Raw genomic sequence first — 55,102 nt, 5'->3', positions numbered from 1 at the left:
CGCATTCGGTGAATTCCAGGGGGGCGGATCCGGTGGCGGCGATCCGTGAGCTGACCGGTGGTTTTGGTGCGGATGTGGTGATCGAGGCGGTGGGGCGTCCGGAGACGTACAAGCAGGCGTTCTATGCCCGTGATCTGGCGGGGACGGTGGTTTTGGTGGGTGTGCCGACGCCGGAGATGATGTTGGAGTTGCCGTTGTTGGATGTCTTCGGGCGGGGTGGGGCGTTGAAGTCGTCCTGGTACGGGGACTGTCTGCCTTCCCGGGATTTCCCGATGTTGGTGGATCTGCATTTGCAGGGGCGTCTGGATCTGGGGGCGTTCGTGACGGAGACGATCGGGATCGAGGACGTGGAGAAGGCGTTCGCGCGGATGCACGAGGGTGACGTTCTCCGCTCGGTGGTGGTGCTCTGATGGTCGCCCGGATCGAACACCTCGTCACCTCCGGCACGTTCTCCCTCGACGGGGGCACGTGGGACGTCGACAACAACGTCTGGATCATCGGGGACGACAGCGAGGCAATCGTCATCGACGCGGCGCACGACGCCGATGCCATCCTGGAAGCGGTGGGCGGCCGACGCCTGCTGGCGATCCTCTCCACCCACGCGCACAACGACCACATCGACGCCGCGCCCGAACTCGCCGAGCGCGCGGCCGCCCCCGTCCTGCTCCACCCGGACGACTGGCCGCTGTGGAAGCAGACCCACCCCGAGCGGCTGCCGGACGGTGAACTGGGGGACGGGCAGATCTTCACGGTGGCCGGTACGGAGCTGACCGTGCTGCATACGCCGGGGCACGCGCCGGGTGCCGTATGCCTGTACGCGCCCGCGCTGGCGACCGTCTTCACCGGTGACACGCTCTTCCAGGGCGGGCCGGGCGCGACGGGCCGCTCGTTCTCGGACTTCCCGACCATCGTCGAATCCATCCGCGAACGGCTGCTGACCCTGCCGCCCGAGACGAAGGTGCTGACCGGTCACGGCGACAGCACCACCATCGGGGACGAGGCACCGCACCTGGAGGAGTGGGTCACCCGCGGCCACTGAGCCGCCACCGCTCCCTCACAAGGACCGTCTCCGCTCCCTCACACGGGCCCGTGGGACGTCAGCCGCTCCCTCACACAGACCCGCAGGACGTCAGTCGCTCCACTCGCCGCATCACCTCGCGGCAGAAGCGGCCGACGTCCTGCGGGTCGTCGGTGAACTGGGACGGCTTGATGCAGAACGTGCCGAAGCCCTGGGCCATCTGTTCCGGCACGCTCTCCAGCGCGCGGCCGAGGTCCGCCACCGCGTCCGGGCCGGGGAAGACCGCCCGGGTGCCGCCGACCATCTCCAGCTCGTCCATCGAGCGTCCCGCCTCCGCCATCGCCGCGCGCAGCTTGTCCAGCTCCTCCGGGGCCGGGCGGCCGAGCGGGTTGAAGCCGTGGCCGTGGCGGACCAGGCGGCGCAGCAGCGGGCCGTGCAGCGAGCCGCCGCCGAACCACAGCTCCGGGCCGCCGGGCCGGTACGGCTTGGGCTCCAGGTAGACATCGGAGAAGGCGTAGTGCTCGCCCTCGAAGGCGGCGGGGGAGGGGCGCCACAGGGTTTCCCAGGCGGCCAGGTGCTCGTCGAGCAGCTTGCCGCGCCGCGCGAACGGCACGTCGAGCGCCGCGTACTCGTCGCGGCTCCAGCTCACCGTCGGGAGGACGATCAGCCGGCCCTTGCTGAGCAGGTCGAGGGTGGCCAGTTCCTTGGCGAGGAGGAGGGGGTGGCGGAGCGGGGCGAGGATCGCTCCGGCGACCAGCCGCAGGCGTTCGGTGACGGCGGCGATGGCGCTGAGCAGGACGACCGAGTTGGGCCACGGGGTGTGCGGGTCCTGGTTGCCCGGGAGGGCGTACTCGCGCGGGTTGGGCATGACGCCGAGCGCGCCGGAGTCGGGCCCGAGGACGAGGTGCTCGCTCAGCATGACGGAGTCGAACCCGGCGTCCTCCGCCTCACGGGCCCAGCGGACGACCGCGTCGAGGTCGCAGCGGCCGCCGGTCATGGTCCAGTTCTCGCTGAGTACGAGCAGCATGCGGGGGGACGGCATACGCGGCCTCCAGGTCGGCATCGTTCGGCGTCGTTCAGTATCGGGCGGTATCGGGCGGTATCGGCGTCACCGTTTCGTGCTGTTGTTTGAGGTCAAACGATATGCCGGAGGGGTGGCCGCCTCAAGGGGGTGGCCGGCACGCGAGCGCCAGTAAATTTGATCCCAAACGGTTGCCTGATCGATCAGCCGAACGATTGGCCAACCGATCAGCCCTACGAGTCGAACGAGGTTGCCGTGACGAAGCGCGCCCTGGTCATCGCCCACGATCACCTGTCCACCGCCGGTCATGTCGGAGACCGGCTGGCGCAGCGCGGATACGCGCTTGAGGAGCTGCTCGTGGTCCCCGCGGAGCGGTACGCGACCCCGGACGTCGAGCCCCGATTTCCGCCGGTCACCGAATATGACCTGATTCTGTCGCTCGGCGCGCCCTGGTCCGTGAATCGCATGAACGCCTGGATACGGGCCGAGCTGGACCTGCTGCGGGACGCGCACCGACTGGGCGTGCCCGTGCTCGGCATCTGCTTCGGCGGGCAGCTGCTGGCCGCCTCGCTCGGGGGCTCAATTGAGCGCGCCCCGCGCTTCGAGCTCGGCTGGACGGAGATCGAGGCGGACGAGCCGGAGCTGCCCGGGCCCGGCCCGTGGTTTCAGTTCCACGGCGACCGCTGGCTGTTGCCGCAGGTCGCAGGGGGTGGAGAGGGGGCCGCACTCCGGGAGCTCGCGCGTAATGAGGTGGCTTCCCAGGCCTTCGTGTGCGGGCGCTCGCTCGGCGTGCAGTTCCACCCGGAGCTGACGCCGGAGGTGCTGCAGGCCTGGTTCGACGGTGATGACGAGGGGATCGCGGACGAGGTCGGGGTCGACCCTGAGGCGCTGGTCAAGGAGGTGCGGGCGGCGCTTCCCGAGGCGCGGGAGCGGGCGTATGCGCTAGTGGACGCCTTTCTGGCGAGGGTGGCGGGCGGAGACGTATCGGCGGAGTGACGTCGGCATGACACGTCCGTCGGTGGGTCCGGATCGTGGGATCAGGGGTCGCCCTGGCGCGTGATTCTCGCCACCCTTGATCAGGGGGCCGCTCAGATGAGCATGTGGCGAGGGGTTCCATCTCTCCAATGCTGGCACTGGGTGCCAGGCTTCATTACTTCAAATGATCAAGACTTGTATCGCTCTACGTGGAGAATCGGCATGGTCATCGGCACCCTTCGGAGTCATTCATTCAGAAGATGAATGCATGTCGCCAAGATCGTTAACTTTCGATCTGTTGGCTGACGCCGGGTTACGGGCGTATGTCGACCGAGTGGACGTACCCAGACGCCTTCGATCTGGGTATGTTCCTCGCCGTCAGGGCAGCCGTCCGCGAGGAGTTCAGTCCCGTGTCGGAAACACAAGATCCCCACGTAACCCAGTCGGCCGAGGCTGTGAAGTCGACGAAGTTCGTCTACGACTTCACCGAAGGCAACAAGGATCTGAAGGATCTGCTCGGCGGGAAGGGTGCGAACCTCGCCGAGATGACCAATCTGGGACTTCCCGTCCCGCCCGGGTTCACCATCACCACCGAGGCCTGCAAGGAGTACCTCGAGAGCGGTGCGGAGCCGGCGGCACTGCGTGCCGAGGTGTCGGGTCATCTGGACGCCCTGGAGCGCCGGATGGGCAAGCGGCTCGGGCAGGCCGACAACCCGCTGCTCGTTTCGGTGCGTTCCGGTGCGAAGTTCTCCATGCCCGGCATGATGGACACCGTTCTGAACATCGGGCTCTCGGACGAGTCGGTCAACGGCCTCGCCCAGCAGGCCGGTTCCGAGCGCTTCGCGTGGGACTCCTACCGCCGTCTCATCCAGATGTTCGGCAAGACCGTGCTCGGCGTCGACGGTGACCTCTTCGAGGAGGCGCTGGAGGAGGCCAAGCGTGCCAAGGGCGTGAAGGTCGACGTCGAGCTGGACGCGGCCGACATGAAGAAGCTCGTCGGGCAGTTCAAGGAGATCGTCTCCAAGGAGACGGGCCGGGAGTTCCCGCAGGACCCGCGCGAGCAGATGGACCTCGCGGTGCGCGCGGTCTTCGAGTCGTGGAACACCGACCGGGCGAAGCTGTACCGGCGCCAGGAGCGCATCCCCGGCGACCTCGGCACGGCGGTCAACGTCTGCTCGATGGTCTTCGGCAACCTCGGCCCGGACTCCGGCACCGGCGTCGCCTTCACCCGCGACCCGGCCAGCGGCCACCAGGGCGTCTACGGCGACTACCTGCAGGACGCGCAGGGCGAGGACGTCGTGGCCGGTATCCGCAACACCGTCCCGCTCGCGGACCTGGAGCAGCTCGACAAGAAGTCGTACGACGAGCTGATGCAGATCATGGAGACGCTCGAAACGCACTACAAGGACCTGTGCGACATCGAGTTCACCATCGAGCGCGGGAAGCTGTGGATGCTGCAGACCCGCGTCGGCAAGCGCACCGCGGGCGCCGCCTTCCGCATCGCCACCCAGCTCGTCGACCAGGGCCTGATCGACGAGGCCGAGGCGCTGCAGCGGGTCAACGGCGCGCAGCTCGCGCAGCTGATGTTCCCGCGCTTCGACGAGAAGGCGAAGACCGAGCTGCTGGGCCGCGGCATCGCCGCCTCGCCGGGTGCGGCCGTCGGCAAGGCCGTCTTCGACTCGTACACCGCGGTGAAGTGGTCGCGTTCGGGCGAGAAGGTCATCCTGATCCGCCGCGAGACCAACCCCGACGACCTCAACGGCATGATCTCCGCCGAGGGCATCCTCACCTCGCGCGGCGGCAAGACCTCGCACGCCGCCGTCGTCGCCCGCGGCATGGGCAAGACCTGTGTCTGCGGCGCCGAGGAGCTGGAGGTCGACACCAAGCGGCGCTGCCTGACCGCGCCCGGCGGTGTGGTTATCGAGGAGGGCGACGTCGTCTCCATCGACGGCTCGACCGGCAAGATCTACCTCGGTGAGGTGCCCGTCGTGCCCTCCCCGGTCGTGGAGTACTTCGAGGGCCGCATGCACGCCGGCGCGGACGACGCCGACGAGCTGGTCAAGGCCGTGCACCGGATCATGGCGTACGCGGACCGGGTGCGCCGGCTGCGGGTACGGGCCAACGCCGACAACGCCGAGGACGCCGCGCGCGCCCGCCGGTTCGGCGCCCAGGGCATCGGCCTGTGCCGCACCGAGCACATGTTCCTCGGTGAGCGGCGCGAGATGGTCGAGCACCTGATCCTCGCCGACACCGAGGAGGAGCGCGAGGCCGCGCTCTCGGAGCTGCTGCCGCTGCAGAAGGGCGACTTCGTCGAGCTCTTCGAGTCGATGGACGGGCTGCCGGTCACGGTGCGCCTCCTCGACCCGCCGCTGCACGAGTTCCTGCCCGACATCACCGAGCTGTCGGTGCGCGTCGCGCTCGCCGAGTCCCGCAAGGACTCCAACGAGAACGACCTGCGCCTGCTCCAGGCCGTCCACCGGCTGCACGAGCAGAACCCGATGCTGGGTCTGCGCGGCGTCCGCCTCGGCCTGGTCATCCCCGGCCTGTTCGCCATGCAGGTCCGGGCGATCGCGGAGGCCGCGGCCGAGCGCCGGGCAGCCAAGGGCGACCCGCGTGCGGAGATCATGATCCCGCTGGTCGGCACCGTCCAGGAGCTGGAGATCGTCCGCGAGGAGGCCGAGCAGGTCATCGCCGAGGTCGAGCGCGCCCACGGTGTGGACCTGGGGCTCACCCTCGGCACGATGATCGAACTGCCGCGTGCGGCGCTCACCGCCGGGCAGATCGCCGAGTCCGCCGACTTCTTCTCCTTCGGTACGAACGACCTCACGCAGACCGTGTGGGGCTTCTCCCGGGACGACGTGGAGGCCAGCTTCTTCACCGCGTACCTGGAGAAGGGCATCTTCGGCGTCAGCCCGTTCGAGACCATCGACAAGGACGGCGTGGGCTCGCTCGTACGCAACGCCGCCGAGGCCGGCCGGGCCACCCGCCCCGACCTCAAGCTCGGCGTCTGCGGTGAGCACGGCGGCGACCCGGAGTCGGTGCACTTCTTCCACGAGGTGGGCCTGGACTACGTCTCCTGCTCGCCGTTCCGCATCCCCGTGGCGCGGCTGGAGGCGGGCCGCGCGGCGGCCGAGTCCAAGGGCAGCGACAGCCGCTGACGCGGACAGTGGCCGGCGCCGTGCGCGCCGGCCGCACGAAGACTCGTCTGCCGGCCGGTGCACGAAACCCGGTCGGCAGACGGTAGGCGGCCGGACCCCGGCCGTGGACGACCGGAGCCGCTGGATGGGCCCCCGACCCTCAGCCGATCGCAGGGGCTCCGGTTCGTGCGAAACGAGGGCGGCACCTGTGCGGAGGTGCCGCCCTCGCCTTTTCCGGACTCCCCCCTCGGGAGCTGCCGCCGCCAGCTCGGCCCGGGCGGCGGCCTTCGGCGGGTAGCGGGGCGGCCGGTGATGGCTCGTCACCCCCCACGGGTCCGAGCAATCCGTGCCGTCCGTATCGCCGCCGAATTGAGTATCAGCATTCCGGGAGTTCGGTCCCGGCGCGACCCTTTTCAGATCTGGCCAAAAGGACGTGGTGACGCCGTGTGGCCGAGTGCATACTCGGGTGCTCGGGGGGCCGACGACTGATGGCGATGGTGGGGTTTCGGTGCTGCGCGTCCATTTCAGTGGACCGGATCTGGCCCGCGTGCGGATTGCCGCACGCCCTGATGTGCTCTGGGAGACCGTTTTAAGTTTTCACCGACTTCGCGACCGGCAGGGTGGTACGGCGCTCAACGAATGGCGTACGGAAACCCGCTCCCGGTTGAATGGTGAAACACGGTACCTCGCCCCGCTGGTACCGGCCAAGGGATATTTTCCCGATTTCCTTACGCCCCCCGAAGGGCTGCTCGGAATCGATGACGCACTCGACGCGCTGAAAGCCACTCCGGCCCCGCGGCTGCACCGGGATCTCACCCGGCTCGCCGACGGCCGCCCGCCCCAGCCGTGGCTCGCCGACCTCGCCCAGGGCGACACCCGGCCGCTGCACCGGCTCACGGGCGTCCTGCGGCACTACCATGACGCGGCCATCGCGCCGTACTGGCCGCACGTACAGGCTCGCATCGAGGCCGACCGGGCGGCCCGCGGCCGGGCCCTGCTGGACGGCGGCGCCGACCGGCTGCTCGGCTCGCTGCCGCCCATGATGCGCTGGCGGCCGCCCGTCCTGGAGGCGGACTACCCCGTCGACCGGGACCTGTACCTGGACGGGCGGGGGCTGCTGCTGGTCCCGTCGTTCTTCTGCCGCCGCACCCCGGTCACCCTGTACGACCCGGACCTCACGCCCGTCCTGGTCTACCCCGTCGAGCACCACGCCCCGCGGCCCACCACGGCGGCGGCGCCGGGCCGTTCGCTCGGCCGGCTGGTCGGCCGCACCCGCTCCGCGATCCTGCGGGGTATCGGCGGCGGCTGCACCACCAGCGAACTGGCCCGGCGCGCCGAGGTGTCGCTGGCCTCCGCCAGCCAGCACGCGACCGTCCTGCGGGAGGCCGGGCTACTGGTCACCCTGCGGCAGGGCAACGCGGTACTGCACACCCTCACCCCGCTGGGCGCCGCGCTCATCCGCGGCGGCGCCCCGGCGGACCCGGTACCGGCGGCTACGCCCGGAACGGCCCCGTGACCTCATAGGTGATGCCACCGGAGGAACTGCCGGTCGTGCCGCGCTGGCTGGAGAAGTACAGCCGCTTCCCGTCCGGCGAGAACGCCGGACCGGTGATCTCCGAGCCCGACTGGCCGTTGATCCGCACGAACGGCGCCACGACGCCGTCCGGCGTGATCACGCAGATCTCCATGTTGCCGCCGTCCTCGGCGACGTAGAGGTCGCCGGAGGATGCGCCGGTGACGTTGTCGACCCCGGTCAGCGGCGCGTTCCCGCCGGTGACCAGCGAGTCGTCGTACGCCAGCTCGTACGTGCTGTTCGTCAGGTTCAGCTGCCAGAGGCGGTTGTCGCCCTTGGTGGTGAACCACACCGTGTCGTTGGCGTAGTGGCAGCCCTCGCCGCCGTTGAAGTGCTTGGCGCCGGAGACCTGGGTACGGGTGGTGGCCGGCGAACCGTCCGGGTCGGGCACGTCCGCCCAGCTGAAGGAGCCCGCTGTGGCGGTCCCCGCGGCCAGCACCTGCAGCCGGCCGGCCGACAGATCGCCCCACGTGGTCGGCACGAAGCGGTACAGGCAGCCGTCCGACTCGTCCTCGGTCAGATAGATCGCCTTGCGCACCGGGTCGGCCGCGGCCGCCTCGTGCTTGAACCTGCCCAGCGCGTCCCGGCGGACGGCCGCCTTCACCCCGTACGGGTCCGTCTCGTACACCGCGCCGAGCGAGACCTCTTCGCAGGAGAGCCAGGTGTTCCACGGGGTTCTGCCGCCCGCGCAGTTCTGCCGGGTGTTGGCGAGGATGCGGTACGCGCCGATGATCGCGCCGGTCGCGTCGAACTTCACCGCGCTGACGCCGCCGCCCGGATTGATCTCCGAGTTGGAGACGTAGATCCACCCTCCCCCACTCTCGGCTTCGCTCGAGCGAGCGGTATCCCCATCGTCGGCGAAGCAGGCACCGCCGTCGGGGGCGTTGTGCCAGGTGTAGCCGGTGCTGCCGACCTGCTGGCCGGACCGGGCGATGATGCGGCCGGTGAAACCGGCGGGCAGCTGGATGCCGTTGGCGTCCGCGGCGCCGAGCGCGCCGTACGGGCCGGAGCCCGGCTGGGCGGGCGCCGCGTACGCGGCACCGGGCGTCAGGGTCCCGCCGAAGGCGGCCGCCGAGGCGCCGATGACGGCTCCGCGCAGGAAGGTACGACGTTCCACGGTCACTCCACGTGTGTCGTGAGAGCCCCGGCCGCCGGGTGGCGGCCGGGGGAGACGCGAAGTGCACCGTAAGAGACACGAGTTGACGTGGCCTCAACAAGTGGTAACGGGAGGCCGGACAGTCCTACTGCGGCCGGTCGCCCGCGATGGCGACCCGCTCCGCCACTCGTCCGTGCGGCGCGTAGTCGGCGACCGCGTAGTGCTGCGTCGCCCGGTTGTCCCAGAAGGCGATGTCACCCGGCTGCCAGCGGAACCGCACCTGGTACTCCGGCACATGGGCCTGCTGGAACAGCAGTCGCAGTACGCGGTCGCTCTCCGCCCGCTCCCAGCCCACGATGCGGGTGGTGAAGGAGGTGTTCACGAAGAGCATCTTCCGGCCGGTCTCCGGGTGCCGGCGCACCACCGGGTGCTCGACCGGCGGGAACTGCTCCTGGAGCGGGGCGAGCCGCTCGGCCGGGTAGAAGCGCTCGAAGCCCGGAATGAAGTCGTGCACCGCGCGGGCCCCGTCGATGCGCTCCTTGATGTCCAGCGGCAGGTTGTCGTACGCGGCGGCCATGTCCGCCCACATCGTGTCCCCGCCGAACGGCGGCACCTCGCGCAGCTGGAGGACCGCGCCCAGCGCGGGCCGCTCCCGGAAGGTCACGTCCGTGTGCCAGACGTTCTCGAAGGTGGGCGCCGTGGGGTCCTTCTTGTCGAACCGCACCACGTCCTCGGAGTCGCCCCGCGCGAGCAGCGGGTTGGTCTCCAGCTCGCCCCAGTTGCGGGCGAAGTCGCGCTGCTGGGCGGAGGTGAGGTGCGCGCCGCGGAAGAAGAGCACCTTCCACTCCAGCAGTGCCCGGTTCAGCTCCGCGCGGAGCCCGTCGTCCAGCGGGCGTGAGAGGTCGACACCGCGCAGCTCGGCGCCGATGGTGCGGGCCTGCGGGACGACCTCGAAGCGCTCGTACGGGCGGTCCTCCCAGCCGTCGGGCAGCCGGTGCAGGACCCGCTGCCCTTCGTAGAGGCCGTCGGCGGGGATGCGGTGGTCGCGCAGGGCAGGGGCGGTGGACACGGCGAGAGCCGTCATCTGATCCTCCTGAAAGAGACCAAGGGACAGGGAACGTGCGGAAGCACGAGAAAAGGGAGAAAAGGGTGGAACGGGGTGAAAGGGGGAGAGGGGAAGCGCCGGGAGCCGGTGGCTCAGTGGCGCGGGAGACAGCAGGCCGGGGGCGAACCCACCCGGCCGCGGCGGCGCAGGAAGCTCATGCCGCGGGGCGCGCACTCACCGTGGGGGCCGCAGGTCTGCGGCTCCCGCACACGGGAGGTCGGTCGCGCCATCATGCTGGCACCGTACATCAATCATCGATGCCTGTCCGCTCCACCCCCGCGACGATGTACCGCTGGAGCAGGAAGAACACCAGGATCAGGGGGAGGATCGAGACCGCGGCCGCCAGGAACAGCTCATGCAGATTGACGTTCTGCGCGGTGGTGAACGTCGACAGCGCCACCTGCACCGTCCACGCCTCCCGGTCCTGGCCGATCACCAGCGGCCACAGGAAGGCGTTCCACGCCCCGATGAAGACGATCGTGCCGACCGCGGCGAACACCGGCCGCGAGTTCGGCACCACCACCCGCCAGTACGTCCGCCAGTACCCCAGCCCGTCCACCCGCGCTGCGTCCTCCAGCTCGCGGGGGAAGCCGAGGAAGTACTGCCGGAAGACGAAGCACGCGAAGGCGGAGAAGAGGGTGGGGATGATCAGGCCGCGCAGGGTCGAGATCCAGCCGAGGGACGAGACGAGGACGAAGCTGGGGACGAAGGTGACCGCGGCCGGGACCATGAGCGTGCCGAGGATCGCGTAGAACACCGCGTTCGCGTGCCGGTACGGGATGCGGGCCAGGCCGTACCCCGCCGGCGAGGCCAGCAGCAGCGTGCCCAGCGTCGTGGCCACCGCGATCACCGTGGAGTTCAGCAGCGCCCTGCCCATCGGCAGGTTCGGGTCCGCGAACAGCTCGCCGATGTTGTCCCACCGCAGCGAGCGCGGGAAGAACGTCCAGTCCGGGGCCGTGATGTCGGCCTCGGTCGCCAGGCCGTTGCGCAGCAGCAGGTAGAACGGGATCAGGAAGAGCAGTGCGAGGACGAGCAGCACGACCAGCCGCAGGGCCCGGCCCGCCCGGATGAGTGCCTGGTCCACCGGTCAGTCCTCCTTGCGGCCCAGCCCGAACCAGCGGGCCTGGACGATGGTCGCCACCGCGATGATCAACGCGAGGATCACGGCGCCCGCGCTGCCGAGCCCGAGGTTCTGCTCACTGCCGAGCGCGATGTAGTACAGGTAGACCAGCGGCGGCCGGGCGTACGGCGGGTAGCCGCGGGAGTCGGAGAGCAGGTTGTAGAACTCGTCGAACGCCTGGAAGGCGTTGATGACGAGGAGCAGGACGACCGCGACGGACGTGGCCCGCAGCTGCGGGAAGGTGATGTGCCGGAAGATCTGCCAGCCGGGCTTCGCGCCGTCCACCGCTGCCGCTTCGTACAGCCGGGGCGAGATCCGCTGCAGCCCGGCCAGGAAGAGGATCATGTAGAAGCCGGCCTGGAGCCAGAGCCGTACGGTGACGATCACCAGCCAGTACCAGGGCGGGTGGGTCGTCGACAGCCACGCCGTCTGGTCCGCGCCGAACCACCCCAGCACGGTGTTGGCCAGCCCGAACCGCACCCCGTTGAAGATCGACAGCTTCCACACCAGCGAGGCGACGACGTAACTGCACGCGGTCGGCAGGAAGAAGACCGACCGGAAGAACGCCTGCGCGAACCGCACCCGGTTCACCATCAGGGCCAGCCCCAGCGACAGCGCGTACGTCGCGGGCACGATGAACGCCGAGAACAGCAGGAACGTGCCCAGGCTGCGGAGGAACGCGCCGTCGCCCAGCATCGAGGCGTAGTTGTCCAGCCCGACGAACTCCGTGGGCGTCACGGTGTTGTGCGCGTCGAAGAAGCTGAGCCACACGCTCCACAGCAGCGGTACGTACGTGAACAGGGCCAGCCCGACCGCGAACGGGCCGACGAACACCCAGAACCACAGGTTGCGGTTCTGGGGTCCCAGCAGCGTGCGGATCACTTCTTCTTGACCCGGTCCAGCTCGGTACGGGTCTTCCGGACGACCGCCCTCAGTTCGCTCTCCGGGTTCGCGCCGTCCTTGATGATCCGGCTGACCGCGTCCTGGTAGGCGGTCTTCGACGCGGTGGTCCACAGCAGCGGCTCGGCGTGGCCGAGGTCGGTGGCGTAGGAGACGGCGTCGGCCGCCGGGCCGGAGCGCAGCTCCTTGGCCTTCTCGGCGAGCGAGATCCGGGCCGGGATGTGGAAGCCGTAGGACAGCGCGAAGTCCCGCTGGTAGTCCGTGCGGTCGATCCACAGCCACTTCGCGAAGGCCGCCGCCTCCTTCTTGTGCTTGCTGCGCGCGCTGACCGCCGAGCCGTACGCGCCGACCGGTACGGCGTTCTCGCCGCCGGAACCGTCCTTGGGGAAGGGCAGCACCCCGAAGTCGTCCCCCAGCACCTTCTTCACCTGCGGCAGCGCCCACAGCCCCGACCACTGCATCGCGGTCAGGCCCTGGGTGAAGGCGGCCGGGTCGGACCAGTCGGTGGGCGCGCCGAGGAGCAGCGACTGGTCGGCGTACAGGGCGTGGATCTTCGCGAGCGTGCGGGCCGCTGCCGGGTCGTCGAAGCCGACCTTGCCGTCCTCGGTGACGATCGACAGGCCGGCGGCGTACAGGGGAGTGCCGCCGAGCGCGCCCGCGCCGCCGTCGTTCCCGAGGAAGAGCCCCTTGACCTTGTCCTTCTTGCCCTTGGCCGTCAGCTCGCGTGCCGCGTCGACCAGTTCGTCGAAGGACCGGGGCGGCTGCACCCCGACGTCCTTCAGCATGCTCTTGCGGTAGTAGAGCAGCTGCATGTCGACGACCTGGGGGATCGCCCAGATCTTGTCCTGCCAGATCTTCGGCGCGAGGACGGCCTGGTTGAAGTCGTCCTTGACGGGCTCGACGGCGGACGTCAGATCGATGACCTGGCCGCCGCGGATCTGGTCCAGCGTCGGCCCGTTGACCTCGAAGACGTCCGGCCCCGAGTCGGTCAGCAGGGCCGCGGAGGTCTGCCGGTCGTAGTCGCCCGGCCGCCACTGAACGGTGACATCGGCCTTGTCGTACGCATCGGCGTACCGTTTCACCGCCTGTTCGGTGCCGGTCTCGCCGTACTGGTGGTACCACTGGCTCAGCGCCGGTCCCGAACCGCCGCCACCGCGGCCGGTGTTGGAGCCACAGGCCGCCAGGGCGCCGGTGAGCGCGATACCGCCGCCGGCCGCCAACAGCCGCCGTCTGCCGATGTCCGTCATGCCTGCTGTCCCCCAGCGCTCGTCAATGATCGACCGGTGCGGCGACCACTCTGCCGCACCGGTGTGATGCACGCATGGCAACAACGTGAAACGCGCGGGGGATCATTCCGGCCGGGCCGGTGACACCCCGGGCCGCGCACGTCACTCCAGTTCGGCGAGCACATCCTGGGCGATGCCGAAGGCGGTGTTGGCGGCCGGGACGCCGCAGTAGACGCCGCTCTGCAGGATCACCTCGCCGATCTCCTCGGGCGTCAGGCCGTTGCGTACCGCGGCCCGTACGTGCATCGCCAGTTCGGCGTGGTGGCCGTGGGCGATCAGTGCGGTGAGCGTGATGCAGCTGCGGGTACGGCGGTCCAGCGTGCTGCCGGTCCAGATCTCGCCCCAGGCGTAGCGCGTGATGAAGTCCTGGAAGCGGGCGGTGAACTGCGTCTTCTTCGCCTCGGCGCGGTCCACGTGCGGGTCGCCCAGCACGGCCCGGCGTACCGCCATGCCCGCGGCCCGGCGGCCCGCGTCGTCGACCGGCCTCCCCTCCGTATCGGCGGCGTCCGGCTCCGGCGCGAAGTGCGCGGCCAGCGCGGCGGTCACCGGGCCCGGCCGGTCCACGCCCGCGAGGTGGTAGGCGCCGCCGACCTCGGTCAGGCTCGCGCCGGGGACGGCGTCGGCGATCTCCCGGGCGTGCGCGGGCGGTGTCGCCGGGTCCTCGCGGCCCGCGACGACCAGCGTGGGCACGGTGATCCCGGCGAGCCGGTCCCGGACGTCGTACGAGGCCAGCGCCTCGCAGCAGGCGGCGTACCCGGCCGGGTCGGTGTCCAGCAGGTCCTTGACGAGCGCCTGCCCGCGGGGCGCGGCGGCGAACTCGGGCGCGAACCACGTCCCGGGGCGGCTTCCCGCCATCGCCTCCGTCCCCTCGGCGCGGACGAGCGCGGCCCGCTCCCGCCAGGTGTCCGCACCGCCGAAGTGGGCCGAGGAGCACACGACCGCCAGCCTGGTCAGCCGCTCGGGGTGATCGGCGGCCAGCGTCAGGCCGACCGCGCCGCCGATGGAGATCCCGGCGTACGCGAAGGTGTCCCAGCCCTGCGCGTCGGCCAGCCGCAGCACGAGCCGGGCCAGGTCGGCCATGGCCGCCTCGGCGGGCACCAGCCCGGCCGCCGAACCGCCGTGCCCCGGCAGGTCCCAGCGCAGCACCCGGTGCGTCCGCGTCAGGGCCGCCAGCTGCGGCTCCCAGACGTCGAGCGAGGTGCCGATGGACGGGCCGAGGATCAGCGGCGGGGCGTCCTGCGGTCCGTCGAGTCGGTGGTGGGGGAGCTCGGTCACGGGGTCTCCTCGGGGGAGTTGCGTACGGATGGGGTACGGGTGCCCGGCGGGGCGGCGGTCAGGCGCCGGGAGCTGCCGGCGGGGGTGCGGTCGGGGCGGTGACGGTCATACCGCCGGGCCCGGCCGGCGCAGGGCCCGGTCGGTGAGGGCGGCCGCCGAGCCGGTGTAGCCGGCCGGGTCGGCCAGCGCCGCCAGCTCCTCCGAAGGCAGCGCGCCGGTCACCTCCGGATCGGCCCGGAGCACCTCGGCCAGCGTGCGGTCCTCCTCGACGGCCGTGCGCGAGGCGCGGGTCAGCGCGGCCTTGGCGGCCTGCCGGCCGAGCGCCGGCGCGAGCGCGGCCGACAGCCGCTCGGCGGCCATCAGGCCCTTGGTGCGCATCAGGTTCGCGCGCATCCGGTCCGGGAAGACCCGCAGGCCCCCGGCCAGCTCGGCGGCCTGCTCGGTGGCGCCGCCCGCCAGCCGCAGCAGCTCGCGCAGCGGCTGCCACTCGGCGTGCCAGGCGCCGGCCGGGCGCTCGTCCTCGGCGGCCAGCGAGCCCAGTACGGTCGCGGCCAGGTGGGGCGCCTGCCGGGCCGCGGCGGTGAGCAGCGTGGCGCGTACCGGGTTGGCCTTGTGCGGCATCGCGGAGGAGCCCCCGCCGCTGCCCTCGGCGACCTCGCCGCACTCGGTGCGGGAGAGCACCAGCACGTCCGCGGCGATCTTGCCGAGCGCGCCGGTGGTGAACGCGAGCGCGGACGCCAGGTCGGCGACGGGCGTGCGCAGCGTGTGCCAGGGGAGCGCCGGCTCGGCCAGGCCGGTCTCCGTCGCGTACGCGGCGATCAGCCGCGGCCCGTCCTCGGGCGCGAAGGTCTCCGACAGCGCGCCGAACGCGGCCAGTGTGCCGGCCGCGCCGCCCAGCTGGGCCGGCAGCCGGACCGCGGCCAGCCGCTCGTACGCGTCCAGGACCAGCGCCCGCCAGCCCGCCGCCTTCAGCCCGAAGGTGGTCGGTACGGCGTGCTGAGTGAGGGTGCGGCCGGGCATCACGGAATCGCGGTGCGCGTCCGCCAGCCCGTACAGCGTCTCCGCCGTACGGGCCAGGTCGGCCAGCACCGTCGCCACCGTCCGCCGCGCGACCAGCATCGCGGCGGTGTCCCAGATGTCCTGGCTGGTGGCGCCCCGGTGGACGTACCCGGTGGCGTCCGGCGCCGACTCCTTGACCGCCGCGGTGAGGTCGGCGACCAGCGGGATCACCGGGTTGCCGCCGGAGCGGGCGCGCAGCGCCAGGTCGCGCACGTCGAACCGGCGCACGTCGGCCGCTGCCGTCACGGCGCCGGCCGCGGCGGCGGGGGCCTCGCCGAGCGCGGCCTGCGCCCGGGTGAGCGCGGCCTCCGCGTCCAGCATGGCCTGGAGGAACGCGGCGTCCCCGGTCGCGGCCTCGGCGGCCGTGCCGGCCCGGACGGGGGCGAGCAGCCCCACGTCCTCCGGCGCCGCTGCCGCGGGATCAGTCGAAGGCAAGGAAGACCGTCTCCTTGTCGCCCTGGAGGTGGATGTCGAAGCGGTACGTACGGTGCTTGTCCGGCTCGGACCTGGCGAGAAGAGTCTCCCGCCGCGCGGGCTCCAGACCCGACAGCAGCGTGTCGCCGGCGGGTTCGGCGAGGTAGGCGCGGGTGAAGAGGTGGTGGGTGAGGCCGCGCGCGAAGACGCAGACGGAGAGGTACGGGGCGCCGCCCGGCGGCAGCGTGCGGACCGCGTAGTGGCCGTCGGCGTCGGTGGGCACCCGGCCGAAGCCGGTGAAGTCCACGCCGTTGCGGCCGTAGTGGCCGCCGGTCACCGGGTCGCGGCGGAGCGAGCCCGGCGCCCCGGCGAGCGAGCCCGCGGGGTCCGCCTGCCAGAACTCCAGCAGCGCGTCCGGTACCGGCTCGCCGGCGCCGTCGTACACGCAGCCGTGCACGGTGATCGTGTCCGGGTGTCCGGCGGGCGCGATCTCCCCGCCGTCGGGGAAGGGCAGCGCGTAGCCGTAGAAGGGGCCCACGGTGTGCGAGGGCGTGGGGGCGAGCGCGGGGGAGTGCTGCTCGGTCATCAGCGGCCTTCCTCGATCCAGGTGGCGGACGGACCGTCCAGGACGATGTCCCAGCGGTAGCCCAGCGAGAACTCCGGCTGGGACAGGTCGTGGTCGTAGGTGGCGATCAGCCGCTGCCGGGCGGTCTCGTCGGTCACCGAACGCAGGATCGGGTCGTACTGGAACAGCGGGTCGTTCGGGAAGTACATCTGCGTCACCAGGCGCTGGGTGAACGCGTTGCCGAACAGCGAGAAGTGGATGTGGGCCGGGCGCCAGGCGTTCTCGTGGTTCCGCCACGGGTAGGCGCCGGGCTTGACGGTGGTGAAGGAGTAGCTGCCGTCGTCCCCGGTCAGTACGCGGCCGACGCCGGTGAAGTTGGGGTCCAGCGGCGCCGGGTGCTGGTCGCGCTGGTGGGCGTACCGGCCGGAGGCGTTGGCCTGCCAGATCTCGACGAGCTGGCCGCGCACGGGACGGCCGCCGCTGTCCAGCAGGCGCCCGGAGACGGTGATCCGCTCGCCGAGCGGCTCGCCGTGGTGCTGCTTGGTGAGGTCGCTGTCGAGGGCGGTGACGTCGGTGCTCCCGAAGACCGGCCCGGACAGCTCGACGGTCTCCGGGTCGCCGCCGCTCACCGCGACGAGCGGCTGCTTGGGGTGGCGCAGGGTGCTGGAGCGGTAGGGGGCGTAGTCCCGCGGCGGGTGGTGCGCGGCGGGAGCGCCGCCGGCCCGCGCCTTGTCGTACGCGTCCTGCACTTCGGCGATTTCGCGGTCGATGTCGGCCTGTGTGAGTGCCATGGTGGTCTCCTACCTCTTCCCTGCGGCCTTGAGCGCGCGCAGCGCGGCCAGCTCTTCGGCGGTGGGCGGTGCGGTGGTGGTGACCTCGTCCGCCACCCGCAGCTCCCAGCCGGTGGCGGCGCGTACCTGCTCGACGGTGACGCCGGGGTGCAGGTCGGTCAGTACCAGCTCGGCGGTCGCCGGGTCGGGGCGCAGCACACCGAGGTCGGTGATGACGGCGGTGGGGCCGGCGCCCGGCATGCCCAGCGCGGCGCGGTCCTTGGGCCCGGCGCCGTGGCCGAGCGTGGTGACGAAGTCCAGCGCCCGGACGAAGTTGCGCGTCGAGTGGCGCAGCACCATCAGCACCCGGCCGCAGTTGGACGCGATCTCCGGCGCGCCGCCCGCGCCGGGCAGCCGGCCCTCGGGCCTGTCCTCGCCGCGGCTGACGACGGTGGTGTTGATGTTGGCGTACCGGTCGACCTGGGCCGCGCCGAGGAAGCCGACGTCGATCCGGCCGCCCTGGAGCCAGTAGTTGAACATCTCCGGCACCGGGACCACCGCGTCTGCGGTCTCCGCGAGTTCACCGTCGCCGATGGAGAGCGGCAGCGCGGTCGGCTTGGAGCCGATGGTGCCGGACTCGTAGATGAGGACGAGGCCCGGATTGACGGTGGCGCGGGCCAGGTTGGCGGCGGTGCTGGGCAGGCCGATGCCGACGAAGCAGGTCTTCGCGCCGGCCAGCGCGCGGGCGGCATTGACCTCCATCAGCTCGTCGCGGGTGAACTCCGCCTCGGGGGCGCTCGCTTCGGACATCAGGCGTTCGCTCCTTCGGCCGTACGGGCAGCGGACTCGGCCCCGCGTACGTGCGTCTCGATCCACTGCGTGAAGGCCTCGCGGTCCCGCGCGATGGGGTCCCAGGCCTGGTAGAAGGCGTTGTCGCGGACGGAGTAGCCGGTGGCGTACGAGGGGTGGGCGCCGCCGGGCACGTGCGCGACCGCGTCCAGTACCCAGGTCGGCAGGGTGACGCCGCCGGGACGCGGCACCAGCTCGTCCACGATCTCCTCGACGGTGACCAGCACCCGGCTCGCGGCGAGCGCGGCCTCCTTCTGCACGCCGGTGAGGCCCCACAGCTGCACGTTGCCCGCGCGGTCGGCCTGCTGGGCGTGGATGACGGTGACATCGGGGTTGAGCGCCGCGACGGCCGCCAGCTTCTCGCCGGTGAACGGGCAGGTCACGGTGGAGACGGTGTCCGTACGGCTCGGGATGTCGCTGCCGCGGTAGCCGCGCAGCACGGCGAACGGCAGCTTGGACGCGCCCGCGACATAGCGGTTGGCCATGCCGGCGTGGCTGTGTTCGTCCAGCTCCAGGGGGCGCGGCCAGCCGTTCTCGACGGCGTCGCGGAAGCGGTGCAGCGAGCCGACGCCGGGGTTGCCGCCCCAGGAGAAGATCAGCTTCCTGACCAGGCCTGCGCCGATCAGCTGGTCGTAGATGACGTCGGGCGTCATCCGGGCGAGGGTCAGATCGGTGATGCCCTGGCGGATGATCTCGTGCGCGGCGGCGAACGGGATCAGGTGGGTGAAGCCCTCCATGGCGACGGTGTCCCCGTCGTGGATGAGGTCCGCCACGGCGTCGTGGAGGCTGCGAATCTCGGCCATCATCACTCCGCGGGTGTGGGTCCAGAAAAGGTACCGACGGTGCGCGCACTGCCGAAGAAATGCTCAGTGCACTGATTAATTCGTCGATGGGCCGTAGACTTCCATCGACTTCCTCATTCGTCAATGGAGGCCCCATGGCCGCGGTCGATCTCAGCACCCATCCCGGGCACCTGGCCCGGCGTCTGCAGCAGGCGCACTCGCTGCTGTGGGGCGCGATGGTGTCCGAGGAGACCACCTCACCGCAGTTCGCGGTCCTCAACGCGCTGGTGGAGAAGCCGGACATCGATCAGCGCACGCTGAGCGAGCACGTGCACCTGGACCGCTCGACCATCGCCGACGTGGTCGCCCGGCTGGTCCGCCGCGGCCTGGTGGAGCGGGTGCGCGACCCGCTCGACGGCCGCCGCAACGTCCTGAAGCTCTCCGAGGAGGGCGCCCGGCACCACCGCAAGCTCGTCACGCGCACGGCCCGCATGAACCGGGTCTTCCTGGCCCCGCTGGAGGAGGACGAGCAGGAGACGCTGCTCCGCCTGATCGCCCGGGTCGCGGACGCGGCGGAGGGGCTGCGGGGCTAGCCCGCCAGGGTGCGCGGCGCCCTCAGCCCATGAGGGGCAGGCCGCCGCTCACCGTGCGGGCGGCCGCCGTCAGCGAGGACACGAAGCGCGGCAGCCGCTCGGCGGTGAAGCGCGCCGACGGGCCCCCGAAGGACAGCGTGGCGACCACCTCGCCGCCGCGCGAGCGCACCGGTACGGCCACCGACGACAGCCCCTCCTCGTGCTCGCCGTGGCTGACCGCGTACCCGGCACGGGCCGCCTCCGCCGCCCATTCGGTCAGCGTGCGGGCGTGCCGCGTGCCGTGCGGGGAGCGGCGTGCGACCCGCTCGACCAGCGCCGGGTCCGCGCCGATCAGCAGGACCTTGGACGGCCCGCCGGCCCACAGCGGCAGCTCGTCGCCGACGCGGACGACGTGCCGCAGGGCCTGCGGCCCCTCCTCCTGCGCGATGCAGATCCGGTGCACGTCGCGCCGTACGTACAGGTGCACCGTCTCCCGGTGCTCGGCGGCCAGCTCGCGCAGCGCGCGCCGGGCGGTGGCCGGGAGACGCCAGCCCTGGTCCGCCAGCCGGACCCAGCGCAGGAACGTCGGCCCCGCGGTGTATCTGCCGTGTTCGTCCAGCCAGAGCAGGCCGTTCATGCGGAGCGTCTGGAGCAGGCGGAGCGCGGTGGTCTTGGGCAGGCCGCTGCCCTCGACGATCTCGCGGAGGGTCAGTGCGGGCCGCTCCTCACCGAAGAGCCCCAGGATGTCGATGGCCCGCTGAACCGTCCGCATGCCGCCGCGCTCGCTCTCGCTCATGGCGACAGTATGGGATGAGGTCCGCTCCGCGGACCAGGGGAAGGCAATCCTGCGGTTACTCGCCGGCAACCTCTTGCAGATAGTCAGCACACGTTCTATCGTCGCCGCAGCTCGGACCGAGTGGTCCGTATAGCGGACCAGACGGACCAGACCCGTACCGCGGCCCTCGATCCGTCCAGCGGACCGGACGAAGGAATCCCCGCATGAGCGCGACCCCGCGCCCCGCCGCCTCGCCCCGCCTTCCCGTGCAGCAACCGACTGGTCGTGAACTGGTTCCCGGGCCGCGAGCGGGGCCGCGCCACCGCCACGTACACCTCCGGCGAGTACCTCGGCCCGGCCGTCGCCGCCCCCGTCCTCTCCCTGCTCACCGTGCGCTTCGGCCGGCGCTCGGTCTTCGTCATCACCGGCGTCGTCGGCCTGCTCGCATACGCCCTGCTCATCGACAAGGTCGAGCGGGTCGAGGGCTGGCCGCGGGCCGGCGTCCCGGCCGGTGCCGCCTCCGGTACCCCGTTTCTGTCAGCAATCCGGCTCGTTGGGTGAAGAAGCGCGAGTCCGGTGCATGGCCGCCCCGGCCGCGCGAGCGACATGGCAACTGACAGGCGACGGAAAGAGCCATAGTGCTTCAGGTACCCATCGGAGACGTGGAGATCGCCCCGGGACATGTCTTCGAGTGGTCGGTGGTGAGCGCGCGGATGCGCGCGGCCGACCCTTCACCGCCGTATGAGATGACGACGTACAACCAGGCGAAACACTTCGCGGTGGCCCATGAGACCCATGGCGACGAGGACGCCGTCTGTGCCTACGTGGCAGGCACGTTCGAGATCCCCGGACCGCTCGACCGGGCAGCGCTGGACGCGGCGCTGCTCCACTTCGTGCGCCGCCACGAAGTGCTGCGCTGCACATTCCAGCAGCTCTCCGGCGACCTGTCCTGCGACGCGCTGGCGCCGGAGGACATCGAGCTGAAGTGTGTCGACGCGGGGCCGACCGGCTCCGCCGAAGAGGTCCGGGAGTACGTGCACCGGTTCTTCCAGCGGGTCGACACGCTGTCCTGGCCGCTGATCACCATGGGCGCGGTGGTCAGGGACGACTCCACCACCGTCTGCTTCGCCTGCGACCACCTGGTGACCGACGGCCTGTCGACGCCGATCGCGGTGAACGACATCGCCACCGCGTACGAGGCGTACGCCCGGGGCGAGGAGCCCGACCTGCCCGAGGTGGGCAGCTACCTCGAATTCAGCCGGGCCCAGCGCGCCGCCACCGACACCATGGACGCCGACGACGAACGGCTGGACCACTGGAAGGAGTTCGTCGCGCGCGGCGACTGCTTCTTCCCGCCGTTCCCGCTGGATCTCGGCGTCGAACCGGACCGGCTGTACCCCTCGGTCAACGTTACGGAAACGCTTCTGCACGACCGGGAGGCCGCCGAACTGGCGGCCCGGTGCGAGGCGGCCGGCGGCAGGCTCTTCATGGGCGTACTGGCCGCCGTCGGGGTGGCCCTACGCAAGGAGGGCGGGCCCGACGTCTACCGGGGCCTGATGCCGGTCAACGAACGCGGCCGGGGCGCCTACGCGCACACCATGGGCTGGTTCATCAACACGATGCCCATCGAGTTCTCGGTGGCCGAGGACAAGGACTTCCCCGACGTCATGCTCGGCGTACGGGACGCCTTCGCGGAGATGCAGCGCCACGCGGACGTGCCCTTCGTCAAGGCGTGGCACCTGCTCGCGCCGCAGGAGGACACCGCGCTGCGCTACTGGCCGTACGCGGTCAACTTCTTCTCCTACCTGGACTTCCGCAAGTCGCCCGGGGCTGAGCAGCACGTCGCCCGCAACGCCCAGAAGCACCTCTGGGTCTCCCGCTGCAACGGCATCTGCTTCTGGTTCCACCGCAACGACGCCGGCCTCCACATGAACGCCATCCACGTCGACACCCCGCAGGCCCGGAAGACCAAGGACGCCCTCGGCACCACCCTCGCCCACACGCTGAGGAACATGAGGACGAACGGCACCTTCTGAGGGACGGGGGGCCTACGGGTGGTGCGGGTGCGTCCCGGCGTGAGGGGTCAGGTCCGCCCAGCGGACCAAGGGGCCCGGCAAGCGGTCCGGCGTCGTTACGCTGGTTTCATGACCCTGACACCGGAACTCCCCGCCGCCACCGCCGGCGACTGGTGGGTCACCACCGACCAGTCGCTGGGCCTCGTCCAGCAGCACGGCGCCGCCGCGCGCACCGCTCCCGACCTGCTGGCCACCCTTGCCGAGATCGGACGGGTGCGGGCCGCCGCCGACTCCGCGCTCGGCGCGGCCGTACGGGCCCTGCTGGCCTCCGGGCACGGCTGGGACGAGATCGCCGACGCGCTCGGGCTGCCCGGCGCGGACGCCGCCCGCCGGGCCACCGCCGACGCGGTCCACCGGGCGGACCGGGCGCTCGACCGGCGCCTCGGCCGTCGCGGCTGACCCGCCTCCCCGCGCCGCTCCCACCCGGAACCACCCGCTGACTGACGATTCAGTCAGCGGGCTCATTGACATGCCCGGTTCCCGCTCCAAATACTGACTCACGATTCAGTAAGGTGCCGCCGTCGCCGCGCCCGGCGCGGCCGTCGCATCCGGAGAGGGAGAGCCCATGCCAGAGCTGCCCACCGAGCTGGTCCCGCTGAGCGACGAGCAACGGGACATCGTCGACCTCACCCGCGCCTTCGCCCGCGACGAGATCCGGCCCCGGGCCCGCGACGTGGACGAGGCCGACACCCGCACCCCCTGGGACCTGTGGCGCAAGGCCGCCGAGGTCGGCATCACCGGCTTCATGCTCCCGGCCGAGTACGGCGGCGGCGGCTTCACCGACGTCTTCACGCAGGTACTCGTCCAGGAGGAGCTGTGCGCCGGCGACCTCGGCATCGGCAACCTCCTCTGCTCCAACGGCTTCTTCGCCGACCCGGTGCTGGAACTCGGCACGAAGGAGCAGCAGCGCACCTGGCTCACCCCGCTCACCGGCCCCGACACCCCCATGACCGCGCTCGCCACCACCGAGCCCGGCGCCGGCTCCGACGCCGCGTCGATCACCACCACCGCGGTCCGCACCGCCGGTGGCTACCTGCTCAACGGCCAGAAGGCCTGGATCTCCAACGCGGGCGAGGCCGAGAGCTACGTCGTCTTCGCCAAGACCGACCCCGCCCTGCGCGCCCGCGGCGTCACCGCGTTCCTGCTGCGCAAGGACACCGCGGGCGTCGAATTCGGCGCGCCCATGCGGAAGATGGGGCAGCGCGCGATCGTCTGCCGCGAGATCTTCTTCCGCGACGCGTTCGTACCGGAGGAGAACCGGCTCGGCGACGAGGGCCAGGGCTTCCACGGCCTCATGCGCACCTTCGACATCTCCCGCGCGGTCCTGGGCGCCGCGGCCACCGGCATCGCCCGCGCCGCCTACGAGTACGCCCGCGACTACGCTGCCAGCCGGCGCCAGTTCGGCAAGCCGATCATCGAGCACCAGGCCGTCGCCTTCCGGCTCGCGGACATGCGGACCCGCGTCGAGCAGGCCCGGCTGATGACCTGGCGCGCGGCCAAGCGGCTGGACGCCGGGCTGGACGCGACCTCCGAAGCCGCGATGGCCAAGCTCACCGCCTCGGAGACCGCCGCGTACTGCACCTGGGCCGCGGTCCAGACGCTCGGCGGCTGGGGCTACTCGCGGGAGTATCCGGTCGAGCAGTGGATGCGCGACGCCAAGCTGGAGGAGATCGAGGAAGGCACCTCGGACATCATGCGCCTCGTCATCGCGCGGGGCATGTGATGACGACGGACATGACGGGCGGCCGCGCCCTCGTCCGGGCGCTGGCCGCGCACGGCGTCACACAGGCCTTCGGCATCCCGGGCACGCACAACCTGGAGATCTACCGCCACCTCGACGCGTACGGCATCGCCCACCTCAACCCCCGCCACGAGCAGGGCGCGGGCTACGCCGCCGACGCGTACGCCCGGGTCACGGGGCGTCCCGGCGTCGCGCTCACCACGACGGGCCCGGCCCTCCTCAACATCGCGGCGGCCGTCGGCCAGGCGTACTCCGACAGCGTCCCGCTGCTCGTCGTCTCGCCCGGCATGCCGCTGCGCCACCCGCGCCTGGCGACCGGCCTGCTGCACGAGATGCGCAGCCAGACGGACGCGCTGCGGGCGGTGGCGGCGTTCAGCCACCGCGTCTCGACGGTCGAGGAGATCGGTGCCGCGGTCGCCCGTGCCTGGACCCTGTTCCGTACGGAACGGCCCCGGCCCGCCCACATCGAAGTGCCGCTGGACCTGCTCACGGAGACGGCGGCGGCCGGTCCCGTACGGCTCGCGCCGCCCGCCGTACCGGCGGCGGCGGGGGCGGGCGCGCTGGCCGCCGCGACCGAGGCGCTGCGGGGTGCCCGCCGCCCGGCCCTCGTCCTCGGCGGCGGTGCCCGGGCCGCGGCACCCGAGTGCCGGGCGCTGGCGGAGGGGCTGGACGCCTGGGTGGTCACCACCGCCAACGGCAAGGGCATCCTCGCCGAGACGCACCCCCTCTCGCTGGGCGTCTCGCTGCACAGCCCGGCGGTCCGGCGCCGGCTGACGGAGGAGTGCGACGCGCTGCTCGCGGTCGGCACGGAGCTGGCCGAGGCGGACCTGTGGACCACCGAACCGCTCGCCCTCCGCGGCCCGTTGCTCCGTGCCGACCTGGACCCGGCGCAGATGTACGCGGGCCTCCCGGCCGACATCGCGTTGGTGGGGGACGCGCGGGAGACGGTACGGGCGCTGCTCGCGGGGCTGGGGGCGGACCGGGAGGCGGGTGCTGCCGCGCGTACGGCCGCGGCGTTGCGCGCCGAGCGGGACGCGGAGACGGCCGAGCGGGACGCGCGCCGGCTCCCGTACCTGCGGGCGATCCGCGAAGAACTCGCGCCGGACGCCGTGCTCACCTCCGACAGCGCCCAGTGCTGCTACTACGGCGCGCTCCCGCACCTCCCGGTCGGCCCCGAAGGCCGCTACCTGCACCCCACCGGCTTCGGCACCCTCGGGTACGCGCTGCCCGCCGCGATCGGCGCCAAGGCGGCGGCCCCCGAGCGCCAGGTCGTCGCGCTGAGCGGCGACGGCGGCCTGCAGTTCTCCGTGCAGGAGCTGGCCACCGCCGTACAGCTCCGGCTGCCGCTCCCCGTCGTCGTGTTCGACAACGGGGGGTACGGCGAGATCCGTGACGAGATGGCGGCCCGCGGCGACCGGCCGGTCGCAGTCGACCTGCCGCCGCCCGGAGTACCGCCCGTCGACCTGGCCGCGCTGGCCCGCGCGTACGGCGGGCACGGAGCGCGCGCCGGCACCCCTGCCGAACTCGCCGACGCGCTCCACGAGGCGCTCCGTACGCCCGGCCCCACCGTCATCACCGTCCCCGAGGAGCCCCTCCGGTGACCCGAGGAGCCCGCCTGACGACCCGAGGATCCCACCCGATGCCCCGAGGAGCCCGCCCGATGAGCAGCACCGAACCCGTGACGTCCCATGCGTCCGATGTCCCGCTCGTCTCGCTCACCTGGACCGACCACGAGACCGGCCATCAGGGGCACCTGGTCATCGACCGCCTCGTACGCGGCGTGGCCAGCGGTGGCCTGCGGATGCGGGCCGGCTGCACCCTCGACGAGGTGGCCGGGCTGGCCCGCGGCATGACGATGAAGGAAGCGCTGCACTACAACCCCGAGGGCCGGTACATCCCGCTCGGCGGCGCCAAGGGCGGTATCGACTGCGACCCGCGCGCGCCGGAGGCGTACGGCGTCCTCGTGCGCTACCTGCGTGCCATGCGCCCCTACATCGAGCACTTCTGGACGACCGGCGAGGACCTGGGCCTGACCCAGGACCTGGTCGACAAGGCGGCCGCCGAAGCCGGGCTGGTCTCCTCCATCCAGGCGGTCTACCCGCTGCTGGACGACGAGACGGCGGCCCGGCAGCGGCTCGCCGACGCGTTCCGGATCGACGTGGACGGCATCGGGCTGGACGAACTGGTGGGCGGCTGCGGCGTCGCGGAGGCCGCGCTCGCCGCGCTGGACCGCGCGGGTGTCCCGTACGAGGGCACCCGGGTGGCCGTGCAGGGCCTGGGCACCATGGGCGGCGCGACGGCGCGCTTCCTCGCCCGCGCCGGGCTGCGCGTCGTCGCCGTCGCCGACATCAAGGGAACCCTCGCCAACCCCGCCGGGCTGGACGTCGAGGCGCTGCTCGCCGCGCGCGACGCGCACGGCACCGTGGACCGTGCCGCGCTGCGCCCCGGGGACCGCGAACTGCCGCGCGACGCCTGGCTGTCGGCCGATGCCGACGTGCTGATACCGGCGGCCGTCTCGTACGCGATCGACGCCGGGAACCAGGCGGACATCACCGCGCGTTGGGTGATCGAGGCGGCGAACATGCCGGTACGGGAGGAGGCCGAGGCGCTGCTCACCGCCCGCGGGGTGACCGTCCTGCCCGACGTGGTAGTCAACTCCGGTACGAACGCCTGGTGGTGGTGGACGCTCTTCGGGGACATCGGCGCCGACGCGGACGAGGCGTTCGCGTACACCCGCCGCTCGATGCGCGCCCTGATCGACCAGATGCTGGCCCGCGCCGAGGCCGTCGGCTGCACACCGCGCGCGGCCGCCCACGGCATCGTCGCCAACCGGCTCCCGGTGATCGCGGAGCGGTTCGGGTGGTACCGATGACGTCCGCGTCCGAGCCGTGTCCACCGGCCGCTTCCCTGGCCTCGCTCTTCGACCCCCGCTCCGTGGCCGTCGTCGGGGCCTCGGCCAACCCCGAGAAGTGGGGGTACTGGCTCGCGTCCGGGGCGCTCGCCGGACGGGCGCGCCGTACGGTGCACCTGATCAACCACCGGGGCGGCGAGCTCTCCGGCGTGCCGTTCCTGCCGGACCTCGGCGCGCTGCCGGAGCCGCCGGAGCACGTGGTCGTGGCGGTACCGCCGCCCCAGGTGCGGGCGGTCGTCGCCGAAGGGCTGGCGGCCGGCGCCCGCTGCTTCACCGTCATCACCTCGGGCGGCCCGGCCCCCGAGGCGGAAGCGGAACTGTCGTCCCTGGTCCGGGCGCACGGCGCCCGGCTCCTCGGCCCGAACTGCATGGGCGTCGTCGACACCACCAGCGACCTCCGGCTGAGCTGGGGCGACTTCCCGGCCGGACAGGTCGGCCTGGTCTCCCAGAGCGGCAACCTCGCGCTGGAGATCGGCCGCCTGCTGGCCCGCGCCGGCCAGGGCTTCTCCCGCTTCGTCTCCCTCGGCAACCAGCGGGACATCGACGCCGCCGACGCCCTGGAGGCGCTGATGCGGCACGGCCCGACGCGCGTCATCGCCGCGTACGTGGAGGACTTCCGCGACGGCCGACGGCTGGCCCGCGCCCTGGCCACCGCCCACGCGGCCGGCAAGCCGGTCCTCCTCCTCACCGTCGGCCGCAGCGCCGCCGCCGGCCGGGCCGCCGCCTCCCACACGGGCGCCCTGGTCAGCCCCCGTGCCACGGTCGAAGCCGTCTGCCGCGACGCGGGCGCCCTGCTGCTCGACACGGCGGGGGAGACGGTGGACACGGCGCTGTGCCTGCTGAGGGCGCACGGTCGCGCGACCGTGCCGGTCCCTGCCCCGCCGCCGGCGACAGCCCCACCACCGTGGCCGGTCGCGCAGTTCCCCGCGCTCCTGAGGCCGCGCCCTGCCGTCGCCGTCGTCGGAGACAGTGGCGGACAAGGGGCTCTGGCCGCCGACGCGTTCGCCGCCCGCGGTGCGGACGTACCGGCGTTCTCCGCAGCCACCGCCGAGGCAGTTGCCGCGCTCCTCCCGCCCGGCGCCGGCTGCGGCAACCCCGTGGACCTCGCGGGCGCCGGCGAAGTCGACCTGGCCACCTATGCGCGCCTCACTCGTATGCTCCTGACCTGCGGCGAAGCCGACGCCGTCGTCCTCACCGGCTACTTCGGCGACTACGCCACCGACGCGCCGGGCCGAGCCGCCCGCGAGACGGAGATCGCCCGGGAACTCGCCACCGCAGCCGAGGCCTCCGGCCGCCCCCTCCTCGTCCACACCATGGCCCGCGACACCCCGGCCCTCGCCGTCCTGCGGCAGCGTGGCGTCCCGGTCTACGAACGGATCGAGCAGGCCGCGGCGGCCCTGTCCGGCGTGACGCGCCTCAGCGCCACCCGCCCCAGGCAGCCGCTGCCGCTCCCGCCCCCGTCCCCCCACCGCCTCCTCGACGGCGATTACGAAACCACCCGCGACCTGCTCTGCTCCTACGGACTGGCCTTCCCCGCAGCGGAGTTCGTCCGTTCCGCCGACGAGGCGGTGGTCGCCGCCCACCGGGTCGGCTTCCCGCTCGCCCTGAAGGCGATGGGGCTGGCCCACAAGACGGAGGCGGGCGGGGTGGCGCTCGGCCTGGCCGACGAGACGGCGCTGCGGGCCGCCTTCGCCCGGATGGCCGCGGTGACGGGTGCGCACCGCTACGCCGTCGAAGCCATGGCCACGCCCCCGTACGCGGTCGAACTGATCGCTGGCGTACGACGCGACCCCGCCTTCGGCCCGGTTCTCATGGCCGGCATCGGCGGCGTACGGGCCGAACTCCTCGCCGACACCGCCCTGGCCCTCGCCCCGCTCACCCCCGACCACGCCCGCGACCTCCTGCTCTCCCTGCGCCTCGCCCCCCTCCTCACCGGCTGGCGCGGCACCCCTCCCGTCGACCTCGACGCGGCCGCCACCGCCCTCTGCACCCTGGCCCGCTGCGCCACCGAACACCCCGAACTCACCGACATGGAAATCAACCCCCTCCTCACCCACCCGGGCGGAGCAGTGGCCCTGGACGCGGCGGCGGTGTTGGCCGTACCTCCGGGAGGGGCTGCCCCGTACCGCTGAGCGGCGTACAGGAAGGCCCGGGCCCGCCGTCCGGCGGAACCCGGGCCTTCCCCCGGTCAGGACCGGTTCTGGAACTCGGTGGCGTTGCAGCCGAGGAGCGGCAGGATCGCTACCCCTTGGCCCGACGGGTCTTCGCCCCCAGGCCGTAGAACACCAGCCCGATGACCAGGAACAGGGCGAGTGGGAGGACCTGGCTGAGGGTGTAGGCGAGGCGTTGGCCGGCGAAGGACGGGGGGAGGGAGTCGGCTGCGTTGCCTGTGCTGCCGAACCAGCCGACGCCGAAGCCCGGCCAGATGAGTACGACGACCGTGAAGGCTACGAGGCCCGTTGCCAGCGCGGTGACCGTCCACAGCCCGAGGCGCCCGCCCGGTACCGCGTACGGGCGGGGCGTGTCCGGGTACTTCCGGCGCAGTACCACCAGGCTCGGGAACGTGATGACGTACGAGATGAACGTCGTGGAGATCGTCAGCCCGAGGCCCGCCGCGAAATACTTCTCGCCGTCCCCCTCGGTCAGATTCAGCGCGAGCACGAAAAGCACCGAGGCGATGACGGCGGACAGCAGATTGACCCGCGCCGGGGTGCCCCGCCGCTCGTCGATCTTGCCGAGCCAGCCGGGCCCCGCGCCGTCCGCGCAGGCCACCGCCTGTGCCCGGTGCGCCCCCATCGCCCAGGTGACCCCGCTGGTCAGCAGCCCGACGATCAGTCCGGCCGCCGCCACGCCGCCGAAAACGGCCCCCGCGCCGCCGAGCGTCACGGTCCCGTCGCTCGCGATGTGCCCGCCGTAGACGGTGAAGACCGCCTTGCAGGCATCGATGAATCCGCCGAGGCTCCCGATTTCCTTCCCCGGCAGGACGAACAGGATTCCCAGGATCGGCCCGCCGTACAGCACCAGCGACGCCAGCCCCGACCGCAGGATCGACAGCGGAATGTCCCGGCGCGGATTGGTCATTTCCTCCGCCGCGGAGCTGGGCAGTTCGAACCCGACGTAATTGAAGATGAGTACGGGCACGAGTGCGATGAATCCGGCGTACGTCGGCGTGAACTCCCCGGCCGGCAGCGGGTGCACGCCGTTTTCCAGCGCGAAGACGACCACGGAGACGAGGAAGAAGCCGAGCAGCACGATGCGCGCGACGGCCCCCGCGATCGGCACCCATTTCCCGAACCGTACGGCCTGCACCACGGCCAGCGCCCCGCCCCAGATGAACACCAGCCCGGCGAGGTATTTCCACGCACCCGGCAGTGGCGTGAAGAATTCCTCCCATGTCGTCAGCGCGATGATGCAGAGGCTGCCGCCCACCCAGACCGGATTGGATATCCAGTACAGGATCTGGTTGAGGCCGGCCGTCAGCCGCCCGAACGCGAGCCGCGTCCAGACGTACGGCCCGCCCTGCACGGGGAATGCCGAGCCCAGCTCGGCGACCAGCAGTCCGTACGGCAGGAAGAAGGCGAGCGCGAGGATCGCCATCCAGGTCAGCCCCTGCGGGCCCTGCGCCGCGACCGACCCGATCGTGTCCAGCCCGACCAGCGTGCAGATCAGGAAGAACAGTACGTCCAGCCGCCGCAGGTCCTTCCGCAGGCGGCCCCGCTGTTCGCCCCACCCCTCGGACAGGTCGGGCGAGCCGGTGTCCGGCCCGGGTCTCCTCCCGGGGCCGGGCGGTGCGGACGACGATCGGGTCTCTGCATCTGTCATGGCGAACTCCAGCGACGACGCGGCACGCGCTCCAACCGAACTCACTGCGACTGTTGCGACTACTGCAACTAACTGAATGGACAGTCAGTAGTGGGTAGTGGGTGACTGTGAACCCGTCGCCGCGCGGTGTCAAGGGTTCTCGCACGCCCCCGGTTGTAGGCTGACGACGTGGCAAGAGTCCGGTTGAACGTGGCGGAGCGGCGCGAGGAGCTGCTGCGTGCCGCCATCGAGCAGATCGAGGCACGTGGCGTCGCGGCGGTCCGCGTCTCCGATGTGGCCTCCGCGCTGGGTGTCTCCAACGCCCTGGTCCTGTACCACTTCGCCACGAAGGAGAAGCTCGTCGCGGCGGCCTTCGCGCACGCCGCCGAGGCCGACCTCGCCCACCTGCGCCGCCTCCTCAACCGCCGCACGACCGCGGTGCGCCGGCTGCGCGCGGCGGTGCGCTGGTACGCACCGACCGGCCAGGCCAAGGGCTGGCGCCTGTGGATCGAGGGCTGGGCGGCGGCCCTCCGCGACCCGGTCCTCCGGGAGACGGCCGGCGGCCTGGACCAGGAGTGGAAGGCCGCCCTCGCCGACGTGATGGCGGAGGGCGCGACGGCCGGCGAGTTCGACTGCCCCGACCCCACGGCCGCGGCCTGGCGCCTCACCGCCCTCCTGGACGGCCTCGCGGTCCAGATGACCTCGTACCAGGGCCCGCTGCCGCGCACGACCATGCTCCAGTGGGCGGAGGAAGCCCTGGCCCGAGAACTGGGCCTGTCGCGCGCCGCGCTCACGGACACGTCGGCGTCCTGAGGCCGACATGAAGGGGGCGCAGCGCCCGCTCGTCCCTGAGGCCCGTGAACCTCATGCGCCCATTGCCCGTCTCCTCTCGTGATCAACGTCGCACGCACGCAGGGGAGAGCGGTTCATGACGCAAGGGGAAGTTCAGCGGAGCCACGGTGAGGGGCCCTGGTGGGCCGGGCTCGGGGCGGTGGGGGCCGTTGGGCTGATTGTTTTCGGGGTTGTTGTCGCTGTATGGGTTTTCTTTCGGTTGCCCGGTACGCCGGAGAACCTGGCGGGTGGGTATTACGGAGCCGCCAAGGTCATCGCCATTGGGGCCGTGGTCGCGGGCAGTGCTCTGTTGGGGCGCGGGCGGCGTTGACGTCTGACGCCGGGAACGGCGTCGCGGCGGTCCGGATGCCGGGTTGCAGCGGTGGCTGCGGTGGGGATTGCCCGGGGCCGGGGGCGGCGGGAGGGTGGGGGTAAGGGCCGGGGGCCCGGGAGCTGGGCTTTGGCCAAAGGTGCGATGCCATGGGGGCCGCCATGGAGCCGGGGACTCTGGGAGCGTTGCGGCAAGCGGTACGGGGACCGGTCGTGGGGCCGGAGGACGGCGGGTACGACGAAGCCCGGAAGGTCTACAACGGCATGCTGGACAAGCGGCCGGGGGCCGTGGTGGCGTGCCGGGACGTGGTGGATGTCCGGGATGTGGTGGCCTTCGCGCGGGAGCGGGGGGTCGAGCTGGCCGTGCGGGGCGGGGGACACAGCGCGCCCGGCCTGGGGATCGTGGACGGCGGGATCACCGCCGACCTGGCGCCGATGCGCTGGGTGCGGGTCGATCCGGCGGCCCGGACCGCGCAGGCCGGGGGCGGGAGCCTCCTCGGGGACCTGGACCACGCGACGCAGGGCTTCGGGCTCGCCGTGCCCACCGGCATCAATTCGACGACCGGTCTCGGCGGGCTGACGCTGGGCGGCGGGCACGGCTATCTCACCCGCAAGTACGGCCTGACGCTGGACAGTCTGGTGGCGGCCGATGTGGTGCTGGCGGACGGGACCCTCGTCACCGCGAGCGAAGACGCGCACGAGGACCTGTTCTGGGCGCTGCGCGGCGGGGGCGGCAACTTCGGCGTGGTCACGTCGTTCACGTACCGGCTGCACCCCGTCGACACGGTCGGCTTCGGCGTCACCGTGTGGCCGGTGGAGCGTACGCGCGAAGTGCTCGGCTGGTACCGGGAGTTCATGCCGAGTGCCGCGGAGGACGTGTACGGGTTCTTCACGGTGCTGGCCGTGCCGCCCGGGCCGCCCTTCCCCGAGGAGCTGTACGGGCAGAAGATGTGCGGCGTGCTGTGGTGCCACGCCGGGGAAGCGGAGCGGACCGAAGCGGTGCTCGGGGAGGCGCTCGCGGGGGCGCGCGAGGCGGGCCGGCCGGCCTTCCACTTCTCGACGCCGATGCCGTACGCGGAGATGCAGCGGCTGTTCGACGAGCTGCTGCCCGCGGGGCTCCAGTGGTACTGGCGCGGCGCCTTCTTCGACCGGGTGCCGGACGAGGCGCTCGACGTGCATCTGCGGTTCGGGGAGGAGCTGCCCACCGGGCTGTCGACGATGCACTTGTACCCGGTGGACGGAGCCGCCGGGCGCGTCGGCCGGGAGGACACGGCGTGGAGCTACCGGGACGCGCTGTGGTCCGGGGTCTTCGCCGGCATCGACCCCGACCCGGCCAACGCGCGGGCGGTCAAGGAGTGGTGCGTGGCGTACTGGGAGGCGCTGCGCCCGTACTCCATGGGCGGGTCCTACGTGAACTTCCTCGGCGAGGGCGAGGGGGAGGACCGCGTCCGGGCCACGTACCGGGACAACTACGACCGGCTGGCGCGGGTCAAGCGGCGGTACGACCCGGACAACGTCTTCCACGTCACCCAGAACGTCAGGCCGGCGCCGGAGAAGTGAAGTCGTAGGTGACGCCGGTCAGCTGTTCCGAGGCGGTCCACAGGGCCTCCGAGGTGGCGTCGTCCTTGGTCCGGCGGGCGCGGAACGAGGGGGCCGGCGCACCGCGGAGGCCGCCCTGCGGGCCGAGGAACGCGTCGGGGCGCATGCCCGGGGCGGTCGCCGCGCAGAGGCTGGGCAGCGCGCCCGCCTCGGCGGGCTGGGCGACGAGCCGGTTGCCGAGGGCGGCGTAGCGCTCGGCGCGGGTGCGGCCCTCCATGCGGACACCGGCCGTCTGGAGGTTGGTGTCGGCGTAGCCCGGGTGCGCGGCGACGGCGAGCACATCGGAGCCGGCGCGGTCGAGCCGGGCGGCCAGCTCGTGCGTGAAGAGGAGGTTGGCCGACTTGGAGCGGGCGTAGGCGATCCAGCGGCGGTAGCGGTTCCGCTCGTAGTTGAGGTCGGTCAGGTCGACGTCGGCGAGGGCGTGGAAGCCGCTGGAGACCGTGACGACGCGGGCGCCGGGGGTGGCGAGCAGCGCGGGCAGGAGCAGGCCGGTCAGCGCGAAGTGGCCGAGGTGGTTGGTGCCGAACTGCATCTCGAAGCCGTCGGCGGTGCGGCGGTGGGGGAGGGCCATCACACCGGCGTTGTTGATCAGCAGGTCGAGGCGAGTGGCGGCCAGCTCGTCGGCGAAGGCGCGTACGGAGGCCAGGTCGGCGAGGTCGAGCGTGCGCAGCTCGCTCTCGGACGCGGGCAGCTCGGAGTGCAGCCGGGCGACGGCAGCGGCGCCGCGGTCCTTGTCGCGGCAGGCCAGGATCACCCGCGCGCCGCGGCGGGCGAGCTCGCGCGCCGTGACGTAGCCGAGACCACTGTTGGCACCGGTCACGACGGCCAGCCGGCCGGTCTGGTCGGGAATATGGGACGTGTTCCAGCGGCGGGCCATTGCCTGAACCTCTCGGTACGTATGGACTCGTCGGTACGTAGGGACTCGGTACGCATGCAGGAGGGTGCCCACGTACGCGGTGCGTATGTACTCGTCGGTAAAGCCGAGGTCAGGTTACGCGGGTGCACCGTGCCCGGCCGTACGCGACCGCCCCGTCGCGCGCCGGGCAGGGCAGGGATGGCGCGGGGCGGGGCGGTCGGGCTGGTGGGGCGGCGGGCGTGGGAGCCGCCGGGTGGGTGGGTCAGGCGGCTGCTGCGGTCTGCGGGGTCAGCCGGGTCTCGTAGACCGGGACCGAGCGGGCCGGGTCGTCCAGGCAGGTGCCCGTCGCCAGGTCGAAGCGCTGCTTCAGGAGGGGGGAGGCGACGTACGGGCGACCGTCGGCGGAGCCGGTGAGGCCGCGGGAGAGGACGCAGGCGCCGGTGAACGGGTCGCGGTTGCCGATCGCGTACGGGCGGCCCGTGCGGTCCAGGAAGACGGCGGCCTGGGTGCCGTCCGGGAGGAGCACGGCCACGCCGCGTCCGGGGACGAGCGCGGAGGAGGCGCAGACGGCCAGCCAGCCGCGGTCCGTGCGCAGTTCGAGGGTGCCGGTCGTCAGCGGGCGTTCGAGCGTCTCGGTCATCGGGAAACGGTCCCTTCGAGGGTGCGTACGGGGAGGGTGGGGCCGGCCAGCAGGTCCAGGTCCGGCTTCATCTGGTCCCGCTCGGGGACGAAGCGGACGGACGGGTCGGGCGCTTCGGGCGCGTTGACGAAGGAGACGAAGCGGGAGAGGCGCTCGGGGTCGTTGAGCGTCTCGGCCCACTCGTCGCGGTAGTGGGCGACGTGGTCGGCCATCAGGGCCTCCAGCTCGGCGCAGAGGCCGAGGGAGTCGTGGACGACGACGTCGCGTACGTGGTCCAGGCCGCCCTCGATGCGCTCCAGCCAGGCGGAGGTGCGCTCCAGGCGGTCGGCGGTGCGGATGTAGAACATCAGGAAGCGGTCGATCAGGCGGACCAGCTCGGCGTCGGAGAGGTCCTGGGCGAGGAGGTCGGCGTGGCGCGGATCGGCGCCGCCGTTGCCGCCGACGTAGAGGTTCCAGCCGTTGGAGGTGGCGATGACGCCGAAGTCCTTGCCGCGGGCCTCGGCGCACTCGCGGGCGCAGCCGGAGACCGCGGACTTCAGCTTGTGCGGCGAGCGCAGGCCCCGGTAGCGGAGTTCGAGGTCGATGGCCATGCGGACGGAGTCCTGGACGCCGTAGCGGCACCAGGTCTGCCCGACGCACGACTTCACCGTACGGAGGGCCTTTCCGTACGCGTGCCCCGACTCGAAGCCGGCGTCGACAAGGCGGGCCCAGATGCGGGGGAGCTGGTCGACGCGGGCGCCGAACAGGTCGATCCGCTGGCCGCCGGTGATCTTCGTGTAGAGGCCGTAGTCGCGGGCCACCTCGCCGATGACGATCAGCTTCTCGGGGGTGATCTCGCCGCCGGGGATGCGCGGCACGATCGAGTACGAGCCGTTGCGCTGGAGGTTGGCGAGGAAGTGGTCGTTGGTGTCCTGGAGCGCCGCCTGCTCGCCGTCCAGGACGTAGCCGCTGGCGCCGAGGGTGGGCGCGAGCGAGGCGATGATGGAGCCGACGGTCGGCTTGCAGACCTCGCAGCCGTCACCGTCCCGGGCCTCCGGCCTGCCGTGCGAGGCGAGCAGCTGCTCGTACGAGGTGAGGCGCAGGGTGCGGACGATCTCGTACAGCTCGGCGCGGGTGTGCGGGAAGCAGCCGCACAGGCCCTTGTCGACGGTGACGCCGTTCAGCTCCAGCTCGTCGTTGACCAGGGTGGTCAGCGCCTTCACGCAGGAGCCGCAGCCGGTGCCGGCCTTGGTGCACTTCTTGACCTCGGGGACCGTGCCGCAGGAGTGCTCGGTGACGGCCGCGCGGATGGCGCCCTTGGTGACGTTGTGGCAGTTGCAGATGACCGCCTCGTCGGGGAGCGCGGAGGGGCCGATGGCGACCGGCGCGCCGGCCCCGGCGGGGAGGACCAGCTGCTCGGGGGAGACCGGCGGGACGGAACCGGTGAGCGGGCGGAGCGTGCCGTACGCCTCGGCGTCGCCGACCAGGACGCCGCCCAGCAGCGTGCCGTCCGCGCCGATGACCAGCTTCTTGTAGACGCCCGAGCGGGAGTCGGCGTAGACCACGTCCAGACAGCCCTCGGCGGTGCCGTGCGCGTCGCCGAAGGACGCCACGTCCACGCCGAGCAGCTTGAGCTTGGTGGAGGTGTCGGCGCCGGTGAAGCCCGCGGTGTCGACCGAGGCGATCGCGGCGGCCGCCGTCTCCGCCATCTCGTAGCCGGGCGCCACCAGGCCGTACACCCGGCCGTCGACGGCCAGCGCGCACTCGCCGATCGCGTACACGGCCGGGTCGGTCGCCGTGCGGCAGGCCGCGTCGACCACGATGCCGCCGCGCTCGCCGACCTCCAGGCCGCAGTCGCGGGCCAGCTGGTCGCGCGGCCGGACGCCGGCCGAGAAGATCACCATGTCGGTGTCGATGCGCGAGCCGTCGGACAGCTCCATGCCGGTCACCGCGCCGTCCGGACCCGCGGTGATCTCCTTGCCGCCGACGCCGGTGTGCACGGTCACGCCCATGCCCTCGATGGTGCGGCGCAGCGCCTCGCCGCCGCCCTCGTCGACCTGTACGGGCATCAGCCGCGGCGCGAACTCCACGACGTGCGTGTCCAGCCCGAGGCCCTTGAGGGCGCCCGCCGCCTCCAGGCCGAGCAGGCCGCCGCCGACGACCGAGCCGGAGGTCACGTTCTTGGCGTACTCCTCGATCTCCAGCAGGTCCTCGATCGTCCGGTAGACGAAGCAGCCCTTGCTGTCCTTGCCGGGGACCGGCGGGACGAACGGGTACGAGCCGGTGGCCAGGACGAGTTGGTCGTACTCGACGGTGAAGCCGGAGCGGGCGGTCACCGTGCGGGTGGCGCGGTCGACGGACTCGGCCGGGTCGCCGAGGCGCAGCTCGATGCCGTGCTCCGCCATGAAGCCCGCCTCGACCAGGGACAGATCCTCGGGGGTGCGGCCGGAGAAGTACGAGGTGAGCTGGACCCGGTCGTACGCGGGGCGGGGCTCCTCGCACAGGACGACGACGCGTGCCGACCCGGTGACACCGCGGTCCGCGAGAGCCTCCAGGAAGCGCTGGCCGACCATCCCATGGCCGATGAGCACGATCGTGGGAGTGGCAGTCATGGTCAGTGGCCTCCATCATTGGTGAGCAGGTGGAGCACGGGAGCGGCGGACAGCGGCTCGTCGCCCTCCCAGGTACGGGCGAGCGCGCCGACGGTGCCGAGATCGCCGAGGAGAATGCCGCCGACCAGCCGGTCCCCGCGGACCACGACCCGGCGGTACGCGCTGCGGGTGGCGTCGCTGAGCCGTATGACGTCGTCGCCGGGGGCCGGGGTGGTCTCGCCGAAGGCGGCGAGGTCGAGGACGGCGGCGGGGCCGGAGCCGGTGCCCGAGCCGCCGAGGGTCAGCCGGGTGAGGGCCCGCGTACCGCGGTAGTCGCGCGCCGCGTCGTCGAGCAGCCGGGCCGCCAGCAGGTCCGCCTGGTCCAGCGCCGGGCCGGCCAGGCCGTACGTCACGCCGTCGTGCTCGGCGCAGTCGCCGATCGCGAAGACGCGGGGGTCGTCGGTGCGCAGCGCGTCGTCGACGACGATGCCACGGCGCACGGTGAGGCCGGCGGCCGCTGCCAGACCGGTACGGGGGCGTACGCCGCAGGCCAGGACGACGAGGTCGGCGTCGAGCGCGTACCTGTCGGCGATTTCGACCGCGCGGACCGCCCCGTTTTCGGTGCGCAGGCCGCGGACGCGGCACTCGGTGTGCACCTCGACGCCGAGGTCGTGCAGGTGGTCGCGGAGCAGGCCGCCCGCCGCCTCGTCGAGCTGGCGCTCCATCAGGTGCTCGCCCTGGTGCGCGAGGACGACCTGCGCGCCGCGCTCGGCGAGTGCCCGGGCGGCCGAGACGCCGAGCAGCCCGCCGCCGATGACGACCGTGCGGCGGCCCTCGGCGGCGGCCAGCGCCCGGCAGTCGTCCAGCGTGCGGAAGGGGTGCACGCCGTGCGGGAGTTCGCCGGCGCCGGGCGCGAAGAGGCCGCGCAGCGGCGGCAGTACGGGGTTGGAGCCGGTGGCCAGGACGAGGAGGTCGTACGGGAGGGCGCGGCCGTCGTCGCAGTGCACGAGGCGCTCGTCGCGGTCGACGCGGACCGCCCGTACGCCGCTCAGCCACCGTGCCCCGCCGACCGCGGGCAGTGCGATCACCTCGGGGGCGTAGCGGCCGGCCAGCACCTCGGCGAGCAGGACGCGGTTGTACGGGGCGTGCGGCTCCTCGCCGATCACGGTCACCGCGTACCGGGCCTGCCGGCCGCCGTCGCCGTCGCGGAGGCGGCGCGCGAGCCGGGCGGCGGCCATGCCGCCGCCGATCACCACCACGCGCTGTTTCGAGGTCATGCCGAGAAGCGTGCGGGGCGGCTGTTACCCGGCCGCATCCCGCCCGTTTCCTGAAGGGAACGCTGCTCTCCTCACACGGCCGGGCGCCGTGTGAGGAGTATTCGGCCCTAGGCCGCCTTCACCAGCCGCCGGGCCGCCAGCTCCGCGTAGACCGCGGCGCCGTCCGCGAGGACCGCGTCGTCGAAGACCGCGAGCGGGGAGTGGTTGTTGGGGGAGGTCTCCGGGTCGGCGCCGGGCGGCGGGGAGCCGAGCGTCAGCATCGCGCCGGGCACCTCGGCGATCACCCGGGAGAAGTCCTCCGAGCCGTGCAGCGGCTGCGGCAGCGGCGCGTAGAACTCCTCGCCGAGCGCCTCCCGCACGGTGTGCGCGACGAAGTCCGCCTCGGCGTGGTCGTTGACGGTGACCGGGTACTGCTCGACGAATTCCGCGTCCACCCCGACCCCGTACGCCTGCGCGATGCCGCGGCAGACTTCCGGCGTGCCCTCCCTGACCTTGCGCTGGGCGGCGGGCGAGAAGCTGCGGACGGTCGCGTGGAAGGTGGCGGTGTCGGGGATGACGTTCTGCTGGGTGCCCGCGTGGAAGGTGCCGACCGTCAGCACGACCGGGTCGAAGACGTCGAAGGTACGGGTGATCCACGCCTGCAGCGCGGTGACCATGGCGCAGGCCGCCTGCACCGGGTCCTTGGCGCGGTGCGGCATGGAGCCGTGGCCGCCCTCGCCCTGCACCGTCACCTTCAGCACGTTGGACGCGGCGAGCGCCGGGCCGCCGCGGGTGCCGAAGACGCCGCTCCGCAGGCCCGCCGACATCACGTGGATCGCGTACGCGGCGTCGGGGCGGCTGCCGGAGGCGTCCAGTACGCCCTCGGCGAGCATCTGCCCGGCGCCGTCGAAGCCCTCCTCGCCCGGCTGGAACATGAAGACCACGTCGCCCGCGAGGCGGTCGCGGTGCGCGGAGAGCAGCTTCGCGGCGCCCGCCAGCATCGAGGTGTGCAGGTCGTGGCCGCAGGCGTGCATCCGGCCGCTGTCGGCGGCGAAGTCCAGACCGGTCTTCTCCGCGACCGGCAGCGCGTCCATGTCGCCGCGCAGCAGCACCGTCGGCCCGGCCTGCGCGCCGCGCAGCACCGCCGTCACCGAGCTGAGGCCGCTGCCGGTGCTGACCTCCAGCGGCAGCCCGTCGAGCGCCGCCAGCACCGTCTCCTGGGTGCGCGGCAGGTCCAGGCCGACCTCGGGGATGCGGTGCAGCGCGCGGCGCAGCTGAACCAGGTCGCCGGAGAGGGCGCGGGCGTCGTCCCGCAGATTCATTTGTGCTCCTTCGGAGTGGGGGTGGCAGCAACGAGAGGACCGCAACGCGGGGGCTTCCACAAGAGGGCCTCCGCGGCGGGGGCTCAGCCCTCCGCAGTCCGGGCCGGGCGGATCAGGAAGGTGCCGGCGAGCGAGACGGCGGCGGCGCCCGCGGCCCACCAGGGCACCAGCGTCAGGTGCCCGGCCTTGGCCAGGCCCTGGGCGAGCAGCGGGAACGTGCCGCCGAACAGCCCGATCGCGATCGTGTACGGCACGCCCATCGCGACCACCCGCACCGCGACCGGGAAGAGCTGCGCGAACAGCACGTTCGTCAGCCCGATGGGCGCCGCGATCAGCGTCAGGTACACCACCGTGACCAGCCACATCGGGAGGGCGCCGTGCGCCAGCGCCAGCATCAGCGGCACGGTGGCGACGGCCAGCAGGCACAGGCCGGCGCGCAGGGTGCGCAGCGCGCCCAGCCGGTCGGCGAGCCGCCCGACCACGACCATCGCCGCGATCAGCAGCACCAGCGGGCCCAGCATCGAGGCGGCCGACTCGGTGCCGGAGACGACGCCGAGCTGCTGCGCGTACTGGGGGAGGTAGGCGGTGCCGTAGTAGTACCCGGCGGTCGCGCCGACCGAGATCAGGAAGACGGCCGCCATGTTGCGCAGGTTCGCGCGGTACAGCGCGCGCCGCTCGGCGCCCTTCGGGCCGTCCGCGCCGGCCTCGGTGAACTCCGCGCTCTCCTGCACGCCCCGCCGGATCCACAGCGCCACCAGGCCGAGCGCCGCCGCGACCAGGAAGCCGATCCGCCAGCCGCCGCCGGCCCGTGAACTGACCGAGTGGCCGATCTCGGCGACCCTGTGGGCGAGCGTGCCCGCCACCCACCTCGCCGAGACGGCGCGGGTCCTGCTGGGCCTGCCCGAGGTGCGGCTGTGCGCGGCCGTCACCGGGCGGCAGAACCTGCTCTTCACGCTCTGGCTCCAGTCGGTCCAGGACGTGCAGCGGCTGGAGATCCAGCTCGGCGAGCGGCTGCCGCACCTCCAGCTGCACGACCGGGCGATCGTGCTCAAGCAGTCCAAGCTGATGGGACGCGCGCTGGACGACCGGGGCCGGGCGAGGGACGTCGTACCGGTCGATCCGTGGGCGGGCTGAGGCGGCCTGTCCGACGAGGACCGACCGCCCGGGCCTGCGGCTGCCTGCCCGACGAGGGCCGCCCGCCCCCGCCTGCGGCTACCGGTGGCTACCGGCCCGCGGCTACCGGTCCGCCGCCTCCTCCAGCAGCTTCAGGTCCGCCGGGCCGAGGGCGAGGTCCGCGGCGGCGAGGTTCTCCTCCAAGTGCGCGAGCGAGCCGGTACCGGGCGTGGGCAGCAGGACGGGGGAGCGGTGCAGCAGCCAGGCCAGCGCGATCTGCCCGTGGCTCGCGCCGTGCCGCTCGGCGGTGATGTCCAGGGCGCGCGCCGCGCCGCCGGTCAGCCCGCCGTTGCCGAGCGGGAACCACGGCAGGAACGCGATCCCCTGCCGCTCGCACAGCGTCAGCAGCTCCTCCGAGCCCCGGTCCAGCAGGTGGTAGCGGTTCTGCACCGAGGCGACCGGGGCCAGCGCCAGCGCGGCGGTGAGTTCGGCCGGGCCGACCGAGTCCAGCCCGAGGTACCGGATCTTGCCCGCGTCCCGCAGCTCCAGCAGCGTGCCCAGCTGGTCGGCGAGCGGCACCTTCGGGTCCAGCCGGTGCAGCTGGTACAGGTCGATCGTCTCCCGGCGCAGCCGCCGCAGGCTCGCGTCGCACATCGCGCGCAGCGACTCGGGGCGCCCGTCGATGTGCCAGGCGTCCGCGCTCGTCCGCACCACGCCGCCCTTGGTCGCGATCACCAGGCCCTCCGGATACGGGTGCAGCGCCTCGGCGATCAGCTCCTCGGCCACCGCGGGACCGTAGTTGTCGGCGGTGTCGATCAGGTTCACCCCGCGCTCCACCGCGCGCCGCAGCACGGCGACCGCCTCCCGCGGATCGGCGTGCCGTGGACCCCAGTAGCCCGGTCCCGCCAGCTGTGCCGTGCCGTACCCGAGCCGCCGTACCGGCAGCCCGCCGCCCAGGGTGAAGATCTCGGAGTCCATAACTGCCCACCCTAGAGCGGCCGGTGGTTCTTAAGATCACCTGGTGCCTGACATATCCCTGACGACCCTGCTCCTGCTCTGCCTGGCCGCGCTGGCGGCCGGCTGGATCGACGCCGTCGTGGGCGGTGGCGGGCTGATCCTGCTGCCCGCGCTGCTCGTCGGCCTCCCGCACGTGCCGGCCGCGTTCGTGCTCGGCACCAACAAGTCGGCGGCGGTGGTCGGCACGACGGGCGCAGCGATCACCTACGTCCGCAGGACGCCGCTGGACGTCCCGGCGGCGGTCCGCATCGGGCTGGCGGCGGCGGGCGGTTCGCTGGGCGGCGCGTTCCTCGCGGCCGGGCTGGACAGCGCGGTGCTGCGCCCGCTGATCATGGTCGTGCTGGCCGGGGTGCTCGTCTTCGTGCTGCTGCGGCCGTCCTTCGGTACCGCGCCCGCGCCCTCCGGCCCGGTCACCCGGCAGCGGGTGCTCGCCGCGGTGCTGATCGCCGGGCTCGGCATCGGCTTCTACGACGGGCTGGTGGGCCCCGGCACCGGCGCGTTCCTGGTCATCGCGCTGGCGGCGATCCTGCACATGGACCTGGTGACCGCGTCGGCGACCGCCAAGGTCGTCAACGTCTGCACCAACCTCGGTGCCCTGGCGATGTTCGCCTACCAGGGCACCGTGCTGTGGGGACTGGGCGCGCTGCTCGCGGCGTTCAACCTCGCGGGCAGCACGGCCGGCGCCCGGATGGCGCTGAAGAAGGGCGCCGGCTTCGTGCGCGGCGTACTGGTCGTGGTCGTCGTGGCGCTGCTGTGCTCCATGGCGTACGACCAGTGGCTGTCCTGAGCCGGTCCGGCCGCCGGGGCACGACCCGGCGGCGCGGCTCAGAGCTTGTTGAGCGCCTGGCGGACGGTGGCCTTGAACGCCGGTACCGGCGCGTGCTCGAAGGTGCCCATCTCGCCCCACTGCACGACCGTGACCGTGCGGCCCGAGCGGCCCACGCCGAAGAGATGGATGCCCGGCTCGGACTCCGGCATCGAGGTGTGGATGCCGTACACCCGGCCGCCGTTCGCCGCGTCGACCGTGCCGTAGTCCTTCCAGGACGCGGTGCCCCCGGGCTTGTCGTGCAGCCAGTCACCGGCACACCGGGCGACCTTCTCGCGCAGCTGCGCGGCCAGCCGGCGCGCGCTGTCGTCGCTGGAGGTCACCACGCTGACCTGCCCGGCGCCGGTGTCGTACTCGGTCCAGTAGCTGCGGTGGTACGTGCCGTCGCCGCCCGGCACCACGCCGCCGTCGAGGCAGAACGGCGCCGGGTCCGGCAGCCCCGGCGTGACCTTCGAGGCGTACCAGGGCGAGGAGGCGTGCGGCGGGAGCTCGCCGGGCGCGAGGAAGCGCGGCGGCGTGCTCGCGGCCGGGGCCGCGACCGCCGCGGTCGTCCCCACGGCGGTGGCGGCCAGGACGGCGGCGGTAGCGGTGAGCGCGGTACGGCGACGTGCGGTACGGCGACGTGCGGAACGAACGTGCATGGACGAGACCTTTCCCCCGTGGCGGTACGTAACAGAAAATGCGGTACCCAGCGGAACTGCGGTACGTAACGGATCTGCAGTACGTATCGGAACTCTCACCCGTCAGACCGCCGGAACGGGGCAAAGGTTGTGCCGCCCGCTGTGCTCACATGCCGTCGACGCGGGTCACCGAGGTCAGCAGCAGGGCGGAGTTCTCGACGGCCGTCACCCCGTGCTTCTCGCGGGGGATCTGCGCGACCTGCCCCGCGATCATGTCCTGCTTGCCGTTGCCCGTCGTGATCTGCACATGTCCGTGCAGGATCTGCATGCTGCCCGCGGGCGGCGAGACGTGCTCGTCCAGCGAGGCGCCGCCGATCAGCGCGATCACGGTCTGGCGCAGCGGCCCGTCGTGCAGGAAGAGCCGGGCGCTGCGGCCGTGCGGGTCGGCCTTGGCGTCGTCGAGCTGCTGGCGGGCGAGGGCGGTGAGGTCGTCCATGGGGGGCCCTTCGGTCGCGGAGTGCCGGCGTTCCGGTGGCATGGTCCTGCCCCCATCCTCGCGGGTGCCCGGGGCGCCGCAAGTCATCGGCGCGCCGTGGTACCCGTGGAGGGGAAGGATCAGGTACCCGCCCGTCCCCGACCTAAAAGGACCCGACCCGTGACCGATCAGCCCGTCGAGACCGCACCGCCCGCGTTCCTGACCGTGATGACGACGACCGACGCCGCGGAGAAGGCCGAGGCGCTGGCGCGCGGCGCGATCGAGGCGCGCCTCGCGGCATGCGCCCAGGTCAGCGCGCCGGTCACCTCGGTGTACCGCTGGCAGAACGCCATCGAGACCAGCCAGGAGTGGCAGGTGCTCCTCAAGACGACCGGCCACCGGTACCAGGAACTGGAGGAGTACCTCCGCGGGGCGCACGACTACGACACCCCGGAGATCATCGCGACGCCGATCGTCCACGGCGGCGCCGACTACCTGGCCTGGATCCAGGAGGAGACCCGCTAGGGGCCTGCGGTTGCTCGTTCAGCCGGCCCAGGTCACCCGCACGACCACGCCCCCCCACGACGTGTTCCGCATCCGGGTCGTACTCCCAGCGCCGGATACCGCTCGCGTACCGATCTCCTCGCCGGCGGTCCGGAGGATGCGGCCGACCTCGCTCGCTGCGGCCGCCTCGGGATCGGAATCCGGATCGGCAGCCAGGTTTTCGCACGCGAGGAACCGCGTGGCCCGTTCCGGCCAGCGGTAGATGTTGACGAGCGTGCCCCAGTGGTCGGTGAAGGCGCGCAGCGATCCGACGCTGCTGGTGCGCTGGGCGCTGGTCGTGGCGCTCACCAGGTGATCGTTGAACTCCGGCAGACGGCTCGGCGCGATCTGCGCGACGGCCCTGCGCAGGGCCTCAGGAGTCAGTTGCGGCATGGGTACCAGCGGACCATCCGTGCCGACCGGCTGACTGCTCACGATGGCTCCTGCTCTCGCGCCTCCCGGCGCGGGCATGCATCGGCATCACGTTCCGGGCCTAGCCCCCGACGGCCCGCACCGGGGCCGGTGCGCCGCACGGCCTCATCCCCCGGGACGCCCCGTTCCGTCGCTCTTCGGAGAGTTGCCCGACCTACCGGACAGCGACGCGTCGCGGCCTGGCATGGTTGCAAGCGGGAAGAACGCACAAAGAGGAGAACCGACCCATGAACGACCGGCCCGCCGAGCACGAGCGGCTGCCCTTCTTCGTCTACGGGACGCTGCGACCGGGGGAGGCCAACCACGCCTGGGCCCTGCGCGGCCGTACCGCCGCCGAGCAGCCTGCGATGATCCACGGGGCGCTGCTGTACGACGGGCCCGGCTACCCGTACGCCGTCCGGGGCCCCGCCGACGCGACGGTGCACGGCCATGTCGTCACGCCCCACGAGGCGGCGTACGAAGAGGTCCTGGCGGTCCTGGACCGGCTGGAGGGCTACACGCCCGGCGCGCCGGACAACGACTACGACCGGGCCGCCTGCGACGCCGACCTGCCGGACGGCAGCACGGTCGCCGCCTGGGTCTACCTCGCCGCCGAACCCCTGGCCGGCCGCCTCCGCGCCGCCGGCACCCCGATCCCCGGTGGCGACTGGCTCGCCACCGGCCGACGTGCCGCCGGCCCCGTGGGCCCCGGCGTCGCCGCCAACGAAGGCCGCGCCTTCGCCGCCGCGCAGGAAGGTGCCTGAGCCGACCATGAACGCCCCCCACCCCCCGGTCCCCAAGGCCGAACTGCACCTGCACATCGAGGGCACGCTGGAACCCGAGCTGGCGTTCGCGCTCGCCGCGCGCAACGGCATCGAGCTGCCGTACGCCTCCCAGGAGGAGCTGCGCCGCGCCTACTCCTTCAGCGACCTGCAGTCCTTCCTGAACCTGTACTACGCGCTGATGGCCGTGCTGCGCACCGAGGAGGACTTCGCCGACCTGGCGCACGCCTACCTCGCGCGGGCGAAGGAGCAGGGCGTGCGGCACGCGGAGATCTTCTTCGACCCGCAGGCCCACACCGCGCGCGGCGTGCCGATCGGCACCGTCATCGAGGGCCTGGGCCGCGCCCTGGACGCCGCTCAGGAGACCTACGGCATCACCACCCGCCTCATCATGTGCTTCCTGCGGGACGAGAGCGCGGAGTCGGCCCTGGAGACGTTCGAGGCGGCCCGCCCGTACCTGGACCGGATCACCGCCGTCGGCCTGGACTCCGCCGAGGTCGGCAATCCGCCGTCGAAGTTCCGCGAGGTGTACGCGCTCGCGCGGGAGGCCGGGCTCAAGTGCGTGGCGCACGCCGGTGAGGAGGGCCCGCCCGCGTACGTGTGGGAGGCGCTGGACATCCTCGGCGTGGACCGGGTCGACCACGGCGTGCGGTCCCTGGAGGACCCGGAGCTGGTGGCGCGGCTGGCCGCCGAGCAGGTACCGCTCACGGTCTGCCCGCTGTCCAACGTCCGGCTGCGGGTCATCGACGACCTGGCCGACCACCCGCTGCCCGCCATGCTGGACGCCGGCCTGCTGGTGACCGTCAACTCCGACGACCCGGCCTACTTCGGCGGCTACGCGCACGACAACTTCACCGCCGTACGCGACGCGCTGGGCCTCGATGAGGACACGCTGCGCCTGCTGGCCCGGAACTCCTTCCAGGCGTCCTTCCTGGACGAGGAGACGCGCACGGCGTACCTGAAGGAGGTCGACGCCCACCGGAGCGCCTGACCTCAAGGCCGCCCCGCCCGGAGCCGCTTGACCTCAAGTGTGCTTGAGTTCCTAGCGTCGCCCTCAACCGAACGGAAAGAGGGCGGAGCCATGGAGTACTCCCACACCGACACCGAACTGATCCGGCAGCCCATCGGCTACTGGAGCGGGGCGGCGAGCAAGGCGGTCGTCACCCGCATCCGAGGCGCACTCGCGGAGCTGGGCATCACCCAGCCGCAGTGGTGGGTGCTGCACCAGGTCGCCTCCGCCGAGGACGCACGGCCCAGAGCGGAGGTGACCGAGCTGCTCAAGAACTACCTCGACAACGCCGAGGTGCTGGCGGAGGAGATCGACACGGTGATCGCCCGCGGCTGGGTCACCCAGGACGCGCGCGCCACCCTGCGGATCACCCCGGAGGGCGGGGCCCTCCACGCCAAGGCCGCCGCCCTCCAGGAAGAGCTGGTGGCGGAGCGGCACGAGGGCATCACCGACGAGGAGTACCTGACCACCATCAAGGTGCTGCAGCGGTTCATCCACAACACCGGAGGGCAGGCCTGGCACCACTGAGGCGCGTCGGGCCCGGCCTCACTGAGGGGCGCGGTGCGCTGCTCTACGGGCCCAGCGGGGTCAGCCGGACCGCGCAGACCTTGAACTCCGGCATGCGGGAGGTGGGGTCGAGGGCGGGGTTGGTGAGGGTGTTGGCGCGGCCCTCGCCCGGCCAGTGGAACGGCATGAAGACCGTGTCGGTACGGATGCCGGTGCTGAGGCGGGCCGGTGCCACGGCCCGCCCGCGCCGTGACTCCACCGCGACCCGGTCGCCCTCGGCGATCCCGTACCGCTCCGCCAGACGCGGGTGGAGCTGCACGAAGGGGCCGGGGGCCGCCGCGTTCAGCTCGGCCACCCGCCGGGTCTGCGCGCCCGACTGGTACTGCGCCAGCACCCGGCCGGTCGTCAGCAGCACCGGGTACTCCGCGTCGGCCTCCTCCGCGGCGGCGCGGTGCGAGACCGGTACGAAGCGCGCCCGGCCGTCCGGGGTGGCGAACCGGTCGAGGAAGAGGCGCGGGGTACCGGGGTGCTCCTCCTCGGGGCACGGCCAGAAGACGCCGTCCTCGGCCGCGATGCGCCGGTAGCTGATCCCGGCGTAGTCCGCCGGGCCGCCCGCCGAGGCCCGGCGCAGCTCCGCGAAGACCTCCTCGGGGTCGGCGGGGAAGCCCTTCTCGTGGCCCAGGCGCGCCGCCAGCCCGCCCAGCACCGCCAGGTCCGTGCGGACGCCGGGCGGCGGGTCCACGGCGCGGCGGCGCAGCAGTACGCGGCCCTCCAGGTTCGTCGTGGTCCCGGTCTCCTCGGCCCACTGCGTCACCGGCAGGACGACGTCGGCGAGCGCGGCCGTCTCGGAGAGGACGACGTCCGCGACGGCCAGGAAGTCCAGCGATCGGATGCGCTCCTCGATGTGCGCGGCGCGCGGCGCGGAGACGACCGGGTTGGATCCCATCAGGAGCAGCGCGCGGACGTCCGTGCCGAGCGCGTCCAGCAACTCGTACGCGCTGCGCCCCGGACCCGGCAGGCTGTCCGCCGGGACGCCCCAGACTGCCGCGACGTGCTCCCTGGCCGCCGGGTCGTCGAGCTTGCGGTAGCCGGGCAGCTGGTCGGCCTTCTGGCCGTGCTCGCGGCCGCCCTGGCCGTTCCCCTGGCCGGTCAGGCAGCCGTACCCGGACAGCTCCCGGCCGGCCCGCCCCGTGGCCAGGCACAGGTTGATCCACGCGCCCACCGTGTCGGTGCCCTTCGCCTGCTGTTCGGGGCCGCGCGCGGTGAGCACCATCGAGGACGCGGCATCGCAGAACATCGATACGGCCGCGCGGAGTTGCGGCACGGGCACCCCGGTGATCCGCTCCACCAGTTCCGGCCAGTGCGCCATCGCCGCGGCCCGCGCCTCGGGCCAGCCGGTGGTGCGCGCCGCGATGAACTCCTCGTCCGTACGGCCCTGCGCGACGACGAGGTGGAGCAGCCCGAGAGCCAGCGCGAGGTCCGTGCCGGGGCGCGGCGCGAGGTGCAGGTCGGCGGCCTCGGCGGTCTTCGTGCGGCGCGGGTCGACGACGATCAGCGTGCCGCCGTTCTCCCGGAGTTCGGTGAGGTAGCGCAGCGCGGGCGGCATCGTCTCGGCGAGATTGGAGCCCACCAGGATCACGCACCCGGTGCGCGCCACGTCCGCCAGCGGGAACGGCATGCCGCGATCCAGGCCGAACGCGCGCCCGTGCGCGGCGGCGGCCGAGGACATGCAGAACCGGCCGTTGTAGTCGATCTGCGAGGTGCCGAGCGCCACCCGTGCGAACTTGCCCAGCGCGTACGCCTTCTCGTTGGTCAGCCCGCCGCCCCCGAAGACACCGACCGCGTCGTTCCCGTGGGCCTCGCGGGCCCGGCCCAGCCCGGCCGCCACCCGGTCCAGCGCCTCGTCCCAACTGGCGGGGCGCAGCTCCCCGCCCTCCCTGACCAGCGGCTCGGTCAGCCGCACCCGGCGGTCCAGCACCTCCGCCGCGGTACGGCCCTTGCCGCACAGCGCGCCACGGTTCACGGGGAAGGCCGGGCGCTCGACCACCCGGACGCCGCCCTCCCCGGGGCGCAGCGACATCCCGCACTGCAGGGAGCAGTACGGGCAGTGCGTGTCGACCGTGCCGGTCGTGACGTCGGCTTTCATGCGGTTACCGTGCACCGCGCGCGTTTCCGGAGCCGCGCCGCGGTGTTACGCGCCCGGCACGGTGCCCTCCCCGGTGAGCGGCCGGCAGCGTGAGGGCGGAGAAATGACTCGTCACCCCTGCGCAACGCCCCGGCAACTCTCCGCTGCCAGGGTTCCTCCATGACGGCGTCGCAAGCGCACCTTTCCGCTTCGGTTCCCTTCGACAGTACGGCGCAGCTCATGACAGAGATCACCGCACAGCTCAGCACGCAGCTCAGCCGGGTCAGACTCCACAGCCGCCGCTCCCTGCCCGGCGGCAGCGGCGCCGCCGGGACGCCGGCACTCGTCGCGGTCGCACACGGCAGCCGTGACCCCCGCGCCCTGGAGACCGTCACCGCCCTGCTGAACCGGGTACGCGAGTACCGGCCCGGACTGCCGGTGCGTCTCGGCCACATCGAACTGAACGCGCCGTTGCTGCCCGACGTGCTGGCCGGCCTGGACGGTGACGCCGTCCTCGTCCCGCTCCTCCTGGGCCGCGGCTACCACCTCAAGCACGACATACCCGCGACGGCCGGCGCGGCGCCCCACCTACGGACCCGCGTCGCCGGGGCGCTCGGCCCGCACTCGCTGCTCGCCGAGGCGCTGCACGCGCGGCTCACGGAGGCCGGGACCCGGCCCGAGGCACCGGGCACGGGGATAGTCCTGGCGGCGGCCGGCTCCCGCGACCCCGACTCCGCCGCCGACACCGGCCGCACCGCCCGCCTGCTGTCCGCCCGGCTCGGCGGCGCACCCGTCGTACCCGGTTACGCGGCGGGCGCCGGGGCCACCGTCGAGGAGGCCGCCGCCGGCCTGCGCGCCCGCGGACTGAGGCCCGTCCTCGCCTCGTACTTCACCGCGCCCGGCCGCTTCGCCACCGCCTCCGCCGCCGTGCTGGAGGCCGCCGCCGCGCCCCTCGGCGACCACCCGGCCCTCGCCCGTCTCGTCCTGCACCGTTACGACCAGGCGCTCCGCTCGCGTACCGGTTCCGACCGTGAGGGGGCCGGTGCGGCTACCGTCGCGGTATGACGGGTACGCCCTTTCAGCCCACCGGCCGTTCGCCGCACGAGGACGGCGCCGCTCCGGTGCCGCACGCCGCAGCGCGCCCCGAGCGGGCGCCGCACCCCGACGCGCGCCCCGGTGCGCCGCGTCCCCCGTACGACGCGCACCCCGACGCGCCGCCGAATCCCACGGATCCGGTGGCACCGGTGCTGCCCGCGTACACCGGCTACACGCCCGCCGACGCCGAGCGCTGGGTGCCCGAGCCGGACAAGCGGCCGGGCCGTACGGCCTTCCAGCGGGACCGCGCACGCGTGCTGCACTCCGCCGCGCTGCGCCGGCTGGCCGGCAAGACCCAGGTCGTCACTCCGGGGGACGCCGCGTCCGGTGCGGCCCGGCCGCACGCCTGGGACGCCACGCCACGGACCCGGCTCACGCACTCCCTGGAGTGCGCGCAGGTCGGGCGGGAGCTGGGGGCCGCGCTCGGCTGTGACCCGGACCTGGTGGAGACCGCGTGCCTGGCGCACGACCTGGGCCACCCGCCCTTCGGGCACAACGGCGAGCAGGCCCTGAACGAAGTGGCCGAGGCCTGCGGGGGCTTCGAGGGCAACGCGCAGTCCCTCAGGCTCCTCGCCCGGCTCGAACCGAAACGGTTCGTCACCGCCGATGACGGCCGCGTCGTCAGCGTCGGGCTCAACCTCACCCGCGCCGCCCTGGACGCGGCGACCAAGTACCCCTGGCGGCGCGGCGGCCACCCCGAGGACCCGCGCTCGACGAAGTTCGGGGTGTACGCCGACGACCTGCCCGTCTTCCAGTGGCTGCGGCAGGGCGCCCCCGAAGGCGCGCGCAGCTTCGAGGCGCAGGTCATGGACTGGTCGGACGACGTGGCCTACTCGGTGCACGACGTGGAGGACGGGTTGCACGCCGGGCACCTGGATCCGGCCGTCCTGTACGCGGACCCCGAGCGCGCCGAGATCTTCGCGGTGGCCGCCGACCGGTACGCGCCCGGAGCCGGCGACGCGGAGCTGGGTGCGGCGCTGGACCGGCTGCTGGACCAGGAGTGGTGGCCGCACGGCTACGACGGCTCCGCGGTCGCCCAGGCCCGCCTGAAGGACGCCACCAGCCAGCTGATCGGCCGGTTCTGCCTGGCCGCCGAGACCGCCACCCGTGACGAGCACGGCGACGGGCGGCTCACGCGCTACCGGGCCCAGCTCGTCGTCCCCGAAGAGGCCCGCCTGGAGTGCGCTGTACTGAAAGCGGTCGCCGACCGCTATGTGATGCAGCGCCCCGACCAGGAGGCGCTGCGTGCCGAACAGCGGGTGATCATCGCCGAGCTGGCCGAGGCGTTGCTCACACGGGCGCCGGACGGCCTCGACCCGCAGTTCCGGTCGCTCTTCGACGCGGCAGGGGACGACACCGCCCGGATGCGGGCCGTGATCGACCAGATCGCGGCTCTCACGGACGCCTCGGCGCGCACCCTGCACGCCCGCCTCACCCGCCCCAGGGGGCACGCACGGGCGGATCGTCCGCCCGCGCGTGACAACTAAGGGTGACGCATCAAGGGCCTACCCTCTTCCCCCATCACGCTCTGTGCGGGACGCTCGAAGCCCGGCGTACTGACGGGCTCGAACGGGGGTAAGACTTTTTCGAACGGGGGCGCCAACGGGGGTTGATCGGGGGGCGTTCAAGGCGCGGACGCACTGCGCCGCAGCGAGGAGGAAGCAAGTGGTCGACGCACACCAGACGTTCGTCATCGTCGGCGGTGGCCTGGCCGGGGCAAAGGCGGCCGAGACCCTCCGGTCGGAGGGGTTCGGCGGCCGGGTGATCCTCATCTGTGACGAGCGCGACCACCCGTACGAACGGCCGCCGCTCTCCAAGGACTTCCTGATCGGCAAGGCCGAGCGGGACAGCGTCTTCGTGCACGAGCCGGCCTGGTACGCGCAGAGCGACATCGAGCTGCACCTCGGCCAGCCCGCGGTGGCCCTGGACCCGATCGCCCGCACGGTACGGCTCGGTGACGGCACCCTCATCGCGTACGACAAGCTGCTCCTGGCCACCGGCGCCGAGCCGCGCCGCCTGGACATCCCCGGCACCGACCTGGCCGGCGTCCACCACCTGCGCCGCCTCGCGCACGCCGAACGGCTGCGCGGCGTGCTGGCCTCCCTCGGCCGCGACAACGGTCACCTCGTGATCGCGGGCGCCGGCTGGATCGGCCTGGAGGTCGCAGCGGCCGCCCGCTCCTACGGCGCCGAGGTCACCATCGTCGAACCCTCGCCGACCCCGCTGCACGGCGTGCTCGGCCCCGAGATCGGCGGGCTCTTCACCGAGCTGCACCGCGAGCACGGCGTCCGCTTCCACTTCGGCGCCACGCTCACCGAGATCACCGGCCAGGGCGGCGTCGTGCTGGCCGCGCAGACCGACGACGGCGAGGAGCACCCGGCGCACGACGTGCTCGCCGCCATCGGCGCCGCGCCCCGTACCGCCCTCGCCGAGCAGGCCGGGCTGGCCCTCGTGGACCGCGCGGAGGGCGGCGGCATCGTCGTGGACGCCTCGCTGCGCACCTCCGACCCGCACATCTTCGCGGCCGGCGACGTGGCAGCGGCGGCCCACCCGGTCCTGGACACCCGGCTGCGCGTGGAGCACTGGGCCAACGCGCTCAACGGCGGCCCCGCGGCGGCCCGCGCCATGCTCGGCCAGGAGGTCTCCTACGACCGCATCCCGTACTTCTTCTCCGACCAGTACGACGTCGGCCTGGAGTACTCCGGATACGCGCCACCCGGCTCCTACGAGCAGGTCGTGCTCCGCGGCGACGTCGGCAAGCGCGAGTTCATCGCCTGCTGGCTGGACGGCGGCGGCCGGCTGCTCGCCGCGATGAACGTGAACGTGTGGGACGTCACCGAGCCGCTCCAGGCCATGATCCGCTCCGGGCGGTCCCTGGACGCGGATGCGCTGGCCGATCCGACGGTGCCGCTGGAGACGTTCCTGTCGTAGCGTGCGGGCATGCAGATCCGCACCGCGCCCGCCCCGGTGGCGGAGATCTTCGACCTCCGCCGGTCGGTCCTCCGCCCCGGGCTGCCCGCCGACGCCGCCGTGTACCCGGAGGACTCCGACCCCGGCGTTTTCCACATGGCCGCGTACGACGGGGACGCCGTGGCGGCCTGCGCGACCTTCTTCCCCGACCCCGTGCCGGGCGAGGAGGACGTCCCCGCGTACCGCTTCCGCGGCATGGCCAGCGCGCCCGAGGTCCGCGGGCGGGGCTTCGGTGCCGCCGTGCTGCGCGCCGGCATCGAGGAGGCGGCGCGCCGGGGGGCCGAGCTGGTGTGGTGCAACGGGCGCGTCGTCGCGCGCGGCTTCTACGAAGGGATGGGCTTCACCACGGACGGCGAGACGTTCGAGATCGTGCCGAGTGGCGCGCATCACCGCTTCGTCCTGAAGATCACCGCCGCCGGCTGAGGAGCGGGAGGGCGGGACGGGACCGGCGGGGGAGCGGACCCGGGAGTTGTCGGTGGTCCCCCGTAGAATTCTCGCGTGGCAGGCAGGATCAACGATGACGACGTGCGGGCGGTGCGGGACGCGGTCCCGATCGACGCCGTCGTGTCCGAGTACCTCCAGCTCCGCAATGCCGGCGGCGGCAATCTGAAGGGGCTCTGCCCCTTCCACGACGAGAAGTCCCCCTCGTTCCACGTCAGCCCGGCCAAGGGGCTGTACCACTGCTTCGGCTGCCAGGAGGGCGGCGACACCGTCGACTTCGTCATGAAGGTCGACCACCTCTCCTTCGCCGAGACCATCGAGCGCCTGGCCTCCCAGGCAGGCATCACCCTGCGGTACGAAGAGGGCGGGTACGCCCCCGGACGGCAGCAGGGCGAGCGGACCCGGCTGGTCGAGGCCCACAAGATCGCCGCGCAGTTCTACGCCGACCAGCTGGACGGCCCCGAGGCCGAGATCGGCCGGAAGTTCCTCGCCGAGCGCGGCTTCGACCAGGCGGCGGCCCAGCATTTCGGCGTCGGCTACAGCCCGGCCGGCTGGGACCACCTCACCCGCTTCCTGCGCGGCCGCGGCTTCACCGACAAGGAGCTGATCCTCTCCGGCCTCTCCCAGGACGGCCGCCGCGGCCCCATCGACCGCTTCCGCGGCCGCCTGATGTGGCCCATCCGCGACATCGCCGGCGAGGTCGTCGGCTTCGGCGCGCGCAAGCTCCGGGACGACGACAACGGCCCGAAGTACCTCAACACCCCCGAGACGCCGATCTACCGCAAGTCCCACGTGCTGTACGGCATCGACCTGGCCAAGAAGGAGATCGCCAAGGGGAACCGCGCGGTCGTCGTCGAGGGCTACACCGACGTCATGGCCTGCCACCTCGCGGGCGTCCGCAGCGCCATCGCGACCTGCGGCACGTCCTTCGGCGAGGGCCACAT

At 72.8% G+C, this 55,102-nt stretch carries 50 protein-coding genes and 1 pseudogene (1 of these 51 only partly in view); 26 read left to right on the top strand and 25 right to left on the bottom strand.

All coding sequences use genetic code 11. The annotated features are described in order from the left end of the window. Both ACIGQF_RS34545 and ACIGQF_RS34540 read left to right on the top strand, forming a co-directional pair. A partial coding sequence (locus ACIGQF_RS34545) for a zinc-binding dehydrogenase (RefSeq protein WP_399718758.1) occupies positions 1-410 on the top strand: 410 nt, incomplete at its 5' end. Beyond that, the gene (locus ACIGQF_RS34540) at positions 410-1,039 is read left to right on the top strand and encodes an MBL fold metallo-hydrolase (RefSeq protein ID WP_399718756.1); all 630 of its coding nucleotides are present in this window, start codon (positions 410-412) and stop codon (positions 1,037-1,039) included. The genes ACIGQF_RS34545 and ACIGQF_RS34540, both read left to right, overlap by 1 nt. A 70-nt stretch (positions 1,040-1,109) precedes the next feature. Here ACIGQF_RS34540 and ACIGQF_RS34535 read toward each other — a convergent pair whose 3' ends face one another. Continuing rightward, the gene (locus ACIGQF_RS34535; protein WP_399718753.1) at positions 1,110-2,060 is read right to left on the bottom strand and encodes a TIGR03619 family F420-dependent LLM class oxidoreductase; all 951 of its coding nucleotides are present in this window, start codon (positions 2,058-2,060) and stop codon (positions 1,110-1,112) included. A gap of 234 nt (positions 2,061-2,294) precedes the next feature. Between ACIGQF_RS34535 and ACIGQF_RS34530 the strand changes: the two genes are divergently transcribed. The 3 genes from ACIGQF_RS34530 to ACIGQF_RS34520 all read left to right on the top strand — a co-directional run bounded on the left by ACIGQF_RS34530 (position 2,295) and on the right by ACIGQF_RS34520 (position 7,667). After that, the gene (locus ACIGQF_RS34530; protein WP_399718750.1) at positions 2,295-3,035 is read left to right on the top strand and encodes a type 1 glutamine amidotransferase; all 741 of its coding nucleotides are present in this window, start codon (positions 2,295-2,297) and stop codon (positions 3,033-3,035) included. A gap of 344 nt (positions 3,036-3,379) precedes the next feature. Further along, the gene (gene ppdK / locus ACIGQF_RS34525) at positions 3,380-6,172 is read left to right on the top strand and encodes a pyruvate, phosphate dikinase (RefSeq protein ID WP_399718748.1); all 2,793 of its coding nucleotides are present in this window, start codon (positions 3,380-3,382) and stop codon (positions 6,170-6,172) included. Positions 6,173-6,659: 487 nt separating this feature from the next. Then, on the top strand, positions 6,660-7,667 hold the full coding sequence (locus ACIGQF_RS34520; RefSeq protein ID WP_399718745.1) for an ArsR/SmtB family transcription factor: 1,008 nt from the start codon (positions 6,660-6,662) through the stop codon (positions 7,665-7,667). Here the strand turns inward: ACIGQF_RS34520 and ACIGQF_RS34515 are convergent. From ACIGQF_RS34515 to ACIGQF_RS34465, 11 genes are all read right to left on the bottom strand, one after another. Beyond that, positions 7,645-8,841 carry an alkaline phosphatase PhoX gene (locus ACIGQF_RS34515; RefSeq protein ID WP_399718742.1) on the bottom strand — a complete coding sequence of 399 codons (1,197 nt, stop codon included), beginning with the start codon at positions 8,839-8,841 and terminating at the stop codon, positions 7,645-7,647. The two genes, ACIGQF_RS34520 and ACIGQF_RS34515, sit on opposite strands and share 23 nt — an antisense overlap. Before the next feature lie 124 nt (positions 8,842-8,965). Then, a complete protein-coding gene (locus tag ACIGQF_RS34510; protein ID WP_399718738.1) occupies positions 8,966-9,904 on the bottom strand; it encodes a TauD/TfdA dioxygenase family protein in 939 nt (312 codons plus the stop codon). A gap of 268 nt (positions 9,905-10,172) precedes the next feature. Continuing rightward, positions 10,173-11,009, bottom strand: a complete 837-nt coding sequence (locus tag ACIGQF_RS34505; protein WP_399718736.1) for a carbohydrate ABC transporter permease — start codon at positions 11,007-11,009, stop codon at positions 10,173-10,175. Between the two features lie 3 nt (positions 11,010-11,012). Continuing rightward, positions 11,013-11,927 (bottom strand): carbohydrate ABC transporter permease, encoded by a 915-nt coding sequence (locus ACIGQF_RS34500; RefSeq protein ID WP_399718733.1) that lies wholly within the window; start codon positions 11,925-11,927, stop codon positions 11,013-11,015. Continuing rightward, entirely contained in the window at positions 11,924-13,192 is a 1,269-nt protein-coding gene (locus tag ACIGQF_RS34495) for an ABC transporter substrate-binding protein (protein ID WP_399718731.1), read from the bottom strand. Before ACIGQF_RS34495 ends, ACIGQF_RS34500 begins: the two co-directional genes overlap by 4 nt. A 141-nt stretch (positions 13,193-13,333) precedes the next feature. Further along, the gene (pcaD, locus tag ACIGQF_RS34490; protein ID WP_399718729.1) at positions 13,334-14,506 is read right to left on the bottom strand and encodes a 3-oxoadipate enol-lactonase; all 1,173 of its coding nucleotides are present in this window, start codon (positions 14,504-14,506) and stop codon (positions 13,334-13,336) included. Positions 14,507-14,611: 105 nt separating this feature from the next. Next, the gene (gene pcaB / locus ACIGQF_RS34485; RefSeq protein ID WP_399718727.1) at positions 14,612-16,000 is read right to left on the bottom strand and encodes a 3-carboxy-cis,cis-muconate cycloisomerase; all 1,389 of its coding nucleotides are present in this window, start codon (positions 15,998-16,000) and stop codon (positions 14,612-14,614) included. Continuing rightward, positions 15,987-16,565 carry a protocatechuate 3,4-dioxygenase subunit alpha gene (pcaG, locus tag ACIGQF_RS34480; RefSeq protein WP_399718724.1) on the bottom strand — a complete coding sequence of 193 codons (579 nt, stop codon included), beginning with the start codon at positions 16,563-16,565 and terminating at the stop codon, positions 15,987-15,989. Before pcaG ends, pcaB begins: the two co-directional genes overlap by 14 nt. Beyond that, complete coding sequence (gene pcaH / locus ACIGQF_RS34475; RefSeq protein ID WP_399718721.1) at positions 16,565-17,335, bottom strand: protocatechuate 3,4-dioxygenase subunit beta; 771 nt, start codon at positions 17,333-17,335, stop codon at positions 16,565-16,567. The genes pcaG and pcaH overlap by 1 nt, the downstream gene beginning before the upstream one ends. A 9-nt stretch (positions 17,336-17,344) precedes the next feature. Next, positions 17,345-18,124, bottom strand: coding sequence for a CoA-transferase subunit beta (locus ACIGQF_RS34470; RefSeq protein WP_399718718.1), 780 nt, complete (start codon positions 18,122-18,124; stop codon positions 17,345-17,347). After that, complete coding sequence (locus tag ACIGQF_RS34465) at positions 18,124-18,966, bottom strand: CoA transferase subunit A (protein WP_399718716.1); 843 nt, start codon at positions 18,964-18,966, stop codon at positions 18,124-18,126. Before ACIGQF_RS34465 ends, ACIGQF_RS34470 begins: the two co-directional genes overlap by 1 nt. A 134-nt stretch (positions 18,967-19,100) precedes the next feature. Between ACIGQF_RS34465 and ACIGQF_RS34460 the strand changes: the two genes are divergently transcribed. Next, positions 19,101-19,538 carry a MarR family winged helix-turn-helix transcriptional regulator gene (locus ACIGQF_RS34460; protein ID WP_399718714.1) on the top strand — a complete coding sequence of 146 codons (438 nt, stop codon included), beginning with the start codon at positions 19,101-19,103 and terminating at the stop codon, positions 19,536-19,538. Between the two features lie 22 nt (positions 19,539-19,560). Here the strand turns inward: ACIGQF_RS34460 and ACIGQF_RS34455 are convergent, their stop codons facing one another. Then, on the bottom strand, positions 19,561-20,313 hold the full coding sequence (locus ACIGQF_RS34455; RefSeq protein WP_399718712.1) for an IclR family transcriptional regulator: 753 nt from the start codon (positions 20,311-20,313) through the stop codon (positions 19,561-19,563). 249 nt (positions 20,314-20,562) lie between these two features. Between ACIGQF_RS34455 and ACIGQF_RS34450 the strand changes: the two are divergent. From ACIGQF_RS34450 to ACIGQF_RS34420, 7 genes and pseudogenes are all read left to right on the top strand, one after another. Beyond that, positions 20,563-20,853 (top strand): annotated as a pseudogene (locus ACIGQF_RS34450) (MFS transporter); the annotation flags it as partial. A 77-nt stretch (positions 20,854-20,930) separates the two neighbouring features. Next, the gene (locus ACIGQF_RS34445) at positions 20,931-22,328 is read left to right on the top strand and encodes a condensation domain-containing protein (RefSeq protein ID WP_399718709.1); all 1,398 of its coding nucleotides are present in this window, start codon (positions 20,931-20,933) and stop codon (positions 22,326-22,328) included. A gap of 108 nt (positions 22,329-22,436) precedes the next feature. Further along, positions 22,437-22,766, top strand: a complete 330-nt coding sequence (locus ACIGQF_RS34440; RefSeq protein WP_399718707.1) for a hypothetical protein — start codon at positions 22,437-22,439, stop codon at positions 22,764-22,766. A 166-nt stretch (positions 22,767-22,932) separates the two neighbouring features. Continuing rightward, positions 22,933-24,090, top strand: a complete 1,158-nt coding sequence (locus tag ACIGQF_RS34435) for an acyl-CoA dehydrogenase family protein (protein ID WP_399718705.1) — start codon at positions 22,933-22,935, stop codon at positions 24,088-24,090. After that, positions 24,090-25,709, top strand: a complete 1,620-nt coding sequence (locus ACIGQF_RS34430) for a 5-guanidino-2-oxopentanoate decarboxylase (protein WP_399718703.1) — start codon at positions 24,090-24,092, stop codon at positions 25,707-25,709. Before ACIGQF_RS34435 ends, ACIGQF_RS34430 begins: the two co-directional genes overlap by 1 nt. A gap of 59 nt (positions 25,710-25,768) precedes the next feature. After that, the gene (locus tag ACIGQF_RS34425; protein ID WP_399718701.1) at positions 25,769-26,980 is read left to right on the top strand and encodes a Glu/Leu/Phe/Val dehydrogenase dimerization domain-containing protein; all 1,212 of its coding nucleotides are present in this window, start codon (positions 25,769-25,771) and stop codon (positions 26,978-26,980) included. Then, positions 26,977-29,151 (top strand): acetate--CoA ligase family protein, encoded by a 2,175-nt coding sequence (locus tag ACIGQF_RS34420; protein WP_399718699.1) that lies wholly within the window; start codon positions 26,977-26,979, stop codon positions 29,149-29,151. Before ACIGQF_RS34425 ends, ACIGQF_RS34420 begins: the two co-directional genes overlap by 4 nt. Before the next feature lie 109 nt (positions 29,152-29,260). On the opposite strand, the gene ACIGQF_RS34415 is transcribed toward ACIGQF_RS34420, so the two are convergent. After that, the gene (locus ACIGQF_RS34415) at positions 29,261-30,841 is read right to left on the bottom strand and encodes an APC family permease (protein WP_399718696.1); all 1,581 of its coding nucleotides are present in this window, start codon (positions 30,839-30,841) and stop codon (positions 29,261-29,263) included. 168 nt (positions 30,842-31,009) lie between these two features. Between ACIGQF_RS34415 and ACIGQF_RS34410 the strand changes: the two genes are divergently transcribed. Further along, the gene (locus ACIGQF_RS34410; protein ID WP_399718694.1) at positions 31,010-31,633 is read left to right on the top strand and encodes a TetR/AcrR family transcriptional regulator; all 624 of its coding nucleotides are present in this window, start codon (positions 31,010-31,012) and stop codon (positions 31,631-31,633) included. Positions 31,634-32,143: 510 nt separating this feature from the next. Beyond that, positions 32,144-33,541 carry an FAD-binding oxidoreductase gene (locus tag ACIGQF_RS34405; protein ID WP_399718779.1) on the top strand — a complete coding sequence of 466 codons (1,398 nt, stop codon included), beginning with the start codon at positions 32,144-32,146 and terminating at the stop codon, positions 33,539-33,541. On the opposite strand, the gene ACIGQF_RS34400 is transcribed toward ACIGQF_RS34405, so the two are convergent. The 6 genes from ACIGQF_RS34400 to ACIGQF_RS34375 form a co-directional block, all read right to left on the bottom strand. Next, complete coding sequence (locus tag ACIGQF_RS34400; protein ID WP_399718691.1) at positions 33,519-34,457, bottom strand: oxidoreductase; 939 nt, start codon at positions 34,455-34,457, stop codon at positions 33,519-33,521. The two genes, ACIGQF_RS34405 and ACIGQF_RS34400, sit on opposite strands and share 23 nt — an antisense overlap. A gap of 241 nt (positions 34,458-34,698) precedes the next feature. Beyond that, positions 34,699-35,076, bottom strand: coding sequence for a nitrite reductase small subunit NirD (nirD, locus tag ACIGQF_RS34395; protein WP_399718688.1), 378 nt, complete (start codon positions 35,074-35,076; stop codon positions 34,699-34,701). Next, positions 35,073-37,667, bottom strand: coding sequence for a nitrite reductase large subunit NirB (nirB, locus tag ACIGQF_RS34390; protein WP_399718685.1), 2,595 nt, complete (start codon positions 37,665-37,667; stop codon positions 35,073-35,075). Before nirB ends, nirD begins: the two co-directional genes overlap by 4 nt. A gap of 2 nt (positions 37,668-37,669) precedes the next feature. Then, the gene (locus tag ACIGQF_RS34385) at positions 37,670-38,923 is read right to left on the bottom strand and encodes an NAD(P)/FAD-dependent oxidoreductase (protein WP_399718682.1); all 1,254 of its coding nucleotides are present in this window, start codon (positions 38,921-38,923) and stop codon (positions 37,670-37,672) included. A gap of 107 nt (positions 38,924-39,030) precedes the next feature. Further along, positions 39,031-40,224, bottom strand: a complete 1,194-nt coding sequence (locus ACIGQF_RS34380; protein ID WP_399718679.1) for a M20 family metallopeptidase — start codon at positions 40,222-40,224, stop codon at positions 39,031-39,033. 83 nt (positions 40,225-40,307) lie between these two features. After that, entirely contained in the window at positions 40,308-41,087 is a 780-nt protein-coding gene (locus ACIGQF_RS34375; protein ID WP_399718677.1) for an MFS transporter, read from the bottom strand. Between ACIGQF_RS34375 and ACIGQF_RS34370 the strand changes: the two genes are divergently transcribed. Next, positions 41,077-41,358 (top strand): hypothetical protein, encoded by a 282-nt coding sequence (locus ACIGQF_RS34370; protein ID WP_399718674.1) that lies wholly within the window; start codon positions 41,077-41,079, stop codon positions 41,356-41,358. The two genes, ACIGQF_RS34375 and ACIGQF_RS34370, sit on opposite strands and share 11 nt — an antisense overlap. A 102-nt stretch (positions 41,359-41,460) precedes the next feature. On the opposite strand, the gene ACIGQF_RS34365 is transcribed toward ACIGQF_RS34370, so the two are convergent. Further along, on the bottom strand, positions 41,461-42,315 hold the full coding sequence (locus tag ACIGQF_RS34365) for an aldo/keto reductase (RefSeq protein ID WP_399718671.1): 855 nt from the start codon (positions 42,313-42,315) through the stop codon (positions 41,461-41,463). A 40-nt stretch (positions 42,316-42,355) separates the two neighbouring features. On the opposite strand from ACIGQF_RS34365, the gene ACIGQF_RS34360 reads away from it, so the two are divergent. Further along, positions 42,356-43,141, top strand: a complete 786-nt coding sequence (locus tag ACIGQF_RS34360; protein ID WP_399718776.1) for a TSUP family transporter — start codon at positions 42,356-42,358, stop codon at positions 43,139-43,141. Positions 43,142-43,179: 38 nt separating this feature from the next. On the opposite strand, the gene ACIGQF_RS34355 is transcribed toward ACIGQF_RS34360, so the two are convergent. Both ACIGQF_RS34355 and ACIGQF_RS34350 read right to left on the bottom strand, forming a co-directional pair. After that, positions 43,180-43,821, bottom strand: coding sequence for a hypothetical protein (locus ACIGQF_RS34355; protein ID WP_399718668.1), 642 nt, complete (start codon positions 43,819-43,821; stop codon positions 43,180-43,182). A 145-nt stretch (positions 43,822-43,966) separates the two neighbouring features. After that, positions 43,967-44,296 carry a cupin gene (locus tag ACIGQF_RS34350; RefSeq protein WP_361557122.1) on the bottom strand — a complete coding sequence of 110 codons (330 nt, stop codon included), beginning with the start codon at positions 44,294-44,296 and terminating at the stop codon, positions 43,967-43,969. Between the two features lie 207 nt (positions 44,297-44,503). On the opposite strand from ACIGQF_RS34350, the gene cutA reads away from it, so the two are divergent. Next, positions 44,504-44,800 carry a divalent-cation tolerance protein CutA gene (gene cutA / locus ACIGQF_RS34345; protein WP_399718772.1) on the top strand — a complete coding sequence of 99 codons (297 nt, stop codon included), beginning with the start codon at positions 44,504-44,506 and terminating at the stop codon, positions 44,798-44,800. 18 nt (positions 44,801-44,818) lie between these two features. Here the strand turns inward: cutA and ACIGQF_RS34340 are convergent, their stop codons facing one another. Beyond that, on the bottom strand, positions 44,819-45,253 hold the full coding sequence (locus ACIGQF_RS34340; RefSeq protein ID WP_399718665.1) for a hypothetical protein: 435 nt from the start codon (positions 45,251-45,253) through the stop codon (positions 44,819-44,821). Positions 45,254-45,477: 224 nt separating this feature from the next. Between ACIGQF_RS34340 and ACIGQF_RS34335 the strand changes: the two genes are divergently transcribed. The 3 genes from ACIGQF_RS34335 to ACIGQF_RS34325 all read left to right on the top strand — a co-directional run bounded on the left by ACIGQF_RS34335 (position 45,478) and on the right by ACIGQF_RS34325 (position 47,548). Next, the gene (locus ACIGQF_RS34335; protein WP_399718662.1) at positions 45,478-45,993 is read left to right on the top strand and encodes a gamma-glutamylcyclotransferase family protein; all 516 of its coding nucleotides are present in this window, start codon (positions 45,478-45,480) and stop codon (positions 45,991-45,993) included. A 7-nt stretch (positions 45,994-46,000) separates the two neighbouring features. Beyond that, positions 46,001-47,002 carry an adenosine deaminase gene (locus ACIGQF_RS34330; RefSeq protein WP_399718660.1) on the top strand — a complete coding sequence of 334 codons (1,002 nt, stop codon included), beginning with the start codon at positions 46,001-46,003 and terminating at the stop codon, positions 47,000-47,002. A 90-nt stretch (positions 47,003-47,092) separates the two neighbouring features. Next, entirely contained in the window at positions 47,093-47,548 is a 456-nt protein-coding gene (locus tag ACIGQF_RS34325; protein ID WP_399718657.1) for a MarR family winged helix-turn-helix transcriptional regulator, read from the top strand. A gap of 43 nt (positions 47,549-47,591) precedes the next feature. Here the strand turns inward: ACIGQF_RS34325 and ACIGQF_RS34320 are convergent, their stop codons facing one another. Next, on the bottom strand, positions 47,592-49,673 hold the full coding sequence (locus ACIGQF_RS34320) for a molybdopterin oxidoreductase family protein (protein WP_399718655.1): 2,082 nt from the start codon (positions 49,671-49,673) through the stop codon (positions 47,592-47,594). A 219-nt stretch (positions 49,674-49,892) separates the two neighbouring features. On the opposite strand from ACIGQF_RS34320, the gene ACIGQF_RS34315 reads away from it, so the two are divergent. The 5 genes from ACIGQF_RS34315 to dnaG all read left to right on the top strand — a co-directional run. Further along, positions 49,893-50,717, top strand: coding sequence for a sirohydrochlorin chelatase (locus ACIGQF_RS34315; protein ID WP_399718652.1), 825 nt, complete (start codon positions 49,893-49,895; stop codon positions 50,715-50,717). Next, entirely contained in the window at positions 50,714-52,234 is a 1,521-nt protein-coding gene (locus ACIGQF_RS34310; RefSeq protein WP_399718649.1) for a deoxyguanosinetriphosphate triphosphohydrolase, read from the top strand. Before ACIGQF_RS34315 ends, ACIGQF_RS34310 begins: the two co-directional genes overlap by 4 nt. A gap of 178 nt (positions 52,235-52,412) precedes the next feature. After that, positions 52,413-53,678: an NAD(P)/FAD-dependent oxidoreductase gene (locus ACIGQF_RS34305; RefSeq protein ID WP_399718646.1), complete on the top strand. Its 1,266-nt coding sequence runs from the start codon at positions 52,413-52,415 to the stop codon at positions 53,676-53,678. 9 nt (positions 53,679-53,687) lie between these two features. Further along, positions 53,688-54,140: a GNAT family N-acetyltransferase gene (locus tag ACIGQF_RS34300; RefSeq protein WP_399718643.1), complete on the top strand. Its 453-nt coding sequence runs from the start codon at positions 53,688-53,690 to the stop codon at positions 54,138-54,140. Between the two features lie 75 nt (positions 54,141-54,215). Next, positions 54,216-55,102, top strand: the 5' end (the start) of a protein-coding gene (dnaG, locus tag ACIGQF_RS34295) for a DNA primase (protein ID WP_399718640.1). Its footprint extends 1,024 nt past the window's final position; 887 of the gene's 1,911 nt are visible here — the first part of the coding sequence; it begins with the start codon at positions 54,216-54,218; its stop codon lies off the right edge, out of view.

Source organism: Streptomyces sp. NPDC053560 (genome assembly GCF_044544605.1).
Classification (GTDB): domain Bacteria; phylum Actinomycetota; class Actinomycetes; order Streptomycetales; family Streptomycetaceae; genus Streptomyces.
The sequence above is the reverse complement of the archived record's forward strand: the minus strand, read 5'-3'. Positions and strand labels throughout refer to the sequence as shown.

What these genes read in the sequence shown, in the direction of transcription:
- ACIGQF_RS34540 (WP_399718756.1), top strand. Translation starts at nt 410, where the DNA reads ATGGTCGCCCGGATCGAACACCTCGTCACCTCCGGCACGTTCTCCCTC.
- ACIGQF_RS34535 (WP_399718753.1), bottom strand. Translation starts at nt 2,060, where the DNA reads ATGCCGTCCCCCCGCATGCTGCTCGTACTCAGCGAGAACTGGACCATG.
- ppdK (WP_399718748.1), top strand. Translation starts at nt 3,380, where the DNA reads ATGTTCCTCGCCGTCAGGGCAGCCGTCCGCGAGGAGTTCAGTCCCGTG.
- ACIGQF_RS34510 (WP_399718738.1), bottom strand. Translation starts at nt 9,904, where the DNA reads ATGACGGCTCTCGCCGTGTCCACCGCCCCTGCCCTGCGCGACCACCGC.
- ACIGQF_RS34495 (WP_399718731.1), bottom strand. Translation starts at nt 13,192, where the DNA reads ATGACGGACATCGGCAGACGGCGGCTGTTGGCGGCCGGCGGCGGTATC.
- pcaG (WP_399718724.1), bottom strand. Translation starts at nt 16,565, where the DNA reads ATGACCGAGCAGCACTCCCCCGCGCTCGCCCCCACGCCCTCGCACACC.
- pcaH (WP_399718721.1), bottom strand. Translation starts at nt 17,335, where the DNA reads ATGGCACTCACACAGGCCGACATCGACCGCGAAATCGCCGAAGTGCAG.
- ACIGQF_RS34470 (WP_399718718.1), bottom strand. Translation starts at nt 18,124, where the DNA reads ATGTCCGAAGCGAGCGCCCCCGAGGCGGAGTTCACCCGCGACGAGCTG.
- ACIGQF_RS34465 (WP_399718716.1), bottom strand. Translation starts at nt 18,966, where the DNA reads ATGGCCGAGATTCGCAGCCTCCACGACGCCGTGGCGGACCTCATCCAC.
- ACIGQF_RS34460 (WP_399718714.1), top strand. Translation starts at nt 19,101, where the DNA reads ATGGCCGCGGTCGATCTCAGCACCCATCCCGGGCACCTGGCCCGGCGT.
- ACIGQF_RS34455 (WP_399718712.1), bottom strand. Translation starts at nt 20,313, where the DNA reads ATGAGCGAGAGCGAGCGCGGCGGCATGCGGACGGTTCAGCGGGCCATC.
- ACIGQF_RS34440 (WP_399718707.1), top strand. Translation starts at nt 22,437, where the DNA reads ATGACCCTGACACCGGAACTCCCCGCCGCCACCGCCGGCGACTGGTGG.
- ACIGQF_RS34435 (WP_399718705.1), top strand. Translation starts at nt 22,933, where the DNA reads ATGCCAGAGCTGCCCACCGAGCTGGTCCCGCTGAGCGACGAGCAACGG.
- ACIGQF_RS34430 (WP_399718703.1), top strand. Translation starts at nt 24,090, where the DNA reads ATGACGACGGACATGACGGGCGGCCGCGCCCTCGTCCGGGCGCTGGCC.
- ACIGQF_RS34425 (WP_399718701.1), top strand. Translation starts at nt 25,769, where the DNA reads ATGAGCAGCACCGAACCCGTGACGTCCCATGCGTCCGATGTCCCGCTC.
- ACIGQF_RS34420 (WP_399718699.1), top strand. Translation starts at nt 26,977, where the DNA reads ATGACGTCCGCGTCCGAGCCGTGTCCACCGGCCGCTTCCCTGGCCTCG.
- ACIGQF_RS34415 (WP_399718696.1), bottom strand. Translation starts at nt 30,841, where the DNA reads ATGACAGATGCAGAGACCCGATCGTCGTCCGCACCGCCCGGCCCCGGG.
- ACIGQF_RS34405 (WP_399718779.1), top strand. Translation starts at nt 32,144, where the DNA reads ATGGAGCCGGGGACTCTGGGAGCGTTGCGGCAAGCGGTACGGGGACCG.
- ACIGQF_RS34400 (WP_399718691.1), bottom strand. Translation starts at nt 34,457, where the DNA reads ATGGCCCGCCGCTGGAACACGTCCCATATTCCCGACCAGACCGGCCGG.
- nirD (WP_399718688.1), bottom strand. Translation starts at nt 35,076, where the DNA reads ATGACCGAGACGCTCGAACGCCCGCTGACGACCGGCACCCTCGAACTG.
- nirB (WP_399718685.1), bottom strand. Translation starts at nt 37,667, where the DNA reads ATGACTGCCACTCCCACGATCGTGCTCATCGGCCATGGGATGGTCGGC.
- ACIGQF_RS34385 (WP_399718682.1), bottom strand. Translation starts at nt 38,923, where the DNA reads ATGACCTCGAAACAGCGCGTGGTGGTGATCGGCGGCGGCATGGCCGCC.
- ACIGQF_RS34380 (WP_399718679.1), bottom strand. Translation starts at nt 40,224, where the DNA reads ATGAATCTGCGGGACGACGCCCGCGCCCTCTCCGGCGACCTGGTTCAG.
- ACIGQF_RS34365 (WP_399718671.1), bottom strand. Translation starts at nt 42,315, where the DNA reads ATGGACTCCGAGATCTTCACCCTGGGCGGCGGGCTGCCGGTACGGCGG.
- ACIGQF_RS34355 (WP_399718668.1), bottom strand. Translation starts at nt 43,821, where the DNA reads ATGCACGTTCGTTCCGCACGTCGCCGTACCGCACGTCGCCGTACCGCG.
- ACIGQF_RS34350 (WP_361557122.1), bottom strand. Translation starts at nt 44,296, where the DNA reads ATGGACGACCTCACCGCCCTCGCCCGCCAGCAGCTCGACGACGCCAAG.
- cutA (WP_399718772.1), top strand. Translation starts at nt 44,504, where the DNA reads ATGACGACGACCGACGCCGCGGAGAAGGCCGAGGCGCTGGCGCGCGGC.
- ACIGQF_RS34335 (WP_399718662.1), top strand. Translation starts at nt 45,478, where the DNA reads ATGAACGACCGGCCCGCCGAGCACGAGCGGCTGCCCTTCTTCGTCTAC.
- ACIGQF_RS34330 (WP_399718660.1), top strand. Translation starts at nt 46,001, where the DNA reads ATGAACGCCCCCCACCCCCCGGTCCCCAAGGCCGAACTGCACCTGCAC.
- ACIGQF_RS34325 (WP_399718657.1), top strand. Translation starts at nt 47,093, where the DNA reads ATGGAGTACTCCCACACCGACACCGAACTGATCCGGCAGCCCATCGGC.
- ACIGQF_RS34320 (WP_399718655.1), bottom strand. Translation starts at nt 49,673, where the DNA reads ATGAAAGCCGACGTCACGACCGGCACGGTCGACACGCACTGCCCGTAC.
- ACIGQF_RS34315 (WP_399718652.1), top strand. Translation starts at nt 49,893, where the DNA reads ATGACAGAGATCACCGCACAGCTCAGCACGCAGCTCAGCCGGGTCAGA.
- ACIGQF_RS34310 (WP_399718649.1), top strand. Translation starts at nt 50,714, where the DNA reads ATGACGGGTACGCCCTTTCAGCCCACCGGCCGTTCGCCGCACGAGGAC.
- ACIGQF_RS34300 (WP_399718643.1), top strand. Translation starts at nt 53,688, where the DNA reads ATGCAGATCCGCACCGCGCCCGCCCCGGTGGCGGAGATCTTCGACCTC.